Here is a 57,671-nt window from a genome sequence, read left to right as displayed (position 1 = left end):
CCAGTTCAATGTGAATATTACGCGCTTGAAGGGTTAAGTCAATTACTGAATACCGTGCGCTTAGTTCAAAAACACTTTAATAAAGAGCTGAAAGTGGAAGGCGTTTTACTAACGATGCTGGATGCAAGAACAAATCTGGGATTTGAAGTAGTTAATGAAGTGAAAAAATATTTCCGTGAGAAAGTATACAACACGATTATTCCGAGAAATATTCGTTTGTCCGAAGCGCCGAGTTACGGACTTTCGATCATAGATTATGATTTACGGTCGAAAGGCGCGGAAGTTTACCAAGAGTTAGCGAAGGAAGTGATGACGAATGGTAAATAAGAAAAAAGGTCTAGGTCGAGGTATAGATGCTTTATTTGATGTGCCTGACTTTGAAAAAGAAGTTAATCGTGATGATGAACGTGTGGAAATGATTGCGCTTGATGAGATTCGTCCAAATCCTTATCAGCCAAGAAGACATTTTGACGAAACGGCATTAAACGAATTGGCAAATTCTATACGTGTATCGGGTGTGCTTCAACCAATCATTTTGAGAAAATCATCGGTAAAGGGCTACGAAATCATTGCGGGAGAGCGTCGCTATAGAGCTTCTAAACTTGCTGATAAAGAGACTGTTCCGGCGATCATACGCGAGTTGGATGAGGAAGTCATGATGCAAGTCGCTATCTTAGAGAACTTACAGCGTGAAGACCTAACCTCACTTGAGGAAGCAGAAGCATATAACTTGATGATGGAAAAGTTGGCTATGACGCAAGAAAAGGTTGCTGAAAAGCTGGGTAAAAGCCGTTCTTATATTGCCAACCATTTACGTTTACTGACACTACCTCTTGAAGTTAAAAATCTACTTCAAGAAAATAAATTATCTAATGGTCAAGCAAGAACCTTATTAGGACTAAAAGATAAGAAAAAATTGACGAAATTGGCTAGGCGTACGGTCAAAGAAGGCTTAACGGTTAGACAATTAGAGCAGTTGGTTGCGGAAGCGAATCAGAAACCGAAAAATGAGCCAAACAAAAAAGTGAATGAAAACAAATCGATCTATATCAAACGCTCAGAAGAACTATTAACAGATAAATTCGGAACGAGTGTCGTGATTCGAGAAAAAGGTAAAAAAGGTAAAATCGAAATCGAGTATGTCTCTCAAGATGATTTGAATCGTATATTAGAAGATTTGAATATTGATTTTGATTGATTCAGGAGGCAGAATAAAATGGACAAAGCATACGAATTGAATGATATCGTTGAGATGAAGAAACAACATCCATGTGGCGTCAACCGTTGGGCAATCATTCGCATGGGTGCGGATATTCGTATCAAGTGTGAAGGGTGCGGCCAACTTGTGCTTATGTCGAGAAGAGAATTCGAACGTAAAATGAAGAAAATTCTAGTGAAGGCAGACGCCGAATAAGCAAAAAGATCATAAAGAATAAAATAAGTTTTAAAAATCGAAGGAAAAGAAAGGTGAATACCAAGCATGCCTTTAACAGCAGGAATCGTCGGTTTACCAAATGTAGGGAAATCGACGCTATTTAACGCCATTACAAAAGCGGGAGCAGAAGCTGCAAACTACCCGTTCGCAACAATCGATCCGAACGTAGGAATCGTAGAAGTACCCGATCGTAGATTAGATCGATTGAAAGAACTCGTTAATCCTCAAAAAGTCGTTCCAACGACATTTGAGTTCACAGATATTGCCGGTATCGTCAAAGGTGCCAGCAAAGGTGAGGGGCTTGGAAATAAATTCTTGGCTAATATCCGTGAAGTAGATGCGATTTGTCACGTTGTTCGTTGTTTCGATGACGAAAACATCACACATGTTTCTGGAACAGTTAGTCCAGCAGACGATATCGAAACGATCAATTTGGAATTAGCACTAGCCGATCTTGATGCAGTGGAAAAAAGATACGATCGAGTGAAAAGACAAGCGAAGTCTAAAGAAAAAGATGCAATGGAAATGATGACGGTTCTTGAGAAAATCAAGCCAGTCCTTGAAGAAGGTAAACCAGTTAGAATGCTGTCATTCACGCCAGAAGAATTACCAATTGTGAAGTCATTATTCTTACTAACAAGCAAACCTGTTTTGTATGTAGCAAATGTAGCAGAAGAAGACATTGCAGATGCAGAAGGAAATGAGCATTTAGCAGTCGTTAGAAGCATTGCTGCCGAAGAAGGCGCAGAAGTTGTAACAATCTCTGCTGCCATCGAAGAAGAAATCGCCGAATTAGATGACGAAGAAAAAGCAATGTTTTTAGAAGATCTAGGTGTAGAAGAACCAGGATTGGATAAATTGATCCGTTCTTCATACGATTTACTTGGATTGGCAACATTCTTTACAGCGGGAGAAAAAGAAGTTCGTGCATGGACATTCCGTAAAGGGATGAAAGCTCCTCAGACTGCCGGCGTTATTCATAGTGATTTTGAACACGGATTTATTCGTGCTGAAACGATTGCTTATGCAGACTATGATGCATTGGGTAGTGAAAAAGCAGCTAGAGAAGCAGGGAAATTGCGTTCTGAAGGAAAAGAATATGTCGTACAAGACGGAGATGTCATTCTTTTCAGATTCAACGTATAAGAATGTGCTCAGCGAAAGGATGACATAACTGTGTTCAATAGTAAAAAGAAAGAAACTGTCGAGCAGCCGGACAAGGTAGCTGAATTGGCAGCGATGCAAGAAGAAAATGCGAGACTGAAGCGTCAGCTGACAAACAAAAATAATGAGTATGTATTGAAACTGAATCGTAGTTTAGACGAACGAGGCGTTTCAGAAGAAAGAAAAACGTTGATCTTCAACGATATGCTTAAAAATATTGTTGAACAACAAGAGAAGCATTTAACGGCTCGTAAAATATACGGTACCGTTACAGACCAAGCCAATTATTTAACAGAAAATCCAACGACCAGAGAACAAGGAGAAGTTGTTCGTTCTGAACCTTGGAAATTGTATATTGATGGTGGCTTGTTACTTGGCGGAATGTTCGCGGTTATCTATGGCTTGCAAGGTATGTTCACAGATGTAAGCAATGAAGCAGCAGGGATGCGACTAATGGTCTTGATTTTGAACTTCATCTTAGGTGGATTTGCTTTCGTTATTATCACCAAATATGCACCAGTACCCGGACAAAAGGGTGGTTTCATGAAGTATATTTTAGCAACGGTCCTAGCAATGATGCTCTTTGTTCTGTTCGTTACATTGGGTGCTGCCATACCAGCAGTCATTAATCCGATTGTACCAGCACAAGTATCGTTAGGCATTGGTGTAATTGCGATTGCTGCAAAATTCTATTTAAAACGCAAACTTAACATTCGCGGAACGCTATTTTAAAATAGTGTTTTAGAGAGCTCTTTTAAGGATGAGAATCTTTGAAAGAGCTCTTTTGTTACAGATTAAAAGCATATGTTAAAGTGGTATAAAGCTTTGATCGTTCGTTTTTATAGCGCTACCAGTCGGAAGATAGGTTGAATTTATGAGAAAGTTCTTACATGGCTATCTAGAGTGTTGACCTAGCTGGAAATGGGTGGTAATTTAGTTATTAAAAATTACGATAGCGAGCGTATAAACGAAAAATTGGAGGAGATCAACATGGGGAACTGGGAAACGAAATTCAATAAAAAAGGATTCACGTTTGATGATGTACTATTACTACCAGCAGAAAGTCATGTTTTACCGAACGATGTTAACTTACAAGTAACACTTTCGGATGCAGTTAAACTAAATCTGCCTATTTTAAGTGCAAGTATGGATACTGTTACGGCATCTGGAATGGCAATCGGGATGGCACGCCAAGGTGGACTAGGTATCATTCACAAAAATATGACGGTAGAGCAACAAGCAGAAGAAGTACGTAAAGTGAAACGCTCTGAGTCAGGCGTTATCATTGATCCGTTTTTCCTAACTCCAGAACATCTCGTATCTGAAGCAGAGGCCCTGATGTCTACTTATCGAATTAGTGGGGTACCAATTGTTGAGACGATGGAAAACAGAAAATTTGTTGGTATACTGACGAACCGTGATATGCGTTTTATTACGGATATGGATGAGAAAATTCAAGAGGTTATGACAAAAGAAAACCTTGTCACGGCACCCGAAGGAACTTCGCTTGAAGAAGCGGAACATTTGCTTAAAGTACACAAAATTGAGAAATTACCTTTAGTAGATCAGAATGGTTGGTTGAGTGGCTTGATCACCATTAAAGATATTGAAAAAATCACCCAGTTTCCTAATGCCGCTAAAGATAAACATGGTCGCTTATTAGCTGGTGCAGCAGTAGGTATCACTAAGGACACGTTTGAGCGTACACAAGCGCTGATTGATGCTGGCGTAGATGTGATCGTTGTGGATACAGCACACGGACATAGTGCAGGCGTATTGAGAGAAATGAAAAAAATTCGTGAGGAATTTCCGACGATCACATTGATTGCAGGTAATGTAGCTACAGCAGAAGGCACACGCGCATTATTTGAAGCCGGCGCAGATGTTGTTAAAGTCGGTATTGGACCCGGATCAATCTGTACAACAAGAGTCGTTGCAGGCGTTGGGGTTCCGCAAATAACAGCAATTTATGACGCAGCATCTGTTGCACGCGAATACGGGAAACCAATTATTGCAGACGGTGGAATCAAGTATTCTGGCGATATCGCAAAAGCACTAGCAGCCGGTGGACATGCGGTGATGCTTGGAAGTATGCTGGCTGGAACAGATGAGTCTCCGGGTGAATTTGAAATTTATCAAGGTAGACGCTTCAAAACCTATCGTGGAATGGGTAGTTTAGGCGCGATGCAAAAAGGATCAAGTGACCGTTATTTCCAAAGTGGAGAAACGGAAGCAAACAAACTCGTTCCTGAGGGAATTGAAGGTCGTGTTGCCTATAAAGGGAGCGTCCAAGATATTATCTTCCAGCTTATTGGTGGACTTCGCTCTGGTATGGGTTATGTTGGCGCAGCAAACTTAAAAGAATTGAGAGAAAATGCTCAGTTCATCGAAATGTCAGGAGCAGGATTGAAAGAATCACATCCGCACGATGTTCATATTACAAAAGAAGCACCAAATTATTCAGTATAATAGAATGAATCAGGCGTTGGGCATGAAATGACCCAGCGTCTTTAATTTTGCAAAAATTTATTATTAAAATCGGACTAAAAGAACATATCTTTTTCGATTAGAGTTTGCTATTCTATAAAGAGTAAATTGATTTAAAAGGAGAATGATATGAAATTATTTGAAGGCTATCCCTTGAGGAAAATACTGAAAAGAGAACAAGCGTTGATGTGGGGGCTATCTTCCATTGTTTTACAGCTTATATTGGGTTTTAGTCTATCTATACTCTTTGTGATAGCAAATCCTGAAATCGTCATGAATTTATCATCAGATGAATTATCAGAAGTATTGATGCCTATGCTTAACACTGTGAGTATAGTAACCACTATTATATCATTACCGTTATTAACGATAGTGATTATCTGGAGAAAGATTCCTTTAGTCAACAGAAAACGTCTCAAGCAAAACAGATGGTTCCATGTACCTGGATTGAATAAACAAGATTGGAAGTTTTTAGCTTGGTACATACCGGTGACATTTGTTTTACATAGAGCTGGAAGTATATTGCTATCAGTAATTTTTGAGGACAACCAGGCAGTCAATCAAGAGGCTATTGAAGACCTTGCTGGTGCGATGCCTATTTGGGCTATGTTTTTAATGGTCGTAATTGCTGCTCCTATTGTAGAAGAATGGTTATTTAGAGGACTGATTTTATTTCGTAAACCAACCCTTGAAGCCTCTTGGATAGCAGTCGGCGTGAGTACAGTCCTATTTGGGCTAATCCATTCACCGACGAATATACCGTCAGCTTTTTCTTATTTAGGTATGGGACTCATGTTCGCCTACGCAGCCAAAAGAACTAAAACAGTAGAAGCTGCTATTGTATATCACATGCTAAACAACTTAATTGCGTTTGTAGCAATGTATGCTTTCTTATAGTAAAAACCCGTTCTATCCTCAAATCACTAAAGGGTAGAACGGGTTTTTTAGTTGCTTTCCAATTTCAGCAATGCGTGTTTCATCGGCAGACCACCTCTAAAGCCTTTCGGTGCACCAGACTTAGGACGTACTCTATGACAAGGGTATACGATCAACAAAGGGTTCTTGCCAATCGCAGTACCGATTGCTCGCGCATGGGTTGTTGTTTTACCTAAAGCGCGTGCGATTTCACCATAAGTGATTGTTTCACCGTATGGAATCGTGAGTAGCTGTTCCCACACTTGTAACTGAAAAGGTGTCCCAATCTGTTCAATAGGAAAAGAAAAAGTTGTACGTTTCCCAGCGAAATATTCTTTGAACGGATTTACATAAGACTGCATAAACCTTTCATCATGTATCAAAGTTGCTTCAAACGGTAACTGAGCTACCCAATTTTCTAATTCTTCTTGATCAAAAGGCGAAGAACCTACAAATATTAATCCTATCTCACTAGCAGCGATAAAAAGGGTCCAATCATCATATGAAATAGCTGTGTAATAAATGTTTTTCATCAGTCTTTTCCCTCCTTTTCCGTGAAGATCAGATGGAATGAGCGGTAAGGGCGGATCTAATTTCTTGCATAACATATATTTTGTCTTCATTCTTTTCAAGATCGATCTTATCAATATCAATGACCAGTGTCGGACTTTTATCATATTCATTAAACCAATCATCATAGCGACTATGTAATTTTGTATAATAGTCTAGCAAATCAGGGTTACCCTCCACTTGTTCGAAAGAACGGCCTCTTTTTTGTATTCTTTCTAAATGTTTATCCAAAGATCCGCGTAGGTAAATGAGCAAATCTGGTGCTTTTTTTGGAATGTCTTGTAGCTCTTCCATCATATTGTCAAGAAGGTCTGTGTAAAGTACCATCTCCGCTTCACTCATATTCCCTTCTTCATAATTGATTTTCGTAAACAAAGCATCTTCATAGATAGAACGGTCTAAAACATTGTGTCTATGCACGAGTGCCTGTTTAATACTTTTGAAACGAGTATTTAAAAAGAAAATTTGTAATGAAAAAGCCCATCTTTTTGGATCAGCATAAAATTTCTCAAGAATCGGGTTATCGACGACTTGTTCATAGAAGGCCTCGCTTTGAAACTCCTCTGATATAAACGTTGTAAACGTACTTTTTCCTGCTCCTATCATACCGGCTAATACAATCACTGACATCTTATCTCCTTCCATTCTTTAAAGAATTAACCCTCTTATCATACCATAGGTAACGGTTGTTTTTTTACTTTATTCGGTTTAATAGTTGTTGATGCAAGAAGGATAGCATGAGCATAGAATTTTTTTCAGAAATAGAAACTGATCAAGAAAATAGATACGCCCCCTAAACACTACGGTCTTGGTTAAAGGGCGTATCTAACGGATTGAATAACTTAGTTCATCTCAAAATAAGCAGCGATTTCTTCTGATTCATCCACAGGAACAGATTCAATGAATTTTCCTTGCGTTAACAATCGTTTATTCCCATCAACATTACAAGTGATTAATGTGACAAGTGTCTCATCGGTATCTTCGATTACCGAAACCGCTGTTGGGTCTATGATTTGATGCGTCACGATTTCATAAACATAAAAATTTTTTGCATCCGTTAAATAGACAGTCATTCCGGGTTCAGCTCTATGAAGTGGTGCGAAAAGTAGCGTAGGATTCTTCATATTGTGACTGGCCAGAGCGTAATTTCCTTCTCCCATCACTTGATTTGGTTTCATTGTTCCAGCGCCTGCTAACAAATTAGCATTTGAAACGCCATTTAATATAGGGAGATGTAAACCGACATCGGGGATGGCGATTGATCCAATTGCGGCTAAGTTTTGATCAGAAAATTGAGCTTGAATAACATCTTGTAAAGATAGCTCTTCAACAGATTCAAAGTCAAAATCGCCTTCTTGCGCCGAAACGTTTTGTCCGATATCTGACATAAGAACTTGTGTGCTTTGTCTTTGGACTAAAAAATTTTGTACTGGTTCGATCGCTAAAAAGCCTAGACCTAGTAAAAATAGAAAAATAGCTAAAAAAGTGGTTTTATTTCGTTTTGATTTTTTATTGATGCTATTCACCTTCTTGAATGATTATATCTGGTTAATAGTCATAGTATACCGTTTTTTTAAAAGGGATATGTTAAAAAAGATAGAAAATAAAAGGACTTTTTTGTTGAAAATAGATTTGAAAGATGACAAGTAGATGAAAACAGCGTCTATCAGTCATACGCTTTATACCAAGCGTATCAGTTGAATACGGCTACATTTTTTCACTAAGATAGAGAGTAACAGAATGTACGCTTTATTAGGAGGAAAAAAGATGAATCAGAGAACAGTCGATACTGGTGTGCCTTTGAATAGTTTGAAATTAAAATTGAAAAAATTAAAGAATCAAGTAATGGTTATTACAGGTGCAACAAGCGGGATTGGTCTTGTAACAGCTAGAATGGCAGCTGAACAAGGAGTGAAATTAGTTTTAGTTGCTCGAAATGAAGAAGCTTTGAATATCTTGAAAAAAGAATTGAAAGTTAGAGGCGCTGAATCTATTTATGTTGTAGCAGATGTATCCAAAGAAGAAGACGTTGATCGTATTGCAGATGCAGCTATTGAGGCGTTCGGGGGATTTGATACATGGGTAAATAATGCAGCGGTTTCGATTTATGGTTACGCTGCAGAAATACCTGTAAAAGATATGCGTCGTTTATTCGATGTCAATTTTTGGGGAACTGTTTATGGAACGCGAAAAGCTGTTGCACATTATAAAGAAAAAGAACAAGCTGGATCCATTATCAACATGGGAAGTGTCGTAGGAAATCGCGCTTTTCCAGTTCAATCAGCTTATTCAGCTAGTAAACATGCTATTAGAGGATTCACGGATGCTGTCCGTATGGAGCTCGAAAAAGAGCAAGCACCCGTTGTACTTTCTCAAATTCATCCGGCTAGAGTAGATACACCGTATACGGATCATGCAACTAGTTACATCGATAAAAAGCCGACACATAAAGGAATCGTTTACCCACCAGAAAGTGTGGCTGAAGCCATCCTATATGTAGCGGAACATCCTAAACGAGATATGTATGTCGGTACACAATCAAAATTCTTTTCGATTTTTGGTATGGTGTACCCTAGAATGACTGATAAAATAATGGAATTAAATACATTCCAGACAAATTATGATGAAAACCAAGCCGCTCCAGAACCTTCAGCAGGAAACTTATATGAACCAAGAGAAGATCTATATGAGCGTGGGACGAATCAGGGTTGGCATAGACCAAAAAGTCTCATGGTTAAGGCAAAGAAACATCCTGGCTTATCAACGGCGGCATTAGTAACCGTGGGAATAGCAGTTACGGCATTAAAAGTCGTTGAAATTAAGAAATTAAAAAGCTTATTCTAAAAACCTAAATACAGAGTAGATCGGTTAACGCTACTCTGTATTTTTGCGATTAGCAGTTGATAATTAAATAGTTGTTTGACTAAGAAAAATAAAAGATTGCTATCTTACTAAAATAGTGATCACTTACTTAGTATTCATTTAGAAATGAGGAATAGAAAATGAAAAGCTTGAATTATGCGCACAGAGGATTCAGTGGAGCGTACCCTGAAAATACAATGATAGCTTTTGAGAAGGCACTTGAAGCAGGGGCAGATGGAATCGAACTAGACGTCCAGTTAACAAGTGATGAAGAGCTAGTGATTTTTCACGACGATACGCTAGATAGACTGACAAATGGATCAGGTTATCTGATAGACCATACATTAGCAGAATTGAAGCAGTTATCTTTTAAGACTGAAAAAAAAGATGTTCAAATACAAACCATACCGACGTTAGAAGAATACCTCAAGTGGGTGTCTAAGACTGATTTGGTAACCAATATAGAACTCAAGGCAACGTCAAAAGAAGACAGAGGACTTGAAAAGAAAGTAATCGAGACATTGGCTACTTTTGATGGTATGGATCAAATGTTGTTTTCTTCTTTTCATGAGGAAAGCTTAGCTCGAATCAAACAATTTTCTCCGAATGCCCGAACAGGATTACTCGTTTTGGGTTGTAGAGAACAAGATATCCAGAAAGCTTATGAAATGGAAATCGATTATCTTCATCCACGTGGCAGTGATCTCAACGAAGTGATCATTGAGCATATTCACAAGATGGGTCTGAAAATAAATGCATGGACAATCAATTTGGAATCCAGTATACAAGAAGCGCTAGCTTTTGGCATTGATGGAATCATCACAGATTATCCAGACAGAGTCGATCGTATGAAAAATAGTGAATACGTTAAATAAGTTGGGGATCACGACAAAAGGATAGTTAGATTTACTTGAAAGTAGCATTAAGACAAGTTGATATAGAATAAACCTGACTCAGGCATCACGAATCGGAAGCGATTTGTGATGCTTTTATATCGCAAATCGGTTCGACAAAGCTACCTACAAGAAGCGTCCTACATTAAAAAGATAAAGCGATAAAATTTATGCAATAAAACGTATTTTTATACTAAAATTATAACTAATTCTACTATTCTATTTAAATTATATACAAGAAAAAGCTTTCATCATTCTTTAATATAATATGATGCAGAATTATGAAGTGAAGGTATCTATAGTATTAAAACTAATAAAATAAAGTTTTTCTCATATTTATTTAATAATAATAACGAGTTTATAAAGGCAGATGATTGTTTCGGTTGAATGTTTGATGTATAATTAATTAATTATTGTAACAAAAAATGAAAGGAGCACTACTAAATATTATGGAAATTAAAAGGAAAAATAAAGTATTTATCGGTATATTATTTTTATTCACGCTACTATTAAATACAGTTCTGTTTCCGGCAGATGTGAATGCAGCTGAACCGGGGGAAAAATATATTATCGCAACGGATGTGACATTCGCGCCGTTCGAATTCCAAGATGAAAGTGGCGAATACGTCGGTATAGATGTTGACATCCTTACAGCCATTTCTGAAGATCAAGGATTTGAATTTGAATTAAGACCGATGAACTTCAGTGCGGGTCTTCAGGCATTAGAGTCTAATCAAGTAGATGGTATGATTGCGGCCATGAGTATTACACCTGAACGTGAAGAAGCATTTGACTTCTCAGATCCTTACTTTGATGCTGGTCCTGTTATGGCGGTTAGAGAAGATAACGACGAAATTGACGGATACTCAGATCTTGAAGGTAAGACAGTAGCCGTAAAAGTAGGAACAACTGGAGCAGAGCTAGCGAGTGAACTTCAAGAAAGTTATGACTTTGAAATTAACCAATTTGAAGATTCAGCTGGTATGTACGAAGATGTTGTTTCTAGACACTCGGATGCTGTTTTTGAGGATTATCCCGTTATGGCATACGCCATTCAGCAAGGGCTGGAATTAAGATTTCCTACTGAACCTGAAGAAGGCGATTCATATGGCTTCGCTGTGAATAAAGGAGAAAATCCAGAATTGACTGAGATGTTCAATGCTGGATTAGTCAATATTAGAGAAAATGGTACGTATCAAGAAATTACAGAAAAATATTTAGGTGACAGTGTTGAGTCGGGCCAACAAAGAGGCTTCTTAGCATTGGTTCAACAAAACTTTGGAAACTTGCTTTCAGGAATGGGTCGCACCTTAGTGCTGACACTGATTTCGTTTGCTATCGCTTTGCTCGCTGGGACGATCATTGGATTATTCAGCGCAACACCAAGTAAAGCGTTGAATGTTATTGCCGATATTTATGTAACGATTTTACGTGGTATCCCATTGATCGTTTTAGCCTTCTTTATGTACTTCACTGTGCCGCAATTGCTAGGTGTACAAATCACAGCCTTTACGGCAGGTGTCATTACACTGAGTTTGAATACGACGGCTTACATTGCAGAACAAGTACGAGGCGGTATTGCAGCTGTAGAAAAAGGTCAATTAGAGGCAGCGCGTAGTTTGGGCTTGCCGTATGGTTTATCTATGCGTAAAGTTGTCCTACCACAGGCAATCAAGATCATGATTCCATCTTTGATCAACCAATTCGTCATCACACTCAAAGATACATCAATTCTATCTGTTATCGGAATCGTAGAATTAACACAAACAGGTCGTATTATTATTGCGCGTAACTATCAATCGGGTCCAATGTGGATCATCGTAGCGATTATGTATCTCGTATTGATTACCCTGTTAACAAAACTATCTAATCTGATTGAAAGGAGATTAGTAGCCAATGATTAAGCTTAAAACAGAACAATTAAGAAAAAGCTTTGGAAAACTCGAAGTCTTAAAAGGACTAGATATAGAAGTAAAAGAAGGAGAAGTCGTTGTGATTATCGGACCATCTGGTTCAGGTAAAAGTACCTTCCTTCGTTGTATGAACTTACTAGAAAAAGTTAGTGCTGGTAAAGTGATCGTCGATGATCATGATTTGACTGATCCTTCTCAGAATATCAATAAAGTACGCGAAAACATTGGGATGGTATTCCAACAGTTCAACCTGTTCCCGCATTTATCGGTTACAGATAACATTACGTTGGCACCTAAACAATTGTTAAACATCTCTAATAGTGATAGTAAAAAATTAGCGATGAAGCTACTGGAAAGCGTTGGAATGGAAGACAAAGCAGAAGCTTACCCTAACGCCTTATCTGGTGGGCAAAAACAACGTGTAGCGATTGCGAGAGCGTTGGCAATGGATCCGGACATCATGTTATTCGATGAACCAACCAGTGCGCTGGATCCTGAGATGGTTGGAGAAGTTCTGGGCGCAATGAAAAAATTGGCGCAAGAAGGGATGACCATGGTCGTAGTAACTCACGAAATGGGTTTTGCCAGAGAAATGGCAGATCGTATCGTGTTTATGGATGAAGGAAATATTGTTGAAGTGGGTACACCGGAACAAATTTTCAATAATCCACAAAGTGAACGAACACGTGATTTCTTAGATAAAGTATTATAATCAGTAGAGAAGAGGCTGGGGGAATTTCCCTCAGCCTCTTCTTGTTTGTATTTGAATCGATTCAATGGTTACCTTTTTTAGATTAAAGTTACATAAATTTTTTTGAGAAAAAATTGATGGATAGAATCGACTGTTATAAAATAAAAATAGATGATGGTGTAAAATAAGTATCTTTTTGCTTAGCTTTGATGTCGATGGCATCGATATATCCTGTATCATGCTGGTAAAGTGTTGAAAGTTTTCAAAAAGTGAATCGTGCATGAGCGTATGCTTGTTATGAGTGTGTTTTATAGACGATAATGATGGCAAAGTGATTGAAATCAGCGTATTAAAAGAGTACAGTAGGGTTATTCATTAGACTAATAATTTGTGAAAGAAAGAACAAGAAAAGCAAAAAATGACAAGACAAGAATAACCGTACTCAATATAATTAACGCAAAAATACCAAAATATAGTGCGCCTTTTCCTTTTAAATAGCTTTTATCTGCTGGTTCTCTATCTTGAAAATTTTTCATCGATGCATCTCCTTAAGTGAATAATGTTAGTATAGTTTAAAGATGATTAAAAGGAAAGCCGTTTAAGTTAAATGAGAATGGAGTGTATTTATATGTTCAGTAAAGACAAATATGAAGTATCAAAAGAAAAACGATTTGTGGTGAAAAGTGTAGACCAAGTTGCTGATGGAAGTCAGTACACGATTGTCGTAGATCGGGTAACCGGTGTGCATTACTTGCAAACTTGGGTCGGAGGCGGTAGTAGTATTACGCCTTTACTCGATGCACAAGGTAGAGTGGTGATCGAACATAGTCCAAACGTTTAAATGCTGGCGATGTTGTAATCGTTGATTTGTGGAAATAAGGAGTGGTCTTATGTCAAACGAACATCAAGAAACCTACCGAGCTCCAAAAGAAGTAAAGGATCTGACGATCGTCAATACGTATGAATTGGAAGAAGCTGCTAGAGATGTCTTGCCAAAAGGTGGCTATGGTTATATCTCTGGGGGATCTGGCGATGAATTCACTAAAAGACAAAATATTGAGTCATTCAACCATAAAGGCATCTTACCAAGGGTGTTAGCTGATGTAGAAAACCCGGATTTGCGTACAACCATACTGGGCCATGACATACGAGCGCCCTTTATCATGGCACCCATCGCGGCACATGGATTGGCACACGAATCGAAAGAGGCAGGGACCGCAAAAGGTGTCGCTGAGTTTGGTACGATCATGTCAATCAGTGCCTATTCTGGTGCAACCTTCGAGGAAATCGAAGAAGGACTGAATGGCTCACCACGCTGGTTTCAGCTTTACATGAGTAAGGATGATGAACTCAATAAATTGATTGTAGACGAAGCGAAAAAAGATGGTGCAACGGCCATTATTTTGACTGCGGATGCAACGTTGAGTGGGAACCGAGAAACCGATATACGAAATGCATTTGTTTATCCTTTTGGAATGCCGATCGTTTCGCGCTATCTGACTGGTAGTGGAGAAAATATGTCTTTAAATAATATCTATGCTCAATCCAAGCAAAAAATCAGTCCAAAAGATGTTGAATTTCTTGCGGATTATTCAGCACTACCGATTATTGTCAAAGGAATTCAAACGCCTGAAGATGCCTTGATTGCCATCAAAGCAGGTGCCGAAGGGATTTGGGTATCGAATCATGGTGGACGTCAATTAGACGGTGCGCCTGGTTCGTTCGATACCCTTGAAGCGATCTCAAAAGCTGTTGGTGGCAAGGTCCCTATCATTTTTGACAGTGGAATCAGACGTGGAGAACATATTTTTAAAGCCATAGCCAGTGGTGCAGACATTGTAGCGTTGGGACGTCCCATGCTTTATGGTCTTGCGTTAGGCGGTTGGAAAGGTGTTCGTTCAGTCCTTGATTATTTTGATGCGGACTTGAAACGCGTTATGCAACTAGCAGGCACACAAACTGTAGAAGACATCAAACAGGCTAAGCTATATGATTTCAAAGCTTAAGGATAGGCTTGAACTCATTTTTCATGCTTTTATTTGATTCCCTGTTTAAATAAAGGCCCCCATTCTTTTCAATTTGAGAAGAATGGGGGTTTTCGCTATTCAATTCTCACTCAATTCAAAACTTTTCTTAGAAGTCTCAATAAGCGGTTTTCGGTGATATCCATTGAAAGATTTTGCTGACCTTTTCTAACATGGCCAATCTGTAGACGTCTTGCTGGGACAAGGTTAATGGGCAGCTTGTTCATGGAAAAAAATTTTAGTTCTTTTGTTTCGGGCCCTTCTTTAATGGCTTCTCCTGAAATAATTTTGCTTTTAACGATGACTTGCGTATCTTTTCGAATCGAATCGGTATAGGTACCGGTTTTTTCAGTGATGGAGACGATAAATCCTGTTTCTTCTTGCGCTTCTCTTGTTGCACAAGCTTCTATCGACTCGTTATCATCGAGCCGACCACCTGGCAAGTCCCATAGCGGTAAGTCTCGCCTTTTTACAAGTAAAATGTCATTTGAACGAAGAATAGCATTGAACACACCAGTTGTACTCATAAATAAAAGCTCCTTTTATCGTTTGAAATAGATAGCCTACGGCGCAAAGCCATAAAACGTTAAAATGAATAAAGGATATCCTAGAAGACCGATACCCGCTAGAAATATAGCGATCACAACCAATACGATAAATCTCACGATGACTGAGTAGGCGGTTATATTTTTGATCCATAGTAAAAAAGTCGTAAATATAGCGACGAAAAGTGGGATGAACATCATAAAATAAGAAAAGGCGACGCCGGCAAACAGTGGTCCAGCAATGTCGTAATTAGCTGCTCGTTGGCTGTAAAAATCAATCCCGATTAAAAATAGTAAAAAAAGACCACTGATGAAAACTGAATATGTACGGTAACGTTTCTTATAAGGAGCTGGTAAGTTTAAACTAAAAGCAATCGCGAGATAAATCAAACTGACGACTAAAGCAGAGATGATACTTGAGGAGAATAACATTAAGGCACTCCTTTCTCGTTTATTGTGATATAATAAACGTATTCGATTAATGTAAATATACCCTATCGGATAAAGTGAATCAAGGTGTTAAGCGGATTCTATTATCGTTTCACCTAATTAAAAAAGTACAAGTGGGAGGGTAAAATGGAAGAAATAATAAGTGTTGTAAAAACAGCTTTTGAGATTCGAGGACCGTGGATACTAATCGAATTGATTTTTTTGGCTGTCGGTATACTATCGATTGTGACGGGCGTAAAGATTCGAAAACAGAGTAAACGATCTGCCATCATCAGCATCGTACTAGGTATCGCTGTAATTCTTTTCGTACTCTATATGCTACTTTGGACAATCGTTTTCGGATACAATTCATAAGATGCTTGATAGAGGGTATTCGAATGTATTAATGAGCCCTTTGTTACTGTAGGAGTCTCACTACTAATGTTTTTTTAACGCATTTGCTTGTCATAGAAGAAAAGAAATACATAACTTATGAGGTAACGCTTTTATTGCGGTGCTGTATGTTAAAATAACTTAAAAAAGGGAACCTGATTATATAACTAATCGGGCGCCCTATTTTCACTAGTGTAGATTTACGATCTCACAGCTTATTGGTAATAAACTTCATCTAAAAATAGTCCTTGAGAAGGTACCGTCATACCGGCATTGCTTCTAACGCCACTTTCAAATATCTCATCGATCGTTTCAAGTGGGATTTCACCAGTACCAATCTCGAGCAAGGTCCCCATCATAATCCGAACCATTTTGTGTAAAAATCCATCTCCGATGAAGGTAAAGTGTAACAATCCACCTTCTTTTTCAATCGATATGTCTTGGATCGTTCGTACCGTCGATTTTTTTGATTTTTTTAACGCAGAGAAACCGATAAAATCGTGTTCACCGCGTAATTTTTCACAAGCAGCTTTCATTTTTTTGATATCCAATGGTTTTGGATGATGAAAGCTATAGTTACGCTCAAAAGCAGATGGAACAACTTCGTTCCAAACGTAGTAGCTATACTGTTTGCCATTTGCATGGTAACGAGAATGGAAGCGTTCAGGTACTTCTTCAAGATCTTTTACAATAATATCTTGAGGAAGATAACGGATAAGATGGCTACGCATGGCTAGTAGTTCCATCTTGGATTCCGTCTTAAAATTGGCTACTTGCCCCTTAGCGTGTGTTCCTGCATCCGTTCTACCAGAACCAACGATTTCTAGTTTCTCGCCAGTCATATCTGAAAGGATTTGTTCTATTTTTCCTTGGATCGTTTTGTCTGAATCACCAAGTCTCTGCCATCCAGCGTAACGGGCACCATCATATTCAATTGTCATTTTAATATTTCTCATTGTATCCCTCTTCATCGTTTTGTATCTATCTTTAAGATGTATCATGTTCAATCCGATTGAGTGTACTACAGATTAACTCAGAATACTAGTCTTTACCTATTATAATTATTTTCGTAAATGATTGCCTATAGGGATTTAAAAGAACGCCAAGTTCGTTTATACTAGATGTAAAGATATTTATAAATGTAATGAGCGAGGTGAACGCTATAGAAACGAAGCAAAAGCTAAATAGCGCCATGATCAGCGTACTGCAGTTTGTTTTTTCAATCATGGTAATTTTGTTACATTCAAACCGAGTCTTTTACTCAGATGTCTTTCATTTTACCCAGAAAAGTATTTTCAGCAGACTCGCCGTGCCATTTTTCCTGATATGTTCAGCCTATTTTTACAAGCGGAGTCCTCATAAAAAAGGCTATTTTAAAAAAGCGATTATGCAATACATTGGCTGGAGCATTTTATACATACCGCTAGGTTACATTTATATTGCTAGTCTTGCTTTACCCGTCTTTGCTATTCCACTAGCAATCATTGTAGGCTTATGCTATTCGGGGATCTGGTATCATTTGTGGTATATTCCTGCATTTTTATTTGGCATTTATTTTGTTAACAAATTAAATCAGTATATGAAAATGCGAATGGTGTTCTTGATCTCTTTGATTCTTTACCTGATAGGTTCCGTAGAAACTTATTACAGTTATTTGCAAGGAACATTTTTACATCAGATCTATGAACAATATCGGGTCTTTTTTCTGACAAGTCGTAATGGGTTGTTTTACGTACCGATTTTCATCTGTGTGGGCTACTTGATTGCGCAGGAAAAAGAGGTAGGACTGTTTTCAAAACAATTCTTTAAAATGAAATGTTTGCTGGCTTTAGGATGTTTAGTGCTAGAAGGCACGATCATTTATATGAACCAAGGAATAGACAAAAATTTCATGTTTTCTTTTATTCCGGTCACTGGTTTATTATTTATTTGGGCAAAGCATACGTCGATTTGGCAAGAAAAGCAATTGTGTACATTAAAACAGTTAAGTATCTATTACTTTTTCATCCATCCACTCTTTATAGAGATGGCTGCTCTTTTTTCAGAAGAAATGGGGCAAAGTCTTGGGATTCACGAAGGTTGGGTCGTTTTCATTTTCACTTTGGTTGCGACACATCTAACAGCCTACAGCATTTTGAAAACTGGGGTGGTTGAACGAATAAAGATAAAGTTGCGCACAGTAGCCATTTTTATTAAGAAAAATGCACGAAAACATTCTCAGATCAATACATAAAGAAACGCTATGGAGAAGTTATTCCCATAGCGTTTCTTCGTTATCACAAAAGTAGTCATTCAAATTTTTTTGAGCAGTTTTAAATAAGATAGAATCGGGGTTCAACCGAATACTTTGGTGATTTAGGTAAACTGAATCGTCCATGAGGAGTTCAGGGATTAATTTGGGACTGCCATTGAAACTGATCTCGTATTTAAAAAACAAATCACCCATTGCATCAATTTGAAAGGTACCAAAGCCGTCTTCGGATTCTGGTGGACGCATATTCTTAATGATTGCCATAATAGAGACACCTTCCTTTCTATTCATGTAAGCGTTTATCTGATTATAACAGTTCATTTGTGAAATTGCAGTTAAATTTTTGTAAACCAAATATATGTTTCTATAAATAATGGTTTTTGTTAAAATAAAGGCAATGAAGAATCGGAGAATGGAGCATTATATATGAGGATACTACATACAGCTGACTGGCATATCGGAAAAATCGTTAATGAATTTTCGATGCTGGAGGATCAAGAATATTATTTAACACAATTAGTTGATTTCGTTAAGTCTAATCAAATCGATGTATTGATTATGGCGGGAGATCTTTATGATAGAGCGATACCGCCAAAAGAAGCTGTGACATTGGCCAATAAGATTCTGACTCGGTTGATCAAGGAAGTGAACATTCCTGTCTTAGCGATTGCAGGGAATCACGATAGTAATGAACGATTAGAATACGGCGCAGCACTGCTAGAAACCAGTCGTTTGTACATGGAAGGTACGTTAAAAACGGCCACAAGAAAAGTTACGATCGATGGTATCAACTTTTATTTGATGCCTTTTGCGGATCACGTTACGGTTAGACAATTACTTGGTCATGATGAGATCAAAGATCTTGAAGATGCTACGCGTGTACAAATTGAAGCCATTAAAGCGCAGATGAATAATGATGAAGTAAATATATTGATCGCGCATGGCTATGTTGTCAATCAGACTAAAGATTCTGTAGAAGACTCTGAATCCGAAAGACCGCTGAGTATCGGAACCGCTGAATTCGTGGATGCTGGATTATTTGAAGACTTTGACTATGTTGCTTTAGGCCATTTGCATAAAGCGCAAAAAGTAAAATGGGAGAAGATTCGTTATAGTGGATCACCGCTGAAATATTCAAAATCTGAAGTGCCTCACCATAAAAAAAGCTGGATCGTAGATATTGAAAAAAACCATCTTGACATTGAGCCTGTTGAGATCAAGCCGCTAAGAGATATGCAGGTTTTAAAAGGAACTTTTGATGAATTGATGACCGGCGAGTCTACAGATTATATTTTCTTCGAATTAGAAGATAAAGACTATGTGATGGATGCAATGAATCAACTGCGAAAAAGATATCCATTTGCGATGGGGCTGGAGTATATCGGTAGAGAACGTTCAGAAGCTGCCGCTACTCAGCAAACGCAAGCATCATTACAAGAAAAATCTCTTGTCGAGTTATTTGAAGACTTTTACAAAACCTACCATCAAGATGCACTTGATGATAAGCAAAAAGCGATTATCGAACAAATGGTGAACGATAGCCAGAAAGGAGAAGCCTAATGCGCCCGTTAAAGTTAGTGATGAATGCTTTTGGTCCCTATAAAGAGAAGGTAGAAATTGATTTTACAACGTTGGCACAGTCTTCTTTATTTCTAGTGAGTGGACCTACTGGAGCAGGAAAGACGACGATTTTTGATGCGATTGCTTATGCTCTATTTGATCAAGCGAGTGGGGACACAAGGCAAAAGGATACCTTTAAATCCCAATTCGCAAAAGATACAGACCTTAGCTTCGTAGAATTAGCATTTGAGCTAGGAGAAAAGTGTTACTTTATTCACCGAGAGCCTACTCAGATTGGACCAGGTACACGCTCTAAAACAAAACAGATCCAATCGAATGTTGAATTTCATCATGGCGAACAAGTGACGACTAAGGTAAAAGAGGCAAATGAAGAAATCCAAAGAATTATCGGTTTGACCTATGATCAATTTCGACAAATTGTGATGCTACCTCAAGGCTCTTTCAAAAAAATGTTGGAATCCGATAGTGGCGATAAAGAAAAAATATTCAGAAATATTTTTCAAACAAAGCAAATTGAGCAGTTTCAAGCACTACTGAAGATAAAGGCAAAGCAGCTAGAAGATCAGTATAAAAGTAGCAAACAAGCTATGGAACAAGCCTTCTCCACGATTGCAATCAAAGAGGATCAGGAATTAGAGAAAGCAATCGAACAATTTGACGTTAATAAAATTCTCGAGCGGTTAACGGAAACGATTGCTGAGGAAGAAGCCGAGCTAGGTACTGTGAGAGAAACACTGTCGACTTTGCAAAAAGAATTGAAAGAGAAAGAGCAGATTCTTGAGTGGTTAGCACAAAAAGAAAAAATCACTGCTGAGCGAGAAAGCCTTGAAGCCAACCATAAAACGATACAACAAAAAGAAGTAGCGTTGAAACAGCATGATGAAGCGGAAAAAATTGTTCAAGCAGAAACTGAACTTCAAGAAGTGGCGAAACAAGTAACCACCCAAACATCCAAGCTCACTGCATTAAAGGAAACTGTGCAACAACTAGAAGTTGAAGAAAAACGACAGTTAGAGAAGCAAGTAGCCAGTAAAGCGGCTGTAGACACGTTAAAGCAATTGCGCAAAACGGTCTCCGCGCTACAGGAAGAAATCAAGCGGTTTGATCAAGTTGAGGCGAAAGAAAGCTTACTCAAACAACAAGCTGAAAAAATCAAAAATGAACAAGACAAGCAGTCAAAACTAAGCGAGCAATTAGTATTGACTAACGAGAAAATTGAAAAAGCTGAAAAAGAATTGGCATTGATGCAAAAGCTCCAAACAAAAATCGAAGAATTGAAAGAAAAAGTATTAGATACAAAGGAAAGATTACAAGCATCAAGTAGTCTTGAGGAACAACTAGCAGCGATTTGTAAATTACAGCAGACTGAACAAAAGAGTAAGAATGAAGTTGAAGCAGCTAAGCAACTAAGCGACATCGCTTATCGGAAACTGGTTACTGGGAAAGCAGATTATTTTGCCAATCTTGCTAGTAGATTGGCTGAAGAACTAGGCGAAGAGGAAGCCTGTCCCGTATGCGGCTCAACACATCATCCAAGCTTAGCAACAATCAGTGAGACCGCAGTAACGGAAGAACAAATAGAAGCATTAGAACAAGAAGAAAAGCAAACGAATGCAAAAGCGATCCAATTAGAAGCGCAACTAGAAAATGTTCGACAAGATATCGCAAACCGAAGCGAGTCAATCGCAATCGATCCCGCTACTGCTGCAACTGTTTACGAGGAAACCAAATTGCAGAAGCAGTCATTGGAAATAGAGATGCAAGGTTTTGTAGAATCGCTAGAGACAGCAGAGCAGCAAATGCTCGAAGAAGCAAAAGTGAAAGAACAACTAACAATGCTGAAAGAAGAAGCGCAAGAGAGTAAAATCAATCAGCAGCAAGTGATGTCAACGATTGCATTTACAGAAACGAGAATGCAAGAGCTGTCAGAGGAATTAGAGCAACTTAAAGCACCGTTGAGTGGAGAAAGTAAGCTCACGATCCAAACTGAGATTGAAACGAAAGAACAGGCGATTGACAAGATCGAGCAAACGCATGAAGCGATACAAAAAGCGCTCAGCGAAATTAGTAGCCAATTAGCTTCAACAAAGACGGCCATCGAATTAACAACTAGTCAATTAGAAGAAACCAGTCAGCGCAAGAGTCGCTTAAATAAACTTTTCGAAGAACTCAAATCAGCGAGTGATTTGAGTGAGCCATTTTCGGACTACGTACTATCTGAATCCAATCAGCAGTCTTATGCAAAAGAAGTAGAAACGCATAAGCAAGCCGTTTTAGTGAATAAAGATAGACATCAACAAATTGAGCAACAGTTGAATCAAGTGGCTGCTTTGGAAGATAAAAAAGATTACGAAGAGGCGACTGCACAAATCACTATCGAGTACCAAAAGTTAGAACAAGAACGTGATGAACGCTTGATGTCTACAGCGCAAAACAAACGTGCCAAAGAAACCATTTCGATGTATCACAAGCAAAGTGGGGAAGCTGAGAAAGAATATCAACTGTATGGTAGGCTGGCAGACTTGGCGAATGGTACGAAACAAACGGACTATATCTCATTTGAACGCTATGTGCTTGGGATTTACTTCGAAGAGATTTTATTGGCAGCTAATCAACGATTTAATCAAATGACCAATAATCGCTATGAATTGAAAAGACAGTTAGAACGAGGCAAAGGGTCTGGGAAACAAGGATTAGACATGGAAGTATTTGACCACTATACAGGTAAAAGTAGAAGTGTTCATACCCTGTCAGGGGGAGAAACTTTTAAAGCATCTCTAGCTTTGGCACTTGGGTTAAGTGATGTCATCCAGAATCAAAATGGTGGCGTCAGTGTCGACACACTATTTGTTGATGAAGGATTTGGAACGCTTGATTCCGATTCCTTGGATATGGCTGTTCAGACATTATTAGACCTGCATCAAAAAGGTCGACTGGTAGGCATCATCTCTCATGTGGATGAACTGAAAACAAGAATTCCAGCACATATCGTTGTTGAAAAAACAGCTACAGGAAGCACCGCGTACATTCAACAGTAAGCATAAGTGTCTTTCCTTTAATAATCTGGTAGAGGAGCGTTATAATGAACTCGTAGAAAAGTAGAACATATCAGATGGAAGGAAGGATCTACTTGAATAAAGAACAAATGAAACGAATGGAATCAGGAAAAGGATTTATCGCAGCATTGGACCAAAGTGGCGGTAGTACGCCTAAGGCACTCGAAGCATATGGTGTTCATGAAGATGCCTATTCAACTGACGATGAAATGTTTACAGTCGTTCACGAAATGAGAACGCGTGTCATTAAAAGTGACGCCTTCACTTCTGAACATATTCTTGGTGCGATTTTATTTGAAAACACAATGGACCGCATGGTTGATGATAAATATACAGCCGACTATCTATGGGAAGAAAAAGGAATCGTTCCTTTCTTAAAAGTAGATAAAGGACTCGCTGAGGTAGAAAACGGTGTGCAAGTCATGAAGCCGATTCCAGACTTAGATCAATTATTGAAAAGAGCAGTAGACCATCATATTTTTGGTACTAAAATGCGTTCGGTGATTTCAGAAGCGAACGAAGTAGGTATCAAAAAAGTTGTGGAACAACAGTTTGAAGTAGCGAAACAGATAACAGATGCAGGGTTGATGCCAATCATTGAACCCGAAGTCGGTGTTTACAGTGAAGACAAAATGAAATCTGAGGAACTGTTAAGAACAGCCATCAAGTCAAGCTTAGATAACTTAGAAGAAGGCACAAAAGTGATGCTGAAATTGACGATTCCTACAGAAGCAGGTTTCTATTCAGAATTGATTGAACATCCGAACGTATTGCGTGTCGTCGCTCTTTCAGGTGGATATAGCCGTGAAGAAGCGAACGAGAAATTAGCGAAAAACAAAGGATTGATTGCAAGTTTCTCTCGCGCACTTTCAGAAGACTTGAATGCTGAACAGTCAGCAGAAGAATTCGATCAACACCTTTCAAACGCGATTCAGTCAATCTACGAAGCATCTATTTCACCTGAATAAATAGGGTTCTTCGTCAAATGACGTGGATAAAGGATAAAACTTAAAAGTGAAATAGTTTAGGAAAGGACACACAGCTGCTCAATACGGCTGTGTGTTCTTTTCCTTTTTTTATTTTAATTTTATTATTGATTCTTTCTATCTTTCCGCCGTTTAAGGTTGATAATCGTTTTAAAAATAGAGATCTCGTGATGAACAAAAAAGTTCAAAACGAAATCTCTATTTTATTTCACTAAATGGATTCTTTTGGTTAGAATAGTGATAAAATAAATAAAACCAGAAGAGGGGAGTCACCATGTACTCAAATAAAAAGGTACAAATTGCGCAATTCGTTGTTGCACTACTTTTGATAGGGGTTATTTTATTACAAATGTTCAGTCAGATTCATTATGAAGATACAAAAGGATTGCTGTATTTTCTATTGCTCATCAATATGGTCATTGCCGTAATTTCAATCATGCAAAGTAGAAAAAAGCACTAAAGGAGGAAAAGTGTTGAGAAAAGAATTTCTATTTAAACTGCTTTTTTCGTTATTAGTTATAGGTGGGTATATCTTTAGTTACGCGACAGGATCGATAGGGCTACAGGCGGTTAATCTAAACGGCTTGATTGTCATAATCTTCTTAGTTTTGCTCGTCTACGAAGAGGTTAAAGAAAGAAAAATGGATATAAAGAAACGTAATCAGTTAGAAAGATGGATGGACGGACTATTTATTTTGATAACAGCTAGCGTTGCTGTAGAAATTATATTGTCCTTAATTTTTGTAGGATTTGGCTAGTTTTAGTTTTGTATATTTTTTGAATAATTATACAAAATGAATTGACTTTTATTGTGGGTAGGATTAAACTAATCAGTAAAATGAAAATTAGGGGAATCTTATGACGATGAAATTATATACAGAAAACATTCAAACGATTATAGAAGATCTAAGTCCAGAGCTTAAAGAACTCAGCGAATATATTTATGACCATCCAGAACTCGGTCACGAAGAATATCTTTCTTCAAAAGCACATGTGACGTTACTTGAAAAACATGAATTTGATGTTGAATATCCTTACCTTGGTATCGATACAGCATTCAAGGCAGTGTATAAAGGAAAGAAAACCGGACCAACGATTGCTTATCTTTCTGAATACGATGCACTTCCAGGGATTGGACACGGCTGCGGTCATAACTTATTGGGATCAACAGATACGGGTGCAGGAATCGCTTTATCAAAACTAGTCGATGAAGTCGGTGGAACAGTGGTGGTATTAGGGACACCCGCAGAAGAAACCAATGGCGATAAAGTCACAATGGCAGAAGCTGGAACATTTGAAGATATTGATGTCGCTTTTTGTACGCACCCATCAGATGACTATTACGCGAGTGGCACTTCAATGGCTATGGAAGCAATCGAATTCAAGTTTCATGGTAAAACTTCTCATGCAGCTGCATCACCGTTTGAGGGAAAGAACGCATTGGATGCGTGCTTAAATACATTCAACAATATCAATTCACTTAGACAGCAGATTCATCCTTCAGCGCGTGTGCATGGCGTCATTAAACAAGGTGGAGAAGCTGCGAATATTATTCCAGATTTCACTAGAGCGGAGTTTTACGTACGTGCGATGGATATGCCTTACTTAACAGAACTGAAAGAAAAAGTCATTCGATGTGCAGAAGCCGGTGCAATGGCAGCGGGTTGTACGATGGAATGGGGACATTATGAAGCGAGCTATCAAAATCTCATCACGAATAAGACGTTATCTGAGCGATATAACGAAAACATGAAACAACTAGGAATCGAAATGAATACAGAAGTAAAAGATTCTATGGGCTCAATGGATATGGGAAATGTCAGCCAAGTTGTGCCAGCGATCAATCCGTATTTCGGTATTAGTGAGGGCAATAGTGTAACAGCCCACACAGTGGAATTTAGAGAATATACCAAGACAGCCGCTGCTTATCAAGGTATGGAAAAGACTATCGCTGCCTTTACTGAGACAGCTTTAGATCTAATACTTGACCAACAATTACTAGCGGATGTTAAGGCAGAATTCGAAGCGACACTTTAAAAAGGAGGGTAACGATTTGCAGTTGCGGAAGTTATTGATAACGGATGAACATGCTTATAGAACCTTCGTTGATAGTTGGGGAGACGAAAATATCGTACCAACGTCCGCCGACTTTGAGGGTCAATCTTATTCAGAGTATCTAAAGCAGTTGATATTGGATGAAGCAGGAAGAACAGGATGGGTACCAGCAGAAACCTATTTTTTGTTCCTTAATGAGGATGAAATAGCGGGTGCGATTAATTGTCGATACAAATTAAATGACCGATTGAAACACCTTGGAGGCCATATCGGTTATGGTGTATCTCCAATCCATAGACGACAAGGATTAGCACAGACGATGGTGAGCACAGTATTACCTTTGTTCAAAGAACGAGGGATTGAAAGCGTGGTGATCACTGCGGATGATCAAAACAAACCTAGCATCCAAACAATACTGAATCAAAATGGTCAAAGAGAATCATCAGGTGTTAAAGATGATGGCCGATCATTTGGACGTTACTGGATCACATTATAAAAAAATCCCCCTGATTACAAAGCAGTGTTTCAACGGCTTTAGTAGTCGGGGGATTTTTATATTCCTTTATTCAGACAATAGTCCTTCTTCAACGAGAAATTCTCGAGCAACATCAGCAGCGGTAACATCTTCGTAGTCTACGCGGTAATTCATTTCGCGCATTTGATCATCGGTAATGCGACCACCAAGTACGGATAATATTTCTTCTAATTCTGGATGTTCATCAAGTAAAGCATTTTTTAGAAGGGGTGCGCCTTGATACGGAGGGAATAAATCCAAATCATCTTCTAAAACAGTCAGATCGTATTGAGCGATTTGTCCATCTGTACTGTAGGCGTCAAGGATATCAATATCTCCTTGTTCCATTGCCGTATAGCGCAATTGTGGCTCCATCGTTTGTACGTTACCGAAAGTAACACCGTACAATTCCTGAATACCAGGGTAACCATCTTCGCGGTCATTGAACTCGATTGTGAATCCGGCGTTCATATTAGCCGCTACACCATTCAAATCGGACATTGTGACCAAATTATTTTCTTCAGCAAATTCTTTCTGAACCGCCAAAGTATAAGTGTTGTTGTAAGCCATTGGTTCAAGTAAAGTCATATCATACTCTTCGTTCAATCGTTTATTTGCTTCTTCGTATACTTCTTCTTCTGTGGTTCCAGGTTCGGGTACTTCATCAAAGAATGTACTTAGTACAGTTCCTGTGAATTCCGGATAAATATCGATTTCGTCAGCTTGTAGTGCGTTAAAGACGAAGGTTGTTTTACCGAAATTAGGTTCGATTCTGACCTTTAGATCTGATTGATCTTCAATGAGTAACTTGTAAATATTCATCAAGATTTCGGGTTCAGTATTTAATTTACCAGCAATAACGATATCTTCTTCTTCATTGAAAACCATTGGAACAAAAATTACACCTATAACCAGTACAAGGGCAGAACTGAGTAAAATAACAGTTCTTTTAAATGAAGTTTTTTGAATGTAGCTGAGTAACCAGTCAAAGAAAATGGCGAGGAGCGCTGCCGGAACGGCACCTAAAATAATCAATGCATTATTACCACGGTCAATTCCTAAAAGAATCAGACTACCAAGACCACCTGCGCCAATCAATGCGGCAACTGTAGCGGTACCGATGATCAAAACCATTGCTGTCCGAATACCAGCCATGATGACAGGAAGGGCAATTGGGATTTGAACTTTCGTTAATTTTCTATAACGACTCATCCCCATTGCATCAGCCGCTTCATTCAACGCAGGATTGATCTCTGCCAGACCCGTATACGTGTTTCTTAATATTGGTAGCAAAGCATAAACAACAAGTGCGATAACTGCTGGGACAGTACCAATACCGATCAGTGGTATCAGTAAGCCTAGTAGAGCAAGGGACGGGACCGTCTGGAAGATTGCTGTGACTTGAATAATAGGTTCAGCAATTCGTTTATGTCCTATCAACCAAATTCCGATGGGAACGGCAATCAAAACGGCAATCAGTAAAGAGATAAAAGATAATTGCATATGTTCGTATAGAGCAGTCCAAAAAGCACCGCTACGCTGTTGGAAAGTTTCGACTAAATTCATTAAATGTTATCCTCCTTTGACGATGCAGCTTCTTCTGCTAGGAAGCTGACAAGATGGGCTTTTGTGATAACAGCGTTTGTTCCTTCTACCGTAATGGCCTCATGTTCGGATAGAAGAATCGTCAAGGTCTTGACTGTTTCAGTAGTAGCGATGATCGCGCTTGTTGGTTCAACAGTTTGATCAACATATCCTTTTTCTACTAAATCTTGTACGGTTTTTTCTTCTTGGTAGTTTGGAAGTCCGGTTTGAATAAATTCACGAACAAAATCGTTAGCAGGTTGCTTTAAAATCTCTTCTGCGGTACCTACTTGCTCGATTTTACCTTTATTCATTAGGCAGATTCTATCTCCTAGGCTAATAGCTTCTTGCATATCATGTGTAACAAAGACGACTGTTTTTTTGAGTTGACGTTGGAGTTTCAGGACGTCTTTTTGTAAATTATTTCTAGTAATCGGATCTAATGCACTAAAAGGTTCATCCATTAAAATAATATCTGGATCAGCTGCGAGCGCACGAACAACACCAATTCGCTGTTGCTCACCACCGGAAAGCTCAGATGTTTTACGGTGACGATAGCTTTCAGGATCCATTCCAACACTCTCTAGTAGTTCAGCTACGCGATTACGCATATCTTCTTTCGACCATTTCTTCATTTCTGGTACGACCAGAATATTTTCTTCAATCGTCATATTCGGAAATAAGGCGATTTGTTGTAGTACGTAACCAATGTTCCACCTTAGCTCTTGGAGATCGTAGTCGCTAATCGGCTTGCCCTCTATTCGGATGTATCCTTCTGAGAGATCGATCAATTGATTGATCATTTTAAGTGTAGTCGTTTTCCCACTCCCACTGGGACCAATCAGTACAAAAAACTCTCCCTCTTTAATTTCAAGAGAAAAGTCTGATACAACAGCTTGATCATTATAGCGTTTATAAACTTTCTCAAATTGAATCATAAGTGCGCTCCTTTAAAATCGTTGTTGTTATAGTATAGCAAAAGCCATTCTATAAACTGAATAAATATGGCTTGAGAACACAGAATTACTTCCTTATAATCATTTATTAAAGGAGAGGACGCTATGAACTTAAAGATTAGAAAAATCCAGCAACAAGATAATCAGAAGATGGGAGAGATCGTCCAGCGTAACCTAGAAAAAGCTGGCTTGGCTATACCGGGTACCGCTTATTTTGATCCCTATTTATTTCAACTGTCCACTATCTACCTAGCAGAACGGTCAGACTACTGGGTAATGAAAAAAAATCACAAGATCATTGGTGGGGGTGGGTATGGTCCCTTCGGTCATCATAAAACAACAGGAGAACTACAAAAGCTGTATATTATTGAAGAAGAACAAGGACAGGGGTATGCACATCTGTTGATGCGCACCATTCTTGAAGAGGCTGGTCACGTTTACGAGGAGATTTATATTGAAACCTTTGCTTCGCTCGCGGTAGCTAATACGCTTTACTTAAAATATGGATTTGAAAAGTTAGATCAACCGCTTGATGGATCTGAACATGGTGCGTGCGATACATGGTTATTAAAATCTTTATACAAATAATCATCCAATTAAAAATAAATCAATATTTTGATGCGTATTGATTCATCTATTTATTAAATTCGTTCTTTTTTCCCTTTCAATTATGGTAAACTTGTTTGGTAAGTAAATGGTAATAATATGATGAAAATTAACTCATTTTATTATGATGATTAAGTTTTAGGGGGGAAAGTATGTATGAATTTTGGATAAAAGCAGAGCGGTTTTACACAACTATTATGCCAATGATTTTATTGATTCTTTCTGTTGCTATGATCGTTGGTTTGTTCATGTTTTATTATACGGAAAAACGTAGCAAAAAAAGAAAAGTGATGGGTATCAGTCTCATTCTACTCTTTCTTGGAAGTGCTATGTTCTCTTTCTGGGGTCATGATACATATGGTTTTTGGCTAGAACAATTCAATTACATCAATCCAGGTGTGCGTAGCCAAAAGAAAATTATGGGTACAGTCATCGTGGAGAACCCATCGTTGGTATCTAATTATCAAGGTGTTGATTTGAGTGATCATTATCAGTCGCTAGAAATGTATCAACGTGAAGAAGTGCGTCAGGCAATCAATCATCCCTATCTTGGTGAATTGAATGGACGTCACTACTTTGCGATTGGAAAAGAAGAACAATATGCTTTTTGGTATAGAGGCGATGTAGCGTTCACACAAGAAAAATCCTATATGCAAGGCACACAGTTCCGATTGAACGATCCACGCTTTGAACAGTTAGGCTTTACCCCGATCACACCTAATTACTTAGAGACAATCTATATCAATCAAGAAGAAGCAGATCAAGCAAAAGATGAGTTTCCATCAAAAGTTTTACCCTTCTCAAGTGGCATCTCAGATTGGATCACAGGGGCGCTTACTTCTTGATAATAAATATTTCTATTTGTAAGCAGAAAGGATAAAACAATAATGTATGAATTTTGGGTAAAAGGAGAATCACTTTATACGTTGATTTTACCGATTTTATTAGCAGTTTTGATGGTCGTGTTGATTGCGATTGTTTTTATCCGCATTTATACGGATAAAGGTAGCAAAAACAGAAAAATAGGACAAGGAATGATACTTTTACTGTTAGTGAGTATCGTGGGATATGGTTACGTTCAACATACCAGATACAACCAATGGATCGAGCAGTCTAGCTTGATCAATCCAGGTGTTAGAGATCGGTACAAAATCATGGGGTATGATGTGATGCAGAGCTCAGATTTAGTCAATAGTTATCAATCTATGAATCTATTGGATCGCTTTCGGGAACTAGATATGTATGAAGAAGAAACTGTAGAGGAACCGATTGATTTAACTTACTTAGGTACGAATGGAAATCAGCATTATTTCAAAATGGGGGACGAGGGACAATACGCCGTTCGATATACAGGAGAAATCACCTATACGGATGAGCCCACCCATTTAACGGGCAGTCACTTTAAAGTAGTCGATGAACGATTCGTATCGTTAGGATTTACCCAAACGTCTGCGAACTATTTGGATACTTTCTATATCAATCAAGCTGAAGCGGACGAAGCCCCAAACGAATTTCCGGTAACGATTATTCACCCATCCGAAGTATGGAAGAAATGGAATCTCGGGCATCAACCAACAAAGGGGACCAGTTTAGGACAATAAAGGTATAAGTGTAATCATTTCGGTATCAAACTGATATTGTATTCTCTCGAGGTACTCTGTAAAATAAAGAGATAAATGACCAAGAGAGGAGTTAATAAATGAATACTAACATAGAGACTTTTACACCTTTTCGGCCTGTATTTTATATTTTACTAGGCTTTTTGATAGTGACACTGATTATGGCATTAATACCTAAAAGTAAAGAATCAAAAATCAATATGGTATCGATCTTATCCATCTCTGTTACGCATATAGTCATTGCAAGTGCGTTACTTGTAATAGAAAATCAGTTACTAGATATGTTTGATTTAAAAGGTGATTCTATCAGCTTTTATACTTACTTAGCTGTATTGGTTCTTAGTGTTTTGAACCCTGTTGTTTATTATTTTAGAAATAAACAAAAACGTAGAGGTTCTTATCAATTTAGATAAAGGCAATAGAAAAGGAGAACCAGGCGGTCTACCGCTAGGTTCTCCTTTTTTATTCATTCATTATTTTGGTTTACCGCCGAAGTAATAGAAGCCGCCACCAAAAGAAGCAAGGGCAACGACAGAAGCGACAATCGCAGGTGTAGGGACGTTAGATTCTGTCGCATCAGTCTGATCAGTTTCCGAATCAGATGCTGATGGATCTTGTGTATTTCCATCTTCAGAAGTTTCTGTAACGCTCGTTTCGTCTTTATCCTCATCAACCGTTTCGTCTTCCTCGGTCTCCTCTTCATTCTTAACGTTTTCAAAAGCATCTGGGTTGAATACACCCAATGTACCTGTTTGATTTATCGTTGAGACGACAGCGCCATTTGCATAAGTGCTCTCAAGCGCAGTCCATTTTTCTTCATCTACATTCCATTGATAAAGCAAATCTTGGTTCTCTTCTGCAGAATCAGTAAAGAAACGGTAGGTCATATCTGTTTCAAATGTACGGATACTGGTGCCATCTACGAGCATGTCTAATTCATAAAGTGGCGTTTTTGACTGATCTTGATCGGAGACAGTTTGTTGAAGCTCTTTACTAAAGCGAAGCATTGTTTCCCCATCTTGGAAATTGCTAGATGGAATCAACCATTCCATATCCAGTTTAGCGATCAGCAGGCTGATATTGCGTTCTCTCAATTGTTGAACTTGATCAGCAGACAGTGACAACTGATCAATGTTTGCCATGGTAGCATCAAAGGATACAGCGATAACGCCATTATCTGCCACAGAAGCGAAATCTTCTTCAGTCAGAATAGCTGAACCTTCACGTTCGCCAGGTCGAATCCAAACAGCGTTCTCAGAAATGTCTACAGTTTGTTCGCCATTTGTTTCTTCCGTATCTGCTGCTTCATTTTCTTCTGAATCAGGTGTTTTTGTCTCTTCTTCAGGCTGTTCTTCAACGGGTTCTTCCGTTTCAGGCGTAGATTCATCAGTAGGTGTTTCTGTTTCGCCAGGTTGGGTTTCTTGTTCTGTGCTTTCGTCAGAAGAAGGGGTTTCTGTTGGCGCCTCTTCTGTTTCCTCTTCTACGGGCTCTGTTTCTTCAGGTTGTTCTTCAACCGGTTCAGGCTCTTCAGCAACCGCGGGAGCGTATTGAACAAGACCGTAACCGTAGCGGTTGTCTCGACCAACTGGGCCTAGATCTAATGCATTTTCTTGAAGAATCCCTCTAACTTGTGATGTGCCATATTTTTGCATTAATAAAGCAGCAACACCAGCAACGTGAGGGGTTGCTTGAGAAGTACCTGAATGGGTTGTGTATCCACCGTTGACAGCCAATCCATTGATCGACTGGCCGGGGCCAGCTAGTTCATTTTGAGCAGACACTTTGGAGTCGCCAGCGATTGTTTGATTTCGGCCCACATTAGAAACAGCAACGACTTCAGGGTATGCTGCAGGATAGTCAATCTCACCAGAACCATTCCCGCTAGCGGCAACCACTATAATACCAGCATTCGTTGCTTTAATAATAGCATCATGAATATCTTGGTTTGGGTTTTCGAAACCCGAACTAATATTGATGATACGCATATTATTGTCAATCGACCATTGAATACCGGAAAACAAATTACCTGACGTTGTTTTATTTCCTTCACCTGTAGCATATACTTTGACGCCATATAAATTAACGCCAGGTGCAATACCACGTACAGGGGATTGGTTAGAAGCGCCGATAATGCCGGCAACGTGTGTGCCGTGACCATCACTATCACTTGTCCACTTATCTGCATCACCAAAGATACTATACCCACCGGCATAAGTAATATCTGGATGTTGGTAAAACCCCGTATCAATTACGGCTACGTTAATACCTGAACCCGTTATGCCTTCATCACTAGCTTTAAAAGCGCCGACCATTTCGTTGTTCCAGTCATTGTCGGTCAATGTTCGCTGTGTTGTTTCAGCCGTTTCAGATGTGGTCATCTCTTGATCGTAACTAACACGACGAACACCCTCTTGTTGACTGATCGTCTTTACTGCTGAAGCAGGAACGGTCATCGTTTGAATAGGTAACATATCAAGTGTACGCACATTTTGATAACTTGGATCTAGTGTCTCGGGATCTGGAACGGTGTCTTCATACCGAACGATAATATCCATGAGCTCTTCTGAATCAGTTGACGGTTCCTCAGCTAATACGGTTATAGATGGTGCGATAAAGGTAAATAAGAATAAAAAAACTAAAAATAGCGAACTTAATTTAAGTATAAGCTTCTTCACAAATCAATCTCCTTTAAATCTTGTCATTGAATCCTTCAAACTGTCATCAAAATCGTTTAATTCATTAAAAATATCTTATCATAGACGTGTTACAATACCAGAAGGAAAACCCTCTTTTTTTTCAGGTATTCCACATAACTGCCATATTTTGTTAAAGATTTATGATATCGTACTATTATAATGTTTTTTTAGAAGAATAAAAGACTTCTAAAGAAACTGACACATTTAAGGCGAAAAGAGACGACATATAAAATGAGTAAAAAGGAAGTAATCAATAATGGCTAAACAAGATTCCTTGAAAAAAGCGTTAAACTATTTCAAGAAAAGTGATATCTTCTTTCACTTGTTCTTATTGTTTAAAAATGAATATGATACAACAAAAAAACCGATTAAATTCATAGATATATCAGAATTCACTGAAGAAGAACTCGAACCAGTCAAAGCATTTTTAATGACTGACCTTGATTTATCACAGCAACCTGTCGTAGTTGATACGAGTAGATTTGAAGCAAGACTGCAAATAACATTTGGACTAACATTACCTTTAGAAGCATTTTTAACTGTGTTTTTTCAAGATATGCTTAAGATTGAAGAGCCGGACATGCAACAACCGCATCGGGAAATGAGCAATTTCGTCGATTACTTGGAAAGAGAGTATGGCTTACTAGCAGGTTGGTTCAGTTATTTGAGAAGAGGGACAAGTGACAGTCAATGGGTTTATCACTTGATTTCAGCATCACCGAAGGCTTTTGAAGATCATGTATTGCATCTTTCGGAGGCTGTGCGTCTACTACCGGAGCGACCGATTCGCTTGGGGTTATTCGGACAGATTGTTGCAGGAGATCCGCATGCATTTGATCGACACACTACATTGGGCAAACTATTTCTTCATGTATTGTCAGAGGATGCTAGATATCATGCGATCGAACCAGTAAAAGTTCCGTCAAGTAGTGAAGAAGTGAATCAACTCTTACTGAAATTCAATCTTTTAAGAGACGATATCACAAATTACACAACAGCAGTCAATCTTTATGCAGAAACGATTGAAGGCTATCATCCTGTTTGGGAATCCGCAGCTCACTTGCATAATGTGCTGAATGTACCGATGAGAGAATTGATCAATATTGTCGCTGCATACCCAGCACATGAGGCGCAAATCGTCTGGGTGATTGAAAATCCCGTTGTATTTTCTACGATTTTAGATGAAGTGCCGAATGTACCGATGATTTGCACACAAGGCCAATTGACACTAGCAACCATGGAGTTATTAGACCGACTAGCAGAAGAAGAAACGGATATTCGTTACTGTGGAGATATGACCCCAGAGGGGATACAGCGCGCTGAAAAGATACTGATGCGCTACCCAGAGAGTTCGCAACCTTGGAAAATGGATATTCCATCTTATCTAGCATCAAGAGCAGAAGAAGAAACCTTAGATGCCAAAGACATCGAAACCTTGAATGCTTTCTCGCTGGATATTTTTTCATGTTTGAAAGACGAAATGAAAGACAGGGGCAACCCAGCCTATCAAGAAATGTTGATAGAAGAAATGATTAGTGAATTGAACTATTATTATCAATAAAAAAGAGGCACCGCTAAGATAGACTTTGATCGTCTAAATCAGCGGGCCTCCTTTTTTATTGATTTGATGGTTCGTCCGGTACAGCGACCCAGTGTCTTGGTGAAACTTCTTTAAAAGTAGTGGTCAAAGCATTATATGCAGCTGCATCAAATACTTCGCTTGATTTTTTACGTGTTGCTTCGTAAGCGGGATCCGGAACGGGAATAGCCGCTAGCAACTTTTTAGTATAGGGGTGCAATGGATTAGAAAATAATTCTTCTGAATCAGCTAATTCGACTAACTGTCCATTAAACATAACAGCTACACGGTCGCTGATTCGTTTTACCATTGAAAGATCATGGGCGATAAAGAGATAAGTGAGCCCTAATTTCTGTTGAAGTTCTTCAAGTAGTTCGACGATCTGCGATTGGATAGACGCATCCAGTGCAGAGAGTGGCTCATCGCAGACGATAAATTTAGGATTGACTGCGAGTGCTCTAGCAATACCGATACGTTGACGCTGTCCACCAGAAAATTCGTGAGGGTAGCGCATCGCAAAGGAAGGATCCAGACCGACCAGTTCCAATAGCTCAATGACTCTATCGTAACGTGCTTGTTTGTTTTCTGCTAAGCCATGCACATCGAGTGATTCTCCGATAATATCAATGACTTTCATCCGAGGATCAAGGGAAGCATAAGGATCTTGGAAAATAACTTGCATATATTTTCGCATGTCTTTCATTTCACGATTGTTTAAGTGATTCAAATCGAACCCTTCGTAGATGATCTCGCCGCCGGTAGCCTCGTGGAGACGAAGAATCGTTTTCCCCGTTGTCGATTTACCAGAACCAGATTCTCCAACTAATCCAAGTGTTTCATTTTCATAAATATCAAAAGTGATATTGTTGACCGCTTTTAAAACAGCCCCTTTTCCCATGTCAAAGTGTTTTTGCAAGTTTTTGATGGATAAGAGTGTTTTTTCCGGATGGTTGCGAGAGGAGACTGATTTTTGTTCCTTTTGCAAGTTCGGAACAGCATCTAATAGTCTCTTCGTATAAGGGTGAGAGGGGTGATTGAATACATCTGCAGTTTCACCGCTTTCTACGATCTCTCCATCCTTCATGACCAGTACGCGGTCACACATGTTTGCAACAACACCAAAGTCGTGAGTAATCAAAATGATGGCAGTCCCAAACTTTTCTTGAATGTCTTTTAATAGTTCCAGAATTTGTGCTTGAATCGTAACATCTAATGCCGTTGTTGGTTCATCGGCAATGAGTAAAGCGGGATTACAAGCGAGTGCGATAGCAATCATCATACGCTGACGCATGCCCCCAGAAAACTCATGAGGATACTGCTTATATCTGAAATCAACATCCTTGATACCGACAAGTTTCATGATATCTAATGCTTCTTTTTTTGCGGCATTTTTTTTTAGTTTTTGATGGAATCGAATACTTTCTGTAATCTGATCTCCAATCGTCATAGTTGGATTGAGTGAAGTCATGGGATCTTGAAAAATCATTCCGATATCTTTTCCGCGGATTTTTCGCATCTCTTTTTCAGATAACTGCATTAAATCTTTGTCCATGAACATTACTTGACTCGTTTCACCGTTTTGAGCATTTGGCGGAAGCAAGCGCATAATTGAACGAGCAGTTACACTTTTACCACTTCCAGATTCGCCAACGATTCCTAAGGTTTCACCTTTCGAAACGTCAAAATGAATCTGCTTAGCCACTTCATTTGAAGCGTCACCTTGTTCAAATACAATAGATAAATCCTTTACATCGAGCAATTTTTCCATAGTTTCGCTCCTCAAAGTTCGCCTAGAATAGTTAGATTATAGCACGTTTGTCAATAGAATTAAAAAAACGAATGAGATAGTATCATTCGTTTATTAAGGTTTTCTGATTAAAAATAAAAAAATGTCACTGAATGTTACTGTTTTAACTTGACGAGATATTTTCAATTTGGTATATTTGTGTTCAATCCTATTACTTTGAAAAAATAAGTTAAAAGACTGTGAAAAGAAAAGTACAGATCATGATGAATTTGCAGAGAGTCCTGTATGCTGAGAAGGGATAATGAATGATGGCTGGAAGTGCGTCTTGGAGTCGTATTGTTGAATTTTTTAGGAATTAGACAATATCGGGTAAGCCCGTTACAGCTTTACAGTATAGAAGATATTGTTTATCTAAGTACTGAATGAGATAGTGTAGAGTCACCCCAGAAATGATGGGTTTGAGCTATGCATTTCTTTAAGGTGGAACCGTAAAATGAATCATTTTGCCCTTAAATTCAGAGAATTCTGTGTTTGAGGGCTTTTTTAATGTCTTAAAATAGATCATTGCACATCATGAAGCGAGAACGGAGGGTTTCGTCATGCAAACTGAAACAATCATTAGAGAGCAACAAAATATTTTTCAAAAGACTGCTAGACAGTATGAAAAAGCCTATATGAACTGGATATATAGAATCGGTATGCTGCTAGTAGGTTTTCCTTTTCAGATACTCGTCTTTCTCGTTTTTCTCTATAAGAAATACGTGAAACACCAGAATGGGCAAGTGAGTAGTAAAGCAGAACAGTTATTAAAAGCTGAAGGATACGATCAATCCTTGAGAGAACGTTTGAGAGCGCAGGAAGAAAGTAAACAGGCTTTCTTCAATAAAAGACTGAGCGAAAAAGAAACTGAGAAAAAAGTTGATCAACTATTTGAAAAGCAATTTCAAGAAGCGGTTGATGCGCGTGCTCAAGAACTTTTTATGCAATCGGGTAGAGAAAAGATCACTTTTTTGAAACAAACAACGAACTTTATAGCAGATCCTAAGTATTTTGTACTATCTGTATTGCTAGGGTTTCCTATGTATCTTTTGCTGATGATTCATGCCTTTCCGTTTATGAAATATTTGTTTGAACGGTTACTGATGATGGTATTTGTAATCCTAGGCGTAACGGTCGTCGTCTTTACTTTACTGTATTTTTCGCCATCGGATCCTGCGCGAAATATCATTGGAGAGACGGCTACGCAAGCACAAATCGACAACTTCCGGGGGATGTATGGCTTAGACGATCCTTACATTGTCCAACTCGGTCGAACAATAAAAGGGGTTTTCAGCTTTGATCTTGGTAATGCCTATTCAGGTAATCAAGCAGTCGTTTCAACGATCATGCGACGTTTTCCTGTAACGTTAGAGCTCTCGATTTATGCCTTGATTATTGCCCTCGTCGTTGCACTACCCGCTGGTATTTATTCAGCAGTTAAAGCCAATACGACGTTTGATCATGTATTTATGTTTATTGCTTTAATTGGTCTATCTATTCCAAGTTTCTGGCAAGGATTAATTTTCATACTGACCTTTTCAATAGAACTTGGTTGGCTTCCGGCAACATATAACGCAGCCAATGCCGCCTCGTTGATTATGCCATCTGTCGTATTAGGTACCCTGTTGATGGCTTCTGTCGCTAGGATGACACGATCGTCAACCCTTGAAGTGATCAATGAAGATTATATCCTGACAGCTCGTTCAAAAGGTTTATCTAATAGGCGTGTGATTCTTAAACATGCTGTACCAAATGCATTGATTCCGATTGTGACGATCATCGGTCTTCAATTTGGCGGGGTGCTTGGCGGAGCAGCTGTTACTGAACAAGTTTTTAATATTAACGGAATCGGAAGATATATTGTGGACCGCCAATTTATACCAGATATCCCAAGTGTATTGGGTGGCGTTATCTACATCGCCATCGTTTTATCCGTTGTAAATGTCTTTGTCGATATGCTATATGCATTAATCGATCCAAGAATCCGGACAAACCTAAAACGATACTAGAGAGAGGAGACAGTTATTTTTGAAATCTTTTAAAGACACATTGGCCTATAAACAGGCAAACTTTTCTGTTGGTTTATCTCTTTTATATGCTGTCATTTTAGGATTTGCGGCAGTTGACTTCAGTACATTTACGGTACAAGTTCCGTTGTTTATATTAGCAGTCGTCAATTTGATCGCAACCGTTATACAAGTTTTACTGAATTTTAAAATAAGAAAAGATAGTCAGAAAACATTAGTCGTGAATCGAAGTAGTCGTATCATGGCAATGCTATTATTACTATCTTTGCTAGCGGGTAACTTATTTATTGCCCTTTCGTCTATGTACTTGTTGAAGAAGAAGCTAACGACGGGTTATATGTATGGTATTTATATGGTGTTGACTGATTTATTAGTCATTGGCGTTTCGGCTTTAAATTTGTTTAAAGCGTATGTAACAAATTCTTTTATACCCGCAATGCTGATTTTACTGATCATACTTGTTTTTCATACGATAGTATTAGTGACTTACGATAAGATCAGACAAACAAAACCAGCTGTTAAAAAAGGATTTCTTGTCCTATTAGCTTTAACCGTGCTGACCGGAAATCTGTTCGTTCTTTTAGTTGCTTTCTCCATGATGCAAGTAGAAGATACAGTTTCCAACAGACGAAAAGGGATCAGAGAGAAAATACTGAGAAACCAAGCATCCATGATCGGTATGCTATTTATTGTCTTTCTTGTTGCAATGTCAATTTGTAGTGTTTGGACGTTCAACTATCAATTTGCAGTCACAAATGATTATAGTGCCATATTGATATCTCCTACACTCCAGTATCCTTTTGGAACAGATAATTTTGGAAGAGATGTCTTTTCTCGGATTGTTTTCGGGGCTAGAATTTCGCTAGCTGTTGGTGTAGTAGCAACCACGATACCGTTTATTTTCGGGGGTGTTTTAGGCGCAATATCTGGTTATTTTGGGCGCCATACAGATAACTTGATCATGCGATTCTTGGATATTTTATATGCAATTCCAGGTATTTTATTGGCGATTACGATTGTTGCAGCTTTTGGTGCATCAACGACCAATCTAATTATTGCGTTAAGTATTGGCTATATTCCAAGTTATGCACGTACGATGCGAGCAAATGTCATACAAGTGACTAATTTGGAGTATGTAGAAGCGTCTAAAGCTGTAGGGAACCACAACTTTAATATTATTCGACAACATGTTATTCCTAACTCTATGGCACCAATGATTGTGCGCGCAACGCTTACGATTGGTTCTGCCATCATCGCAACAAGTAGTTTAAGTTATTTAGGACTAGGTGTAGAAAATTATATTCCCGAATGGGGAAATATCTTACGTACAGGTAGTTCTTATTTAGAAACGAAACCTTATTTGGCCATTTATCCTGGACTGGCCATTATCGCGCTTGTACTCTCCTTCAATTTTTTGGGAGACGGACTGAGAGATGCGACAGATCCAAGATTATCGTAAGTAACGTGTGACCTTATTAAAAAAATAAATATGCTCAAAGAAAAGAGGAAATAGTGATGAAGAAAAAATTATTAAGTACTGTTTTGATGCTAGGAGCCGTGGCTTTATCAGCTTGTAATATTACGACAGAAGAAGACGCCAACGGGGGCAATGCCAATACCGACCAAGAAAAAGTAGAAATCGAGTTACTAGGTGCAGCAGCAGATGAAAAAGATTTAAATATTTTGCGTGACCAGTTAACTAGAAATGGTTTCGAAGTAAATGTAAATCAACAGCCTGATTATGCAAGCTACAGAGCACAAAGAGATGCAGGAAATTTTGACGTATCGATTGCAAGTTGGACAACTGTAACAGGAAACCCGGATTACGCTGTTCGTTCTATCTTCTCAAGTGATGGAGATAGCCGTGTGATTGAGCCTAATGAAAATATCGATGCATTGATTGATGAGGCAGCTAGCCAAAATGAATCAGAATATACTGAAACGTACAACCAGCTTGAAAATGAATTAGTAACAGAAAATGCTTATATCGCAGGATTATATAACTCGCTGAAAGCACAAGCTTTCAATGAAGACCTAATCAACCCAGATACCGTTAATTTATACAAATCAAGAGCTTTTGCTTGGGAACCCGTCTCATTCAATGATACAGCAATGAATGAGTCAGAATCTTTGGTCTTGACTCAAATGGAATCTGACTTGACCTCTCTTGACCCAATTAAAGGAAACGATTCTTCTATCAACCAATTAAATACAAATATGTATGTTCGTTTAGTAAATCTAACTGAAGATGATCAAGTAACATCTGAAGCATCGTTAAGTTACAATCATGCCATTGCTAAAGGTAATTCTGATTATTACTTCATCCTAAGAGATGATATCAACTTTGCAGGTCTGGAAGATGGACAAGCCGTAGATACTGGCGAACGCGTTGGTGCTAACGATGTGATTTATTCATTAGATCGTGCAAGTGACCCCGAATCTGTACCAGATCAAAGAACGTACAGTTTACATGAGTATATTAATGAAGTGACAGCAGTGGATGATTTAAGTGAACTAGAAAATGTTGAAGTTGCAGATGGCAGCATGACTGTAAAAGAAGCACTAGAAGCAAACTTAGACACTTCGATCAACAGCTTAGTTACTGATAAAACACAAGCAGATAGTGAAGCTGGAAACTACCAAGTTGTTAAATTAACAACGACTGAGCCATTCCCTCAAGTCTTGAACTATCTTGCGCATCAATCAGCAGGTATTGTATCTGAACAACAAGTAGAGAGCGTTAATACGTATGATATCGATGATTACAATGTAGATACAGACATTGCTTATGGAGATCAACGTGCGGTAACAGAAGGCGACACTTATGATAATCACTTATATGCAAGTGGACCTTATATCATGATCGCCAAAAATGATTATGAAGCAACCTTCCAGAAAAACCCTGCTTATATGTCAGAAACTGAAAATGCAGCGAATATTGAAAATGTTACTGTACGTTTCATTGGAGACATGGATAGTGCCCTTTCTGCTTTAAGAAGTGGAGAAGTTGACTTGTTATATGGATTAAGTGAAACACAATACGAAGTAGTAGAAGGCGAAGAGAACCTAGCGTTACAAACTGGGGACAGTAATGCTGTCAGCTATTTGATTGTTAATACGACAAATGAAGATCGTAAGACTGCCGGAAGTGTAGACTTACGTAAAGCAATCGTTCACTCAATCAATCAAGAAGACTTTATCCAATCTTACGATGGACAAAAGAAAAAAGCTTTCTCTCCAGTTTCACCTTTAGTAGATACTGGAAACGTGCTTGAAGCAGATGCTGATCTTGTACAAGATCACTTGGCTAAATACTTGGAACAAGCAGAATAATTTAAATAAATTATAAGTAGCCTGACTAACTAACGTAAACAAACGTTAGTTAGTCAGGCTCTTTTTTTTGCAATTTTATTTTGAGGGATTGGCTCTTTGTTAAGTACTAGTAAGATAAAGAACTGATTCAGAAAATGTTAATACTGTAATAATGAGTAGGATTATCGTGAAATGGTATGTAGTTTTTAAAATGGAGATTGAGCATATTCTCTTTAATCGCGTAGTAGAATCGAGCGAAAGAGTGAATCGACACTTCTTTAAATGAGAGGCATTCACATTTTTCTCTCATTTAATAGTGTATACTAAATTTCGAATATAAAACGCCAATTCATTGGTGTTGAAAGTCGATTAGATAAAGTTAAAAAAAGTAGTTAGAGAAAAAATCGTTAAGAAATGTAACCGATATTATTTTAAAAAGCGAATATTAAAGATTAGAGTTTAGATTTTTATTCGTTTTTCTGTTGTCACAGCGATTGTTTTTACATATAATTCACTAGTCGATTACGATTGCTGAACATTTAAAGCACGAAATAATATAATTATTAAGTTTTGAAACATTTTTTTCATTTTAAATGTGTTTAATCTATAAAAAGAGGATGATCTACTAGCATGTCTAAAAAAACGGCCTATCTGATTTTGACCCCAGGTATCGTATTGTTACTTTTCTTTTTGATGCTACCGTTAGTATCAATCATATGGCCAACGTTTTATGATGGTGGTCTTACATTTAATAGCTATCTTGTTTTTTTCCAAGATTCATACAACTTAGCGATTCTATTTAGGACGATAAAAATCTCACTTATTGTGACGATTATTGGTATTGGCTTTGGTGTGCCAACGGCCTACTATATTGCAAATAGTCCCAAAAAATGGCGAGGACTATTGATGTCATTAACATTATTCCCGTTATTGACGAATTCAGTCGTACGCAGTTTTGCCTGGATCAACATATTAGGGAGGAACGGAATTATCAATACAGCACTACTCTCTACAGGACTCATTTCCGAACCGCTAACACTCTTGTACACCGAATTTGCCATTATCATGGGCTCCTTTTACTTATTTTTACCCGTTATGATTATCTCTCTTGTTGGAACCTTTGAGAATATCGATACAGAAATAATGGAAGCCGCTGAAACGCTCGGTGCTAATCGCTTAGCAGCGTTTGTAAAAGTTATTTTACCATTGAGTATTCCAGGGATTATTGTAGGAAGTATTTTAGTCTTTACAGGTACGTTGACTGCTTATACGACGCCACAATTACTGGGTGGCAATCGAAATATGATGATGTCGACGTTCCTGTATCAAAACGCGATGGCGTTAGGAGACTGGCAGAGCGCAAGTGTGATCGCGCTGATTATGATCGTGACTACACTACTTGTAATGAAAGGTTTTAATACAGTTGCTGCGAAATTAGATAAGCGAGGTGAAAAATATGCGTAAACAAAGAGGCTTATCAATGTTCGTGTTTTTAGTCTTTGCTTTTCTCTGCATCCCGCTATTGATTGTTACTGTAACGGCCTTTGGCGAGCAAGCTAGCATACAATTTCCAATAGAAGGCTTCACGTTCCAATGGTTCGCAAAGGTCTTTGAGATCAGTAGCTTTATGGAAAGCTTAATACTCAGTTTACAAATTTCATTTTTTGCTACGATACTGGCGCTAGCAATCGGTATACCGGCTGCTTACGCTTTGGCACGTCGCCAAACAGCTAAAACAGCATTACTGAAAAGTTTCTTTTTATCACCGACCATTGTACCTGGAGTAGTCGTCGGCTATGCCCTGTTTCAATTTATCGTTGTACAATTAGAGTTGCCTGTATACCAAGGGTTGTTGTTGGGACACTTTTTAATCAGTCTTCCGTATGTGATTCGTGTAGTCGGATCTAGTTTGGAACAACTTGATTTTTCAATTGAAGAAGTAGCATGGACACTAGGCTGTACAAAACTCGCAGCATTCATTCGTATTATTATTCCGAATATCACATCAGGCATTTTCGCTTCCTTCATGTTGGCGTTTATCAATTCCTTTAACAATATTCCTGTTTCTCAATTTTTATCAGGACCGGGTGTAGCAACATTGCCAACGATATTAATGAACTATATTGAGTATAATTATGATCCGACTGTTTCTGCTTTGTCCGTATTATTGATGCTCGGAACGATTCTTCTCATGTTTTTGATTGAAAAAACATTAGGTCTAGCAAGTGTGACATAGGAAAAGAAAGAGGCAATAAAAGCAATGGTTTTTAAGTTTAAAGGAGGAAGTAGAAAGCTATGTCATTTGTTGACTTGGAAGATATTCGCGTTTCATACGACGGAAAAAATAATATTTTAAAAAATTTGAATTTATCGATCGAAGAAGGACAACTCGTATCACTCCTTGGACCGTCGGGGTGTGGGAAAACAACTACCTTAAGAGTAATCGCAGGGCTGATCGAACCCAATGATGGACAGTTTAAAGTAGAAGATAAGGATCTTACGAAAGTACCGGTGCACAAAAGAAACTTTGGTATGGTATTTCAAAGCTATGCATTGTTCCCCCATCTAACCATAAAAGATAACGTAGGATTCGGATTGAAACTACGTAAAGAATCAAAAGCGACTATTCATACAAAAGTAATGGAGATGTTAGAAGTAACAGGACTGGCAGATTATGCGGATCGTTATCCTAAACAACTTTCTGGTGGACAGAGACAGCGTGTAGCATTAGCACGTGCCCTAGTGATCGAACCTAAATTATTACTATTGGATGAACCGCTAAGTAATTTAGATGCAAAATTGAGAATCAATATGCGACTAGAAATCAAAAAAATTCAGCAGCGATTAGGGATCACTTCTGTTTTTGTTACACATGATCAAGAAGAATGTTTCTCGATCTCAGATAAAGTAGCTGTAATGAATCAAGGGGTCATCGAACAATTTGATTCACCAGAAGTGATTTACAATTATCCTAAAACAGAATTCATTGCTCGTTTTATCGGTTTCGAAAACTTTTTCGATTTAACGCATATAGAAGATAGAACATACGTAACATCAGACGGCACCCAGTTCATCACTGGACGTTCTTGGGAACCGACAAAAAAAGTGGGGACGATACGTCCGGAAGATATCGAACTTATTAAGGATCATGATTATCCAGAAGACAATACCATTACGGGTACAGTGAAAGTACGCACTTTTTTAGGAAAAAGTTACCAGTATGAAGTAGATACATCACTTGGAAAAATATTGGTACAAGATAATAGTGGTGTAGCGTATGAAGCTGGAGATAAAGTAAATCTTTACATTCCAGAAGAGAAATTGATTTTAGTGTAAGACCATTTCAAATAAAAAGGGGATCAATAAAATGAATAAAAAGCTTCAGTTATTAGGGGTATCTTTGTTAAGTACAGCAGTATTGGCTGCTTGTGGTAGTGATGAATCAGGAGAAGGTAAACAAGAACTTGTTATTTCAACTTTTGGACTAAGTGAAGATGTTATGCAAGAAGATATCTTTGCCCCATTTGAAGAAGAGCATAACGTGGATATCGTCGTTGAAACGGGGACAAGCTCAGAAAGATATACAAAGTTTGCCAGTAATAACAATTCAAGTATCGATATTTTAGATATTTCTCAATCAAACGCAGCGAAGGGCGTTGAGGAAGGCTTATTTGAAACATTAGATGCAACAAAAGTACCCAATATGGATAACTTGATCAGTAGTGCGAAAGAACTTTCAGCAGATGGTTCTGGACCAGCTTATACGGTGAACAGTATCGGTATTATCTATGATGAAGAGGCTGCAGGTATGAAAATCGAAGAATGGTCTGATTTATGGGATCCTGCATTAGAAGGAAAGATTTCGGTACCAGATATTTCAACGACTTTCGGTCCGGCGATGTTACATGTAGCTAGTGATTATAAAGGTGTGGACATCAAAGAAGATGACGGGGCCGCTGCACTTGAGGGCATCCAAGAACTAGCCCCAAATATTGTCAAAACCTATAGTAAATCATCTGACTTAGTTAATATGTTCAATTCAGGCGAAATTGTTGCCGCGGTTGTTGGTGACTTTGCAGTTCCAATCATTTCTGAATCGAACACAGCTGTTCAGTATATGGTGCCGGAATCTGGCACATACGGAAACTTTAATACAGTGAATGTAAATGCAAATACTGAAAACAAAGAATTAGCCTATGCTTTTATTGATTGGAGAATCAGTCAAGAATTACAAGAAGTAACTGCTGAATCATTGAATGAAGCGCCAACCAACGAAAATGTTGAACTAAGTGAAGCGGTCGCTGCGAACAAGACTTACGGCGATATTGCAGAGCGCACTCAGCCGATTGATTATACGTATGTAAATGCGCATTTAGAAGATTGGATCAATGAATGGAACAGAACGATCAATCAATAATGCGATTGAGAAGTGGCGGTTGGGACAAATGTTCCAACCGTTTTTTTCATTAAAGGGAGTGTAAATAATGATCGTAGACCTGATCGTCAAAAATGCAAATGTATATAATAGTTATCTGAAAACATTTGAACAAAAAGATGTGGCAATTATTGGAGAAAAGTTTTTTTACATCGGAGAAGATACGGTGAATGTCTTGGATACTGTTCAAGAAATCGATGCTAGTGGGCAGTATATGATTCCTGGCCTGATTGATATCCATATGCATATTGAAAGTTCAATGACTTCGCCTGCCATCTTTTCTGGAGCAGGATTAGCCCATGGTGTAACAACGGTTGTTGCTGATGCTCATGAAATCGCGAACGTCTTCGGTTTGGAGGGAATTCAAGCATTTTTAAAGGAAGAAACGATCATGGATATCTTTTATGCCATCCCTTCATCGGTTCCTTCAACAACAAAGGCAATGGAGACAACTGGCGGAACCGTTGGAATAGAAGAGATAAGAGCGCTACTGACTTCTTCTCGTGTAATTGCCTTAGGAGAAGCGATGAACTTCAAAGGCATCGTTAGTGAACCAGATTCGCTGATCCGTCAAATTTTGAATGAAATCCAACAGACTCGGCCATTTTCGCCGATTGAAGGACATGTGCCTCGTGTGACTGGAATGGATTTAGCGAAGTTTCAATATGCAGGAATCACATCTGACCACACTCAACAAACACCAGCATCTATTTATGAAAAGATCAGTAGTGGCTTATTTATTGAGCTACAAAAAAAGTCGATTCATTCGGATAACATCGCGATGATTGAAAAATATCACTTTCATGAATACGTGGCATTAGTAACGGATGACGTTATCGCAGATGACTTACTGACCGGTCATTTAGATGAACTGGTTAGATTAGCTGTAAAGGCTAGTATGTCCATTGAACAAGCCATCTATATCAGTACATTCACAGCTGCTCGACGGATGGGTTTCCAAGATCGTGGCGCGATTTCTCCAGGGTTAAAAGCAGATTTTATCTTATTAGATAATTTGGAAAAGTTGATGATTTCAACAGTCTATAAAAATGGAACCGTACAGCATCAAAAAGGGGAATCTTTCAGCTATCCGAAAGAAAAACCAGTTTTTCCAGCGCAATTTTACCAGTCAGTCAACTGTAAAAAACTTGAAACACAAGACTTAGTCCTAAGGGCAAGCGGGGAAGAAGCTTTATGTAATGTTATGCGTATCCAAGAAGTCGGGACATTTACTGAGCATGTCCAACGAACGATTCCCATTCGAGAAGGCCAACTGGATTGGGCATCTTGTGGCTTAGCGCTGATTGTCGTGATGGAAAGATATGGAAAAGGTGGACACATGAGCTTTGGTCTAGTAGAAAATGCATTAGTTGGAAAAGGTGCGATTGCAACGACGTGGGCGCATGATCATCATAACTTGATGGTTATGGGGACGACAGTGGAAGATATCGTAGCAGCTCAACAGTCGATTCTAGACATGCAAGGTGGCTATGTTGTCATGAAAGAGGGAAAGTTGACCGGAAGCTGTCCACTTCCCATTGGCGGCATCATTACAGATGTGCCCATTGAGGTATCGGGAAAAGCATTAAAAAAAGTTCGGCAAGCAATGAATGACGTGGGCTATGTGAATACAAATGAGATTATGTCATTTTCGACATTGTCGTTGCCGGTCTCTCCCGTACTTAAAATCACTGATCGAGGACTATTTGATGTACGAACACAAGCGAATATACCGTTAATCGAGGAGATAAAATGAGTACATTAATTAAGAACATACACATTCTGACAATGGATGAAGAAAAAACAACCTATCCAGATGGCTATATATTAATAGAAGGTAGTGACATTTCATCAATTGGTCATATGAAAGATCTGCCTGAAAAGGTGAAGGCAACGGAAGTGATTGATGGTAAACAAGCCATTGCTATGCCTGGTATGATCAATACACATACCCACATAGGGATGATTCCTTTTCGTTCTCTTGGAGATGACTATCCAGATCGGTTGCGTCGTTTTCTTTTTCCTTTAGAGAATGAATGCATGACAGAATCGTTAGCCTACCACAGTGGGAAATATGCAATTGCAGAAATGCAGTTAGCGGGTGTTACCACGTTTATGGATATGTATTACTTTGAAGATGCCGTAGCTAAAGCGACGGACGAAATGGGTTCTCGGGCAATTTTAGGTGAGACAGTCATTGATTTTCCAACGTGTGACACGACGGAAGCTTATGGTGGACTAGATTACGCACGACAGTTTATCCCAAAATGGCTTAATCATGAGCTGATCACGCCAGCGATTGCACCACACGCTACAAATACGAATAGTCCAGAAAAATTAAAAGAAGCGGCCCGATTAGCTGAATACTATCAAGTACCGATCACCATGCATGTAGCAGAAATGGATTATGAAATGGCCTATTTCCAGGAACAAAATAATCTAACGCCTGTAGGCTTTCTAGCTGACATTGGGATATTAAGCGAGCGGTTAGTGGCAGCGCATTGTATCCATTTGAGCGATGAAGACATCCATATTTTGAAAAAATATAACGTTAAAGTAGCCCATTGTATTGGCGCAAATACGAAATCTGCAAAAGGTGTCGCACGAGTAGCCGATTTATTAAAAAGCGAGATTCCAGTTGGATTAGGCACAGACGGTCCCAGTAGTGGAAATACGTTGGATTTATTCACCCAGATGAAATTGTTTGCGAATTTCCATAAGACGAATCTAAAAGATAGAGCGGCTTTTCCAGCAGTAGAAATCGTAGAACGCGCTACGATGGGAGGCGCAAAGGTATTAGGATTAGAGGATAAAGTGGGATCACTTGAGATTGGGAAAAAAGCTGATATCGTTTTGGTAGAAACGGATTCGGTAAATATGTTTCCGATATTTGATCCTTATGCTGCATTGGTTTATTCAGCAAATGCTAGCAACGTTCAAGATGTTTTCATTAATGGTCAAAGAAAAGTCAAACAGAAGCAATTGAATCAAGAAAATCTGAAGGACTTACGGCGAAATTTATCAGAGCAGATGGCAGCATTCGCTACGAGTGCAAAGAAACGTCTTTAAATATAAAAAATCCTGTATCCGCTTAGTGGATACAGGATTTATTTTTTTCATATTTGAGGCATTATGATAATACTGGCCAGAAATCTTTATTCGCTTCAATCAAATCATCAAGTAACGCTTTTGCGACCCCAGCACTTGGAACAGTCTTAGACAAGGTCAATGCTTGCCATAATTTCAAGTAATTACCTTCGATATAAGCCTCGACAACCATTTTTTCTACAGTGACTTGTTGATACATCAATGTTTTTTCAAATTCTGGAATCTTACCTTGCGCAAGTGGTTCAGGACCGTCAACACCGACAAGACAAGGGACTTCAACCATTGTATCGTCAGGGAAATTAGCAATCGCGCCATTATTTTCAACGATCATCAGCATTCTTTCATGCGTGTTGAAGGCAATGGCACGGGCAAGGTCAACGATAAAGGAAGCATGACTATCAATATGAAACTCATCGCCAGCGGCTGTTCCTTTTTCAGTGATCGTACGGGCAGCGTCAAAGACTTCTTTTTCACGGCCATTCATTACTTCGTTGGCACGTGTATAGGAACAATCAGCATGACTGACTTCATCATCTGGATAGAGATAGTACTTCAAATAGGTATTTGGAAGGTATCTTGGATTGACAGCCAGTAAGTCTTTCGCTTTTTTATGCGTTTGTTGCCAGCTTGGATCAGTATGCTGCGTTTCCACTTCTACAGAAGTCAGGTAACCATTTTCTGCAACGTAATCACGTATTTGATCAAGATATTCGTGACCACTTTTATCTTTGATACTTGTCCACCAGCCAAAGTGATTTAAGCCAAAGTAGCGTACTTCCAGTTCATCAGGCGTTCTACCAATAATTTGAGACATTCTTCTAAGGGTCCCAACAGGCATATCACAGATATTTAATACTTTGGAATCAGGACGCATGACACGACAAGCTTCCGCAACGATTGCAGCAGGATTTGAATAATTGAGCATCCAGCAGTCGGGAGAATAGGTTTCCATCAGATCAATCAATTCAATCATGCCACCGATACTTCTCAATCCGTATGCGATTCCACCAGGACCACAAGTTTCTTGACCGATAACCCCGTGATTTAAAGGGATTTTTTCATCTTGTTCCCTCATCGCATATTTCCCTACGCGAATATGGGCCATACAGAAATCAACATCTGTAAAAGCTTCTTCTGGATCTGTAGTGAAAGAAAAATCAATATCAGGTGCTTGTTCTTTCATCAAAATAGCGAGAGCTTTTCCTAAGGTTGCTTGTCTTTCCTCATCGTTGTCGTATAACTTCAACGTTCGTAAGGGGAAACGATCTAGATTCTCTAACAACATTCGAACGATTCCGGGTGTAAAGGTACTACCGCCACCAGCAATAACGACTGAAAACTTTTTATCCATTTTATCTTTCTCCTTTATCGGTTAAATTTTACTCTTCTGGGTCACGACCAAGATACTGTTCAACAGATCTTCGTACGCTCGTTACTTGCAGGCCATAAACGACTTGCACGTTATGATCTTTCACAATGACACCACTTGCGCCGGTATCAGCACGAAGTGTTTGTTCGTCGACTAATCCTGGATCTTTCAAGGTTAATCTTAGTCGGGTATAACAGTTTGTAATAGTATCGATATTTTCGGGGCCACCGAGTGCTTGAACAATCAAAGGTGCTGCACCGGCTTCTTTTTCAGTCTCTCTGTCTCCAGTGATAGAATCAACTAATTGGCCAGATTTAGCTGCATGGTAGTCTTTCTTAGAGTATAGTTTTGTTTCTTGTGTGGCTTCTTCTCGTCCAATCGTCCTGAAATTGAATTTAGTAATCAAGAAGCGGAAGAGCAAATAATAAAGAACGAAGTAGATAACGCCGACTAAAATGAACAAGGGCCATCGGGTGCGTTCGATACCAAGCGGTAAATTGTAAAGTAAGAAATCAATAAACCCATTAGGACCAATGGCTCTAACGCTCAGTAAATTTAATGTGACCATACTCAATCCACTCAAAACTGCGTGGACAACGAATAAGGCAGGCGCGATAAACATAAAAGAAAATTCAATCGGTTCTGTTACACCGGCAATAAAAGAAGTGAAGACAGCTGGGATTAGAATCGCTTTTGCTTTCGCTTTGTTTTCTGGTTTCGCGGTATGATACATCGCCAAGCAAGCACCGACGAGACCAAACATCTTCGAGATCCCACGCGCATCCCAGATCACACTTTCAGAAAGTACACGGATAGAAGGATCTGCCATCTCAGCAAAATAAATATTACGTGCGCCTTCAAAAACTTCTCCACCAACTTCGGCTACACCACCCAGTGATGTATATAAGAAAGGCGTGTAAATCAGGTGATGCAGTCCAGTTGGGATGAGTAATCGTTCAAGTGTACCGTACAGGAATAAACCGAAGTTTCCAGTTTGATTGATGAACGATCCTGTCGAATCAATACCTGACTGAATGACCGGCCATACATAACTCATTAAAATAGCCGATAAAACAACTACAGGAATCAACACAATAAAGACAAAACGCGATCCACCATAGATCTGTAAGGCATTATCAAATTCTTTATCAGCAAATTTATTGTGGATAAGGGCTGTGGCAACACCAAGAATAATACCTAAGAATACCCCCATATCTAATACCTGAACACCAAGAACCATTGCTTGACCAGACCCTCTTAATAATTCAGGATCGACAAGTAGTTCATTAAAAGATAGGAAATTATTCATTGCGTAAATAAATACTAAGAAGCCTAAAAGTGCCGTGAACCCAGCTTCTGCTTTTTTCTTGTCAGCTAATCCAGTAGCAATACCCACACAGAAAATCAGTCCAAGGTTTGTTAATATCGAGACAAGTGAACCGGATAGAACTGAACCGAACCCCATCGTGATCGGATTATCTAAAAAAGGAAAGGTTTCAATCAATTGTGCATTCGTAAAAAGATTGCCAATCGCAATCAGTAAACCGGCAATTGGTAAAATCAATACAGGGATAAACATCGCTTTTGCAAAACGCTGCATCCCATTCATCAGTTTGTCTTTCATCGTTTTCCTCCAAACTATTTTTGTACTATAAAATCTATTAAAATAAGAGCGAGTTGTGTTAGTCGTAGTATAACGTGTAAGCGGTTTTAATGTTGAAGATTTACATACAAAGAAACGTGTTTCCAGATTAAGAAACACGTTTCAGTCATTTATTCAGTCATTTGATTGATTTAAATAATGTTCAACGATTGCTTCAAAAGAAAGCAATACGCCGGGAAAAAATAAATTAGGCAACATATTTCGGTCATCTAATTTGTGAAAGTCATAAATCTGAATATTTAAATCAGATAACAGACCCATACGATTCTCGACTTCTCGTGTGAACGATACGGTATAAATACCTGCTTCTTTTGCAGTCTGCAACTTCTGATAGACTTGTTTCGTCTCACCTGACTTTGAAACAACAATCATTGCACCAATATCTTCCAAATTATTTTCAAAGACACCAATGGAATCAGAACCACTAGCTAAAATCTCTTTTCGACCCAAAACGAGTAATTTCTTATAAATGTACTCTGCCGTAATTTGTGAGAATCCGGTCGCATAAATAAAGATATATTGTTGCTTTAGGAGGAGTACATTATCAATAAAGGCTTGCGTGGTTTCGGATGAACAATTTGGAATAAGCCTTGGTAATGCAATATTTAAAATGTTTTCTTTATAATCAACATCAATAGATTCGGCTTTTTTGATTATCGGCAAAAGAGAATAATACATATCCGTGAACCCACTGTATCCTAGTTTTTTTGAAAGCCGAATAATAGATGCGGGCGACGTAAAGGTTGCCTTTGCGACTGCTCGAACGCCCATTTCTTGAACCGCGTCGATATGCGCTATGAAGTACTGCAAGACATTCTCTTCAAGTGATGTCAGCTGTTTATCGTTTATTAGCTTATTAAGATCAATCATCAGTGCGCTCCTTTATCTTCAAATTAGATTTATGTATTTAGAAAAGAAACGGTACGACACTACCTTCTAACATTTATTATAAGTAGAAATAAAGAGAAAGAAAATAGATTTAAATTTTTTACTTCTCATCATACAACCGTCAGCTATTATTGAAAGGATTTAAAATGAATTGACTAAACTATTTGCTTAAATTAGTCTAGTAGACACTCTGTAGAACAGTACAATTGAAAGCGTATGAGACTAGATTTGTATTCCGATGAAATCAGGGTTATAGTTATGCTTGAGATCAATCGTTAAAACGGTTGAATAAGAGCTGGAAAGGAACATGATTGTGAACACATATATGCTGGGTGTCGATTTAGGAACAACAAGTACAAAAGCTGTCTTGTTTGATCGTAACGGCCACGTAAAAAGTCAGTCAACGATAGAATACCCATTAAACGTACCGGAACCAGGTGCCGCTGTGCAAGATCCAGATGAAATATTAACAGCGGTAAAGCAATCAATCAAAGCAGCAATAGACAAGAGTAAGATTTCGAAAGAGGAACTAAAGCTTATTTCGTTCAGCGCAGCGATGCACAGTTTGATTGCGATAGATGAGGATGGCAAGCCGTTAACACCTTCTATCACATGGGCTGATCAACGGAGTGAACCTTATGCGGCTGAAATCAAAAAACAAACAGGATTAGAACTATATAAAAAAACGGGTACACCGATTCACCCAATGTCACCCTTGAGCAATATCTTATGGATCAGAAAAGATCAACCAGCCCTTTTTAATAAAACAGCCAAGTTTATTGGTATTAAAGAGTATGTATTTAACGCCTTTTTCAATGAATACGTTGTTGATCATTCGATTGCTTCTGCGACCGGTCTTTTAAATATTTATGATTTGGATTGGGATAAAGAAGCCTTGGAGATTGCAGGGATTACAACTGGAAAATTGTCGAGACTTGTTCCGACAACAACATCGTTCAAAGGAATAGCGCCCTCCTTAGCAGCAGAAATGGGCATTGATGCAAACGTCCCTTTTATTATTGGGGCGAATGATGGTTGTCTTGCTAACTTGGGTGTGGATGCAGTCATGCCAGGAGAAGTCGCAATCACGATCGGCACAAGCGGTGCAATCAGAACTGTCACAGATAAACCTGTTACGGACGAAAAAGGCCGTACATTCTGCTATGCATTAACTGAAAACCACTGGGTCATTGGTGGTCCCGTTAATAACGGTGGACTAGTATTGAGGTGGTTGAGAGATGAGCTTTGTGCGGAAGAAGTGAAGTTAGCTAAGGAACAAAACAAAAATCCTTACGACTTGATTACAGAACGCATCGACCAAGTGCCTGCTGGCTCTGAAGGGCTGTTATTTCATCCCTATTTATCAGGAGAACGAGCGCCTTCTTGGAATGCAGATGCTAGGGGATCTTTTTTTGGCTTGGCCATACATCATCAGCGAGATCACATGATGCGTGCTGTCTTAGAAGGCATCAACATGAATATGTACATGGTTCTCTTGGCATTAGAAGAATTGATTGGTAGACCTAAAGAAGTTCGGGCTACAGGTGGCTTTGCGCATTCCAAAGTTTGGAGACAGATGGTCGCGGATATTTTTGGACACGAAGTTCACGTTCCAGAAACAGTGGAAAGTGCGTGCTTAGGTGCAGCCATTCTTGGATTATTTGCACTCGGAGAAATCGATGAGCTTACAGAAGTTAAAAAAATGGTACAGACAAGAACGGTCAACTATCCAGATGCTAGAAAAGGCTTGGTATATAAAGAACTCATCCCTATATTCATTCGGATGAGTCGGTTATATGAAAAAGAATACCAATCGATTGTAGACTTTCAGAAGAAACATACGAGCAAAGAATAGGCTACCGATCAGTGTATGGCTTGTTCAAAAAAGAGACGATCATTCGCGAGACTTCTCGGTAGAGATTGTCTCTTTTTTGTCTATAAAATTATGTATGAAAAAGAAAACGCTGGATTTTATAATGAAGTTAGCCACTTAGGCTAACCCATAAAAAAACGCCATGCGAATTTCATGTTATATTGAAGTTATACCACTAACTCTCAATAGACAGGATGAATTCACATGACGCACTCTAACAATAACACAACAGCACGTAAGGGAAAACACTTATCTTATTCAGAACGATCTCAAATCGCTATTTTAAAGACCGAGAACTACTCCAATCGCGGGATTGCAAAAGCTCTGGGACGTGTCCCACAAACGATTAATAGCGAGATTCATCGTGGAACGATTACTCAACTTAAACGTCAAAAGCAAAACGATAAAGTATATGACTACTATTCGACTAACTACGATCCTAATGCCGGACAAGCAGCTTATGATAGGCTTCAATTGAACTGCGGCCGTCGGCCAAAATGGGCTGATTCGGATGCATTTATTGAGTGGGCAGATGATAAACTGTTACGGGAAAAGTGGTCTCCAGATGTAGTCGTTGGGTTTGCTACGACACACGACTTATTTGATCCGTCTATTATTCCTTGTACAACGACCCTTTATGGATGGATTGACAAAGGTATCATGAGAACCAAGAATATGGATCTACTTGAAAAACTGTCGCGTAAACCAAAGGACACTTCTTATAGAAGTAGGATAAATAAGCGGATTTTAGGCCAATCCATTGAACAGAGGCCTGAAGAAGTTGATAATCGACAGACCTTTGGCCATTGGGAAATCGATACCGTTGTCGGAAACAAAGCGAAAACCGATTCGGTTTTATTGACGTTAGTTGAACGCCAAACCCGTTTTGAGATCATACTTAAACTCAAGGGGAAAGATAAAGAGTCCGTTGATCAGGCAATCAGTCAATTACGACATCGAGCCGGTGACACGTTCTCTAAAGTATTTAAGACCATTACCTCTGATAATGGATCTGAGTTTGCCGGCCTTCATAAGGCACTTCAAGAGACTCTTGATGTGTACTTCAGTCATCCTTATGCTTCGTGGGAGAGAGGAACGAGCGAGAACCAACATAAGTTTATTCGCCGATTTATTCCAAAAGGAAAAGCCATCGGTCAATTGAGTGAGACAGAATACTTGAGAATCCAGCAATGGATGAATGACTATCCTCGAAAAATACTTGGCTATAAAACTCCACATGACTGTTTTGCTCGTGCTCTACGCTCTTTATTCCAAATAGCCTAAGCACGTTAGTGCTTTCCAAATGACGACTGACTTCTTCTAATAACAATAACTAATTGAACAACTGACAATTAAGCGGATATATACTTGGAAACTAGGTGGCTAACTTAGACTTGAAATTTACG

53 protein-coding genes and 1 pseudogene (1 of these 54 running past the window's edge) are annotated in these 57,671 nt (G+C 38.7%); 38 read left to right on the top strand and 16 right to left on the bottom strand.

Annotated features, from left to right (window positions below; genetic code table 11):
* The 7 genes from J5J05_RS04295 to J5J05_RS04265 form a co-directional block, all read left to right on the top strand.
* Positions 1–327: the final stretch of a ParA family protein gene (locus J5J05_RS04295; RefSeq protein ID WP_208559432.1), read on the top strand. 438 nt of this gene lie to the left of the window's left edge; 327 of the gene's 765 nt are visible here — the last part of the coding sequence; its start codon lies beyond the left edge, outside the window; the stop codon is at positions 325–327.
* Positions 317–1,198, top strand: coding sequence for a ParB/RepB/Spo0J family partition protein (locus tag J5J05_RS04290; protein ID WP_208559431.1), 882 nt, complete (start codon positions 317–319; stop codon positions 1,196–1,198). The genes J5J05_RS04295 and J5J05_RS04290 overlap by 11 nt, the downstream gene beginning before the upstream one ends.
* A gap of 18 nt (positions 1,199–1,216) precedes the next feature.
* Positions 1,217–1,414: a DUF951 domain-containing protein gene (locus J5J05_RS04285; protein WP_208559430.1), complete on the top strand. Its 198-nt coding sequence runs from the start codon at positions 1,217–1,219 to the stop codon at positions 1,412–1,414.
* Positions 1,415–1,480: 66 nt separating this feature from the next.
* On the top strand, positions 1,481–2,581 hold the full coding sequence (gene ychF, locus J5J05_RS04280) for a redox-regulated ATPase YchF (protein ID WP_208559429.1): 1,101 nt from the start codon (positions 1,481–1,483) through the stop codon (positions 2,579–2,581).
* 30 nt (positions 2,582–2,611) lie between these two features.
* Positions 2,612–3,331 (top strand): DUF1129 domain-containing protein, encoded by a 720-nt coding sequence (locus J5J05_RS04275; protein ID WP_208559428.1) that lies wholly within the window; start codon positions 2,612–2,614, stop codon positions 3,329–3,331.
* A 258-nt stretch (positions 3,332–3,589) separates the two neighbouring features.
* A complete protein-coding gene (gene guaB, locus J5J05_RS04270; RefSeq protein ID WP_208559427.1) occupies positions 3,590–5,068 on the top strand; it encodes an IMP dehydrogenase in 1,479 nt (492 codons plus the stop codon).
* A gap of 147 nt (positions 5,069–5,215) precedes the next feature.
* Entirely contained in the window at positions 5,216–5,983 is a 768-nt protein-coding gene (locus J5J05_RS04265; RefSeq protein WP_208559426.1) for a CPBP family intramembrane glutamic endopeptidase, read from the top strand.
* Positions 5,984–6,030: 47 nt separating this feature from the next.
* On the opposite strand, the gene J5J05_RS04260 is transcribed toward J5J05_RS04265, so the two are convergent.
* From J5J05_RS04260 to J5J05_RS04250, 3 genes are all read right to left on the bottom strand, one after another.
* Complete coding sequence (locus J5J05_RS04260) at positions 6,031–6,534, bottom strand: methylated-DNA--[protein]-cysteine S-methyltransferase (RefSeq protein ID WP_208559425.1); 504 nt, start codon at positions 6,532–6,534, stop codon at positions 6,031–6,033.
* Positions 6,535–6,562: 28 nt separating this feature from the next.
* Positions 6,563–7,216: a deoxynucleoside kinase gene (locus J5J05_RS04255; RefSeq protein ID WP_208559424.1), complete on the bottom strand. Its 654-nt coding sequence runs from the start codon at positions 7,214–7,216 to the stop codon at positions 6,563–6,565.
* Between the two features lie 197 nt (positions 7,217–7,413).
* Positions 7,414–8,097 (bottom strand): class A sortase, encoded by a 684-nt coding sequence (locus J5J05_RS04250; protein WP_208559423.1) that lies wholly within the window; start codon positions 8,095–8,097, stop codon positions 7,414–7,416.
* A gap of 241 nt (positions 8,098–8,338) precedes the next feature.
* On the opposite strand from J5J05_RS04250, the gene J5J05_RS04245 reads away from it, so the two are divergent.
* The 4 genes from J5J05_RS04245 to J5J05_RS04230 all read left to right on the top strand — a co-directional run bounded on the left by J5J05_RS04245 (position 8,339) and on the right by J5J05_RS04230 (position 12,951).
* The gene (locus J5J05_RS04245) at positions 8,339–9,415 is read left to right on the top strand and encodes an SDR family oxidoreductase (RefSeq protein ID WP_208559422.1); all 1,077 of its coding nucleotides are present in this window, start codon (positions 8,339–8,341) and stop codon (positions 9,413–9,415) included.
* 158 nt (positions 9,416–9,573) lie between these two features.
* Entirely contained in the window at positions 9,574–10,308 is a 735-nt protein-coding gene (locus tag J5J05_RS04240; protein WP_208559421.1) for a glycerophosphodiester phosphodiesterase, read from the top strand.
* 467 nt (positions 10,309–10,775) lie between these two features.
* Entirely contained in the window at positions 10,776–12,230 is a 1,455-nt protein-coding gene (locus tag J5J05_RS04235; RefSeq protein ID WP_208559420.1) for an amino acid ABC transporter substrate-binding protein/permease, read from the top strand.
* A complete protein-coding gene (locus tag J5J05_RS04230) occupies positions 12,223–12,951 on the top strand; it encodes an amino acid ABC transporter ATP-binding protein (protein WP_208559419.1) in 729 nt (242 codons plus the stop codon). The genes J5J05_RS04235 and J5J05_RS04230 overlap by 8 nt, the downstream gene beginning before the upstream one ends.
* A gap of 359 nt (positions 12,952–13,310) precedes the next feature.
* Here the strand turns inward: J5J05_RS04230 and J5J05_RS04225 are convergent, their stop codons facing one another.
* Positions 13,311–13,466 (bottom strand): hypothetical protein, encoded by a 156-nt coding sequence (locus J5J05_RS04225; protein ID WP_208559418.1) that lies wholly within the window; start codon positions 13,464–13,466, stop codon positions 13,311–13,313.
* 92 nt (positions 13,467–13,558) lie between these two features.
* On the opposite strand from J5J05_RS04225, the gene J5J05_RS04220 reads away from it, so the two are divergent.
* Both J5J05_RS04220 and J5J05_RS04215 read left to right on the top strand, forming a co-directional pair.
* The gene (locus tag J5J05_RS04220) at positions 13,559–13,771 is read left to right on the top strand and encodes a DUF6440 family protein (RefSeq protein ID WP_208559514.1); all 213 of its coding nucleotides are present in this window, start codon (positions 13,559–13,561) and stop codon (positions 13,769–13,771) included.
* Positions 13,772–13,820: 49 nt separating this feature from the next.
* A complete protein-coding gene (locus tag J5J05_RS04215; protein WP_208559417.1) occupies positions 13,821–14,936 on the top strand; it encodes a lactate oxidase in 1,116 nt (371 codons plus the stop codon).
* Between the two features lie 110 nt (positions 14,937–15,046).
* Here J5J05_RS04215 and J5J05_RS04210 read toward each other — a convergent pair whose 3' ends face one another.
* On the bottom strand, positions 15,047–15,481 hold the full coding sequence (locus tag J5J05_RS04210; RefSeq protein WP_208559416.1) for an NUDIX hydrolase: 435 nt from the start codon (positions 15,479–15,481) through the stop codon (positions 15,047–15,049).
* Between the two features lie 36 nt (positions 15,482–15,517).
* Entirely contained in the window at positions 15,518–15,931 is a 414-nt protein-coding gene (locus J5J05_RS04205; protein ID WP_208559415.1) for a hypothetical protein, read from the bottom strand.
* A 144-nt stretch (positions 15,932–16,075) separates the two neighbouring features.
* Here J5J05_RS04205 and J5J05_RS04200 point away from each other — a divergent pair, with 144 nt between their 5' ends.
* Positions 16,076–16,303 (top strand): hypothetical protein, encoded by a 228-nt coding sequence (locus J5J05_RS04200; protein WP_208559414.1) that lies wholly within the window; start codon positions 16,076–16,078, stop codon positions 16,301–16,303.
* 233 nt (positions 16,304–16,536) lie between these two features.
* Here the strand turns inward: J5J05_RS04200 and truA are convergent, their stop codons facing one another.
* Positions 16,537–17,277, bottom strand: a complete 741-nt coding sequence (truA, locus tag J5J05_RS04195) for a tRNA pseudouridine(38-40) synthase TruA (RefSeq protein WP_208559413.1) — start codon at positions 17,275–17,277, stop codon at positions 16,537–16,539.
* 188 nt (positions 17,278–17,465) lie between these two features.
* Here truA and J5J05_RS04190 point away from each other — a divergent pair, with 188 nt between their 5' ends.
* Positions 17,466–18,554 (top strand): acyltransferase family protein, encoded by a 1,089-nt coding sequence (locus J5J05_RS04190; RefSeq protein ID WP_341868498.1) that lies wholly within the window; start codon positions 17,466–17,468, stop codon positions 18,552–18,554.
* An 18-nt stretch (positions 18,555–18,572) separates the two neighbouring features.
* Here the strand turns inward: J5J05_RS04190 and J5J05_RS04185 are convergent, their stop codons facing one another.
* On the bottom strand, positions 18,573–18,836 hold the full coding sequence (locus tag J5J05_RS04185) for a hypothetical protein (RefSeq protein WP_208559411.1): 264 nt from the start codon (positions 18,834–18,836) through the stop codon (positions 18,573–18,575).
* A gap of 162 nt (positions 18,837–18,998) precedes the next feature.
* Between J5J05_RS04185 and J5J05_RS04180 the strand changes: the two genes are divergently transcribed.
* The 7 genes from J5J05_RS04180 to J5J05_RS04150 all read left to right on the top strand — a co-directional run bounded on the left by J5J05_RS04180 (position 18,999) and on the right by J5J05_RS04150 (position 26,746).
* A complete protein-coding gene (locus J5J05_RS04180) occupies positions 18,999–20,132 on the top strand; it encodes an exonuclease SbcCD subunit D (RefSeq protein WP_208559410.1) in 1,134 nt (377 codons plus the stop codon).
* The gene (locus tag J5J05_RS04175; protein ID WP_208559409.1) at positions 20,132–23,191 is read left to right on the top strand and encodes an AAA family ATPase; all 3,060 of its coding nucleotides are present in this window, start codon (positions 20,132–20,134) and stop codon (positions 23,189–23,191) included. The genes J5J05_RS04180 and J5J05_RS04175 overlap by 1 nt, the downstream gene beginning before the upstream one ends.
* Positions 23,192–23,283: 92 nt before the next feature.
* Complete coding sequence (locus J5J05_RS04170; RefSeq protein ID WP_208559408.1) at positions 23,284–24,177, top strand: fructose bisphosphate aldolase; 894 nt, start codon at positions 23,284–23,286, stop codon at positions 24,175–24,177.
* Between the two features lie 292 nt (positions 24,178–24,469).
* Entirely contained in the window at positions 24,470–24,655 is a 186-nt protein-coding gene (locus tag J5J05_RS04165) for a hypothetical protein (RefSeq protein WP_208559407.1), read from the top strand.
* 13 nt (positions 24,656–24,668) lie between these two features.
* On the top strand, positions 24,669–24,953 hold the full coding sequence (locus tag J5J05_RS04160; RefSeq protein ID WP_208559406.1) for a hypothetical protein: 285 nt from the start codon (positions 24,669–24,671) through the stop codon (positions 24,951–24,953).
* A gap of 100 nt (positions 24,954–25,053) precedes the next feature.
* Positions 25,054–26,232, top strand: coding sequence for a M20 family metallopeptidase (locus J5J05_RS04155; protein WP_208559405.1), 1,179 nt, complete (start codon positions 25,054–25,056; stop codon positions 26,230–26,232).
* 16 nt (positions 26,233–26,248) lie between these two features.
* On the top strand, positions 26,249–26,746 hold the full coding sequence (locus J5J05_RS04150; protein WP_208559404.1) for a GNAT family N-acetyltransferase: 498 nt from the start codon (positions 26,249–26,251) through the stop codon (positions 26,744–26,746).
* Positions 26,747–26,812: 66 nt separating this feature from the next.
* Here J5J05_RS04150 and J5J05_RS04145 read toward each other — a convergent pair whose 3' ends face one another.
* Positions 26,813–28,330: an ABC transporter permease/substrate-binding protein gene (locus J5J05_RS04145; protein WP_208559403.1), complete on the bottom strand. Its 1,518-nt coding sequence runs from the start codon at positions 28,328–28,330 to the stop codon at positions 26,813–26,815.
* Positions 28,330–29,286, bottom strand: a complete 957-nt coding sequence (locus tag J5J05_RS04140; RefSeq protein ID WP_208559402.1) for an ABC transporter ATP-binding protein — start codon at positions 29,284–29,286, stop codon at positions 28,330–28,332. Before J5J05_RS04140 ends, J5J05_RS04145 begins: the two co-directional genes overlap by 1 nt.
* Positions 29,287–29,409: 123 nt before the next feature.
* Between J5J05_RS04140 and J5J05_RS04135 the strand changes: the two genes are divergently transcribed.
* From J5J05_RS04135 to J5J05_RS04120, 4 genes are all read left to right on the top strand, one after another.
* Positions 29,410–29,892: a GNAT family N-acetyltransferase gene (locus J5J05_RS04135; RefSeq protein WP_208559401.1), complete on the top strand. Its 483-nt coding sequence runs from the start codon at positions 29,410–29,412 to the stop codon at positions 29,890–29,892.
* A gap of 170 nt (positions 29,893–30,062) precedes the next feature.
* A complete protein-coding gene (locus tag J5J05_RS04130) occupies positions 30,063–30,755 on the top strand; it encodes a hypothetical protein (RefSeq protein ID WP_208559400.1) in 693 nt (230 codons plus the stop codon).
* 42 nt (positions 30,756–30,797) lie between these two features.
* Positions 30,798–31,511, top strand: a complete 714-nt coding sequence (locus J5J05_RS04125; protein ID WP_208559399.1) for a hypothetical protein — start codon at positions 30,798–30,800, stop codon at positions 31,509–31,511.
* A 98-nt stretch (positions 31,512–31,609) separates the two neighbouring features.
* Entirely contained in the window at positions 31,610–31,942 is a 333-nt protein-coding gene (locus tag J5J05_RS04120; protein ID WP_208559398.1) for a hypothetical protein, read from the top strand.
* Between the two features lie 60 nt (positions 31,943–32,002).
* Here the strand turns inward: J5J05_RS04120 and J5J05_RS04115 are convergent, their stop codons facing one another.
* Complete coding sequence (locus tag J5J05_RS04115; protein ID WP_208559397.1) at positions 32,003–34,204, bottom strand: S8 family peptidase; 2,202 nt, start codon at positions 34,202–34,204, stop codon at positions 32,003–32,005.
* Positions 34,205–34,481: 277 nt separating this feature from the next.
* On the opposite strand from J5J05_RS04115, the gene J5J05_RS04110 reads away from it, so the two are divergent.
* Positions 34,482–35,786, top strand: a complete 1,305-nt coding sequence (locus tag J5J05_RS04110) for a DUF2399 domain-containing protein (RefSeq protein WP_208559396.1) — start codon at positions 34,482–34,484, stop codon at positions 35,784–35,786.
* A 55-nt stretch (positions 35,787–35,841) separates the two neighbouring features.
* Here J5J05_RS04110 and J5J05_RS13060 read toward each other — a convergent pair whose 3' ends face one another.
* Positions 35,842–36,789 (bottom strand): ABC transporter ATP-binding protein, encoded by a 948-nt coding sequence (locus J5J05_RS13060; RefSeq protein ID WP_279633291.1) that lies wholly within the window; start codon positions 36,787–36,789, stop codon positions 35,842–35,844.
* Positions 36,775–37,572: pseudogene (locus tag J5J05_RS13055) on the bottom strand (ABC transporter ATP-binding protein); the annotation flags it as partial. The pseudogene J5J05_RS13055 and the gene J5J05_RS13060, both read right to left, overlap by 15 nt.
* Before the next feature lie 578 nt (positions 37,573–38,150).
* On the opposite strand from J5J05_RS13055, the gene J5J05_RS04100 reads away from it, so the two are divergent.
* The 9 genes from J5J05_RS04100 to J5J05_RS04060 all read left to right on the top strand — a co-directional run bounded on the left by J5J05_RS04100 (position 38,151) and on the right by J5J05_RS04060 (position 50,433).
* On the top strand, positions 38,151–39,599 hold the full coding sequence (locus J5J05_RS04100; RefSeq protein ID WP_208559394.1) for an ABC transporter permease: 1,449 nt from the start codon (positions 38,151–38,153) through the stop codon (positions 39,597–39,599).
* A 19-nt stretch (positions 39,600–39,618) separates the two neighbouring features.
* Positions 39,619–41,076, top strand: coding sequence for an ABC transporter permease (locus J5J05_RS04095; protein ID WP_208559393.1), 1,458 nt, complete (start codon positions 39,619–39,621; stop codon positions 41,074–41,076).
* 56 nt (positions 41,077–41,132) lie between these two features.
* A complete protein-coding gene (locus J5J05_RS04090) occupies positions 41,133–42,950 on the top strand; it encodes an ABC transporter substrate-binding protein (protein WP_208559392.1) in 1,818 nt (605 codons plus the stop codon).
* 609 nt (positions 42,951–43,559) lie between these two features.
* Positions 43,560–44,393, top strand: coding sequence for an ABC transporter permease (locus J5J05_RS04085; protein WP_208559391.1), 834 nt, complete (start codon positions 43,560–43,562; stop codon positions 44,391–44,393).
* Positions 44,386–45,165 carry an ABC transporter permease gene (locus tag J5J05_RS04080; RefSeq protein WP_208559390.1) on the top strand — a complete coding sequence of 260 codons (780 nt, stop codon included), beginning with the start codon at positions 44,386–44,388 and terminating at the stop codon, positions 45,163–45,165. Before J5J05_RS04085 ends, J5J05_RS04080 begins: the two co-directional genes overlap by 8 nt.
* A 59-nt stretch (positions 45,166–45,224) precedes the next feature.
* Positions 45,225–46,265, top strand: coding sequence for an ABC transporter ATP-binding protein (locus tag J5J05_RS04075; RefSeq protein WP_208559389.1), 1,041 nt, complete (start codon positions 45,225–45,227; stop codon positions 46,263–46,265).
* Between the two features lie 31 nt (positions 46,266–46,296).
* Positions 46,297–47,346, top strand: a complete 1,050-nt coding sequence (locus tag J5J05_RS04070) for an ABC transporter substrate-binding protein (RefSeq protein ID WP_208559388.1) — start codon at positions 46,297–46,299, stop codon at positions 47,344–47,346.
* Positions 47,347–47,413: 67 nt separating this feature from the next.
* Positions 47,414–49,120 carry an adenine deaminase C-terminal domain-containing protein gene (locus tag J5J05_RS04065; protein WP_208559387.1) on the top strand — a complete coding sequence of 569 codons (1,707 nt, stop codon included), beginning with the start codon at positions 47,414–47,416 and terminating at the stop codon, positions 49,118–49,120.
* Positions 49,117–50,433 (top strand): amidohydrolase, encoded by a 1,317-nt coding sequence (locus J5J05_RS04060; RefSeq protein ID WP_208559386.1) that lies wholly within the window; start codon positions 49,117–49,119, stop codon positions 50,431–50,433. The genes J5J05_RS04065 and J5J05_RS04060 overlap by 4 nt, the downstream gene beginning before the upstream one ends.
* 61 nt (positions 50,434–50,494) lie before the next feature.
* On the opposite strand, the gene J5J05_RS04055 is transcribed toward J5J05_RS04060, so the two are convergent.
* The 3 genes from J5J05_RS04055 to J5J05_RS04045 form a co-directional block, all read right to left on the bottom strand.
* A complete protein-coding gene (locus J5J05_RS04055) occupies positions 50,495–51,823 on the bottom strand; it encodes a 6-phospho-alpha-glucosidase (protein ID WP_208559385.1) in 1,329 nt (442 codons plus the stop codon).
* A 28-nt stretch (positions 51,824–51,851) separates the two neighbouring features.
* On the bottom strand, positions 51,852–53,465 hold the full coding sequence (locus tag J5J05_RS04050; RefSeq protein WP_208559384.1) for a PTS transporter subunit EIIC: 1,614 nt from the start codon (positions 53,463–53,465) through the stop codon (positions 51,852–51,854).
* Positions 53,466–53,618: 153 nt separating this feature from the next.
* On the bottom strand, positions 53,619–54,374 hold the full coding sequence (locus tag J5J05_RS04045; protein ID WP_208559383.1) for a MurR/RpiR family transcriptional regulator: 756 nt from the start codon (positions 54,372–54,374) through the stop codon (positions 53,619–53,621).
* Positions 54,375–54,699: 325 nt separating this feature from the next.
* On the opposite strand from J5J05_RS04045, the gene gntK reads away from it, so the two are divergent.
* Positions 54,700–56,247, top strand: a complete 1,548-nt coding sequence (gntK, locus tag J5J05_RS04040) for a gluconokinase (RefSeq protein WP_279633288.1) — start codon at positions 54,700–54,702, stop codon at positions 56,245–56,247.
* Between the two features lie 222 nt (positions 56,248–56,469).
* On the top strand, positions 56,470–57,549 hold the full coding sequence (locus tag J5J05_RS04035) for an IS30 family transposase (RefSeq protein ID WP_208559376.1): 1,080 nt from the start codon (positions 56,470–56,472) through the stop codon (positions 57,547–57,549).
* Positions 57,550–57,671 lie beyond the last annotated feature (122 nt).

The sequence above is a fragment of the Marinilactibacillus kalidii genome (assembly GCF_017599325.1).
Lineage (GTDB): Bacteria > Bacillota > Bacilli > Lactobacillales > Carnobacteriaceae_A > Marinilactibacillus > Marinilactibacillus kalidii.
This window is presented reverse-complemented; position numbering and strand designations above follow the sequence as displayed.

Coding starts and splice junctions, on each gene's coding strand:
- guaB (WP_208559427.1), top strand. CDS start 3,590: ATGGGGAACTGGGAAACGAAATTCAATAAAAAAGGATTCACGTTTGAT.
- J5J05_RS04110 (WP_208559396.1), top strand. CDS start 34,482: ATGGCTAAACAAGATTCCTTGAAAAAAGCGTTAAACTATTTCAAGAAA.
- J5J05_RS04265 (WP_208559426.1), top strand. CDS start 5,216: ATGAAATTATTTGAAGGCTATCCCTTGAGGAAAATACTGAAAAGAGAA.
- J5J05_RS04065 (WP_208559387.1), top strand. CDS start 47,414: ATGATCGTAGACCTGATCGTCAAAAATGCAAATGTATATAATAGTTAT.
- J5J05_RS04200 (WP_208559414.1), top strand. CDS start 16,076: ATGGAAGAAATAATAAGTGTTGTAAAAACAGCTTTTGAGATTCGAGGA.
- J5J05_RS04070 (WP_208559388.1), top strand. CDS start 46,297: ATGAATAAAAAGCTTCAGTTATTAGGGGTATCTTTGTTAAGTACAGCA.
- J5J05_RS04190 (WP_341868498.1), top strand. CDS start 17,466: ATGAGCGAGGTGAACGCTATAGAAACGAAGCAAAAGCTAAATAGCGCC.
- J5J05_RS04130 (WP_208559400.1), top strand. CDS start 30,063: ATGTATGAATTTTGGATAAAAGCAGAGCGGTTTTACACAACTATTATG.
- J5J05_RS04225 (WP_208559418.1), bottom strand. CDS start 13,466: ATGAAAAATTTTCAAGATAGAGAACCAGCAGATAAAAGCTATTTAAAA.
- J5J05_RS04210 (WP_208559416.1), bottom strand. CDS start 15,481: ATGAGTACAACTGGTGTGTTCAATGCTATTCTTCGTTCAAATGACATT.
- J5J05_RS04145 (WP_208559403.1), bottom strand. CDS start 28,330: ATGAATTTAGTCGAAACTTTCCAACAGCGTAGCGGTGCTTTTTGGACT.
- J5J05_RS04180 (WP_208559410.1), top strand. CDS start 18,999: ATGAGGATACTACATACAGCTGACTGGCATATCGGAAAAATCGTTAAT.
- J5J05_RS04080 (WP_208559390.1), top strand. CDS start 44,386: ATGCGTAAACAAAGAGGCTTATCAATGTTCGTGTTTTTAGTCTTTGCT.
- J5J05_RS04155 (WP_208559405.1), top strand. CDS start 25,054: ATGACGATGAAATTATATACAGAAAACATTCAAACGATTATAGAAGAT.
- J5J05_RS04140 (WP_208559402.1), bottom strand. CDS start 29,286: ATGATTCAATTTGAGAAAGTTTATAAACGCTATAATGATCAAGCTGTT.
- J5J05_RS04090 (WP_208559392.1), top strand. CDS start 41,133: ATGAAGAAAAAATTATTAAGTACTGTTTTGATGCTAGGAGCCGTGGCT.
- J5J05_RS04100 (WP_208559394.1), top strand. CDS start 38,151: ATGCAAACTGAAACAATCATTAGAGAGCAACAAAATATTTTTCAAAAG.
- J5J05_RS04075 (WP_208559389.1), top strand. CDS start 45,225: ATGTCATTTGTTGACTTGGAAGATATTCGCGTTTCATACGACGGAAAA.
- J5J05_RS04045 (WP_208559383.1), bottom strand. CDS start 54,374: ATGATTGATCTTAATAAGCTAATAAACGATAAACAGCTGACATCACTT.
- J5J05_RS04165 (WP_208559407.1), top strand. CDS start 24,470: ATGTACTCAAATAAAAAGGTACAAATTGCGCAATTCGTTGTTGCACTA.
- J5J05_RS04135 (WP_208559401.1), top strand. CDS start 29,410: ATGAACTTAAAGATTAGAAAAATCCAGCAACAAGATAATCAGAAGATG.
- truA (WP_208559413.1), bottom strand. CDS start 17,277: ATGAGAAATATTAAAATGACAATTGAATATGATGGTGCCCGTTACGCT.
- gntK (WP_279633288.1), top strand. CDS start 54,700: ATGATTGTGAACACATATATGCTGGGTGTCGATTTAGGAACAACAAGT.
- J5J05_RS04290 (WP_208559431.1), top strand. CDS start 317: ATGGTAAATAAGAAAAAAGGTCTAGGTCGAGGTATAGATGCTTTATTT.
- J5J05_RS04050 (WP_208559384.1), bottom strand. CDS start 53,465: ATGAAAGACAAACTGATGAATGGGATGCAGCGTTTTGCAAAAGCGATG.
- J5J05_RS04060 (WP_208559386.1), top strand. CDS start 49,117: ATGAGTACATTAATTAAGAACATACACATTCTGACAATGGATGAAGAA.
- J5J05_RS04235 (WP_208559420.1), top strand. CDS start 10,776: ATGGAAATTAAAAGGAAAAATAAAGTATTTATCGGTATATTATTTTTA.
- J5J05_RS04205 (WP_208559415.1), bottom strand. CDS start 15,931: ATGTTATTCTCCTCAAGTATCATCTCTGCTTTAGTCGTCAGTTTGATT.
- J5J05_RS04035 (WP_208559376.1), top strand. CDS start 56,470: ATGACGCACTCTAACAATAACACAACAGCACGTAAGGGAAAACACTTA.
- J5J05_RS04260 (WP_208559425.1), bottom strand. CDS start 6,534: ATGAAAAACATTTATTACACAGCTATTTCATATGATGATTGGACCCTT.
- J5J05_RS04185 (WP_208559411.1), bottom strand. CDS start 18,836: ATGGCAATCATTAAGAATATGCGTCCACCAGAATCCGAAGACGGCTTT.
- J5J05_RS04285 (WP_208559430.1), top strand. CDS start 1,217: ATGGACAAAGCATACGAATTGAATGATATCGTTGAGATGAAGAAACAA.
- J5J05_RS04220 (WP_208559514.1), top strand. CDS start 13,559: ATGTTCAGTAAAGACAAATATGAAGTATCAAAAGAAAAACGATTTGTG.
- J5J05_RS04175 (WP_208559409.1), top strand. CDS start 20,132: ATGCGCCCGTTAAAGTTAGTGATGAATGCTTTTGGTCCCTATAAAGAG.
- J5J05_RS04085 (WP_208559391.1), top strand. CDS start 43,560: ATGTCTAAAAAAACGGCCTATCTGATTTTGACCCCAGGTATCGTATTG.
- J5J05_RS04215 (WP_208559417.1), top strand. CDS start 13,821: ATGTCAAACGAACATCAAGAAACCTACCGAGCTCCAAAAGAAGTAAAG.
- J5J05_RS04125 (WP_208559399.1), top strand. CDS start 30,798: ATGTATGAATTTTGGGTAAAAGGAGAATCACTTTATACGTTGATTTTA.
- J5J05_RS04255 (WP_208559424.1), bottom strand. CDS start 7,216: ATGGAAGGAGATAAGATGTCAGTGATTGTATTAGCCGGTATGATAGGA.
- J5J05_RS04120 (WP_208559398.1), top strand. CDS start 31,610: ATGAATACTAACATAGAGACTTTTACACCTTTTCGGCCTGTATTTTAT.
- J5J05_RS04245 (WP_208559422.1), top strand. CDS start 8,339: ATGAATCAGAGAACAGTCGATACTGGTGTGCCTTTGAATAGTTTGAAA.
- ychF (WP_208559429.1), top strand. CDS start 1,481: ATGCCTTTAACAGCAGGAATCGTCGGTTTACCAAATGTAGGGAAATCG.
- J5J05_RS04240 (WP_208559421.1), top strand. CDS start 9,574: ATGAAAAGCTTGAATTATGCGCACAGAGGATTCAGTGGAGCGTACCCT.
- J5J05_RS04230 (WP_208559419.1), top strand. CDS start 12,223: ATGATTAAGCTTAAAACAGAACAATTAAGAAAAAGCTTTGGAAAACTC.
- J5J05_RS04055 (WP_208559385.1), bottom strand. CDS start 51,823: ATGGATAAAAAGTTTTCAGTCGTTATTGCTGGTGGCGGTAGTACCTTT.